At 48.5% G+C, this 57,671-nt stretch carries 51 protein-coding genes, 1 other RNA gene, 1 pseudogene and 2 other annotated features (2 of these 55 only partly in view); of the genes and pseudogenes, 42 read left to right on the top strand and 11 right to left on the bottom strand.

Annotated features, from left to right (window positions below):
* From ruvA to yajC, 5 genes are all read left to right on the top strand, one after another.
* Positions 1-496: the 3' portion of a Holliday junction branch migration protein RuvA gene (gene ruvA / locus KNO99_RS11245; protein WP_015881166.1), read on the top strand. 92 nt of this gene lie to the left of the window's left edge; only the last 496 of its 588 coding nucleotides appear in the window; its start codon lies off the left edge, out of view; the stop codon is at positions 494-496.
* A gap of 10 nt (positions 497-506) precedes the next feature.
* Positions 507-1,508 carry a Holliday junction branch migration DNA helicase RuvB gene (gene ruvB, locus KNO99_RS11240; protein WP_214695364.1) on the top strand — a complete coding sequence of 334 codons (1,002 nt, stop codon included), beginning with the start codon at positions 507-509 and terminating at the stop codon, positions 1,506-1,508.
* A gap of 18 nt (positions 1,509-1,526) precedes the next feature.
* Entirely contained in the window at positions 1,527-2,570 is a 1,044-nt protein-coding gene (queA, locus tag KNO99_RS11235) for a tRNA preQ1(34) S-adenosylmethionine ribosyltransferase-isomerase QueA (RefSeq protein ID WP_214695614.1), read from the top strand.
* Positions 2,567-3,712: a tRNA guanosine(34) transglycosylase Tgt gene (gene tgt, locus KNO99_RS11230; protein ID WP_214748538.1), complete on the top strand. Its 1,146-nt coding sequence runs from the start codon at positions 2,567-2,569 to the stop codon at positions 3,710-3,712. The genes queA and tgt overlap by 4 nt, the downstream gene beginning before the upstream one ends.
* A gap of 84 nt (positions 3,713-3,796) precedes the next feature.
* Positions 3,797-4,075, top strand: a complete 279-nt coding sequence (gene yajC / locus KNO99_RS11225) for a preprotein translocase subunit YajC (protein ID WP_031421435.1) — start codon at positions 3,797-3,799, stop codon at positions 4,073-4,075.
* 19 nt (positions 4,076-4,094) lie between these two features.
* Here the strand turns inward: yajC and KNO99_RS11220 are convergent, their stop codons facing one another.
* Positions 4,095-5,252 carry an NAD(P)-binding domain-containing protein gene (locus tag KNO99_RS11220; RefSeq protein WP_214748536.1) on the bottom strand — a complete coding sequence of 386 codons (1,158 nt, stop codon included), beginning with the start codon at positions 5,250-5,252 and terminating at the stop codon, positions 4,095-4,097.
* A gap of 180 nt (positions 5,253-5,432) precedes the next feature.
* Between KNO99_RS11220 and KNO99_RS11215 the strand changes: the two genes are divergently transcribed.
* Positions 5,433-7,205 carry a methyl-accepting chemotaxis protein gene (locus KNO99_RS11215; RefSeq protein ID WP_214748534.1) on the top strand — a complete coding sequence of 591 codons (1,773 nt, stop codon included), beginning with the start codon at positions 5,433-5,435 and terminating at the stop codon, positions 7,203-7,205.
* Positions 7,206-7,241: 36 nt separating this feature from the next.
* Here the strand turns inward: KNO99_RS11215 and zupT are convergent, their stop codons facing one another.
* On the bottom strand, positions 7,242-8,102 hold the full coding sequence (gene zupT / locus KNO99_RS11210; RefSeq protein WP_214748532.1) for a zinc transporter ZupT: 861 nt from the start codon (positions 8,100-8,102) through the stop codon (positions 7,242-7,244).
* 211 nt (positions 8,103-8,313) lie between these two features.
* Here zupT and secD point away from each other — a divergent pair.
* The 7 genes and pseudogenes from secD (at position 8,314) to aspS (ending at position 19,654) form a co-directional block, all read left to right on the top strand.
* Positions 8,314-10,534, top strand: a pseudogene (gene secD, locus KNO99_RS15370) (protein translocase subunit SecD).
* A gap of 99 nt (positions 10,535-10,633) precedes the next feature.
* Positions 10,634-12,928 carry a single-stranded-DNA-specific exonuclease RecJ gene (recJ, locus tag KNO99_RS11195; protein WP_214748526.1) on the top strand — a complete coding sequence of 765 codons (2,295 nt, stop codon included), beginning with the start codon at positions 10,634-10,636 and terminating at the stop codon, positions 12,926-12,928.
* 1 nt (position 12,929) lies between these two features.
* Positions 12,930-13,448 (top strand): adenine phosphoribosyltransferase, encoded by a 519-nt coding sequence (locus tag KNO99_RS11190; protein ID WP_074035183.1) that lies wholly within the window; start codon positions 12,930-12,932, stop codon positions 13,446-13,448.
* 189 nt (positions 13,449-13,637) lie between these two features.
* Positions 13,638-15,827 (top strand): RelA/SpoT family protein, encoded by a 2,190-nt coding sequence (locus tag KNO99_RS11185; protein ID WP_074035181.1) that lies wholly within the window; start codon positions 13,638-13,640, stop codon positions 15,825-15,827.
* A 16-nt stretch (positions 15,828-15,843) separates the two neighbouring features.
* Positions 15,844-16,287: a D-aminoacyl-tRNA deacylase gene (dtd, locus tag KNO99_RS11180; RefSeq protein WP_031421442.1), complete on the top strand. Its 444-nt coding sequence runs from the start codon at positions 15,844-15,846 to the stop codon at positions 16,285-16,287.
* 38 nt (positions 16,288-16,325) lie between these two features.
* Positions 16,326-16,560: a binding site (T-box leader), on the top strand.
* 44 nt (positions 16,561-16,604) lie between these two features.
* Positions 16,605-17,885: a histidine--tRNA ligase gene (gene hisS / locus KNO99_RS11175; protein WP_251126098.1), complete on the top strand. Its 1,281-nt coding sequence runs from the start codon at positions 16,605-16,607 to the stop codon at positions 17,883-17,885.
* On the top strand, positions 17,882-19,654 hold the full coding sequence (gene aspS, locus KNO99_RS11170) for an aspartate--tRNA ligase (protein WP_214748523.1): 1,773 nt from the start codon (positions 17,882-17,884) through the stop codon (positions 19,652-19,654). Before hisS ends, aspS begins: the two co-directional genes overlap by 4 nt.
* Before the next feature lie 38 nt (positions 19,655-19,692).
* Here the strand turns inward: aspS and KNO99_RS11165 are convergent, their stop codons facing one another.
* The 3 genes from KNO99_RS11165 to KNO99_RS11155 all read right to left on the bottom strand — a co-directional run bounded on the left by KNO99_RS11165 (position 19,693) and on the right by KNO99_RS11155 (position 21,435).
* On the bottom strand, positions 19,693-20,544 hold the full coding sequence (locus KNO99_RS11165; RefSeq protein WP_214748520.1) for an alpha/beta fold hydrolase: 852 nt from the start codon (positions 20,542-20,544) through the stop codon (positions 19,693-19,695).
* 361 nt (positions 20,545-20,905) lie between these two features.
* Entirely contained in the window at positions 20,906-21,112 is a 207-nt protein-coding gene (locus KNO99_RS11160) for a hypothetical protein (protein WP_214748515.1), read from the bottom strand.
* Positions 21,085-21,435, bottom strand: coding sequence for an iron-sulfur cluster biosynthesis family protein (locus tag KNO99_RS11155; RefSeq protein ID WP_214748512.1), 351 nt, complete (start codon positions 21,433-21,435; stop codon positions 21,085-21,087). The genes KNO99_RS11160 and KNO99_RS11155 overlap by 28 nt, the downstream gene beginning before the upstream one ends.
* A gap of 120 nt (positions 21,436-21,555) precedes the next feature.
* Here KNO99_RS11155 and KNO99_RS11150 point away from each other — a divergent pair, with 120 nt between their 5' ends.
* On the top strand, positions 21,556-23,268 hold the full coding sequence (locus KNO99_RS11150) for an ABC transporter ATP-binding protein (RefSeq protein ID WP_214748509.1): 1,713 nt from the start codon (positions 21,556-21,558) through the stop codon (positions 23,266-23,268).
* 100 nt (positions 23,269-23,368) lie between these two features.
* Positions 23,369-24,403: an alcohol dehydrogenase family protein gene (locus KNO99_RS11145; RefSeq protein ID WP_214748506.1), complete on the top strand. Its 1,035-nt coding sequence runs from the start codon at positions 23,369-23,371 to the stop codon at positions 24,401-24,403.
* 295 nt (positions 24,404-24,698) lie between these two features.
* Here the strand turns inward: KNO99_RS11145 and KNO99_RS11140 are convergent, their stop codons facing one another.
* Entirely contained in the window at positions 24,699-25,331 is a 633-nt protein-coding gene (locus tag KNO99_RS11140; protein WP_214748503.1) for an SDR family oxidoreductase, read from the bottom strand.
* A gap of 98 nt (positions 25,332-25,429) precedes the next feature.
* Between KNO99_RS11140 and KNO99_RS15505 the strand changes: the two genes are divergently transcribed.
* Positions 25,430-25,864 (top strand): low temperature requirement protein A, encoded by a 435-nt coding sequence (locus KNO99_RS15505; protein ID WP_371743090.1) that lies wholly within the window; start codon positions 25,430-25,432, stop codon positions 25,862-25,864.
* Between the two features lie 95 nt (positions 25,865-25,959).
* On the top strand, positions 25,960-26,568 hold the full coding sequence (locus tag KNO99_RS15500; protein WP_214748556.1) for a low temperature requirement protein A: 609 nt from the start codon (positions 25,960-25,962) through the stop codon (positions 26,566-26,568).
* 629 nt (positions 26,569-27,197) lie between these two features.
* Here KNO99_RS15500 and KNO99_RS11125 read toward each other — a convergent pair.
* Complete coding sequence (locus KNO99_RS11125) at positions 27,198-27,851, bottom strand: DUF6198 family protein (RefSeq protein ID WP_214748497.1); 654 nt, start codon at positions 27,849-27,851, stop codon at positions 27,198-27,200.
* Positions 27,852-28,186: 335 nt separating this feature from the next.
* Here KNO99_RS11125 and KNO99_RS11120 point away from each other — a divergent pair, with 335 nt between their 5' ends.
* The 3 genes from KNO99_RS11120 to KNO99_RS11110 all read left to right on the top strand — a co-directional run bounded on the left by KNO99_RS11120 (position 28,187) and on the right by KNO99_RS11110 (position 30,525).
* A complete protein-coding gene (locus tag KNO99_RS11120; RefSeq protein WP_214748494.1) occupies positions 28,187-29,401 on the top strand; it encodes a DASH family cryptochrome in 1,215 nt (404 codons plus the stop codon).
* Positions 29,402-29,475: 74 nt separating this feature from the next.
* A non-coding RNA gene (gene ssrS, locus KNO99_RS11115) (6S RNA) lies at positions 29,476-29,662 on the top strand.
* 95 nt (positions 29,663-29,757) lie between these two features.
* Positions 29,758-30,525 carry a tRNA threonylcarbamoyladenosine dehydratase gene (locus KNO99_RS11110; protein WP_214687847.1) on the top strand — a complete coding sequence of 256 codons (768 nt, stop codon included), beginning with the start codon at positions 29,758-29,760 and terminating at the stop codon, positions 30,523-30,525.
* A 12-nt stretch (positions 30,526-30,537) separates the two neighbouring features.
* Here the strand turns inward: KNO99_RS11110 and KNO99_RS11105 are convergent, their stop codons facing one another.
* Positions 30,538-31,854 (bottom strand): replication-associated recombination protein A, encoded by a 1,317-nt coding sequence (locus tag KNO99_RS11105; RefSeq protein WP_214748491.1) that lies wholly within the window; start codon positions 31,852-31,854, stop codon positions 30,538-30,540.
* A 60-nt stretch (positions 31,855-31,914) separates the two neighbouring features.
* On the opposite strand from KNO99_RS11105, the gene cymR reads away from it, so the two are divergent.
* Genes cymR through KNO99_RS11085 form a run of 4 tightly spaced genes read left to right on the top strand, consistent with a single transcriptional unit; the run spans position 31,915 to position 35,269 of the window.
* Positions 31,915-32,322 carry a cysteine metabolism transcriptional regulator CymR gene (gene cymR / locus KNO99_RS11100; RefSeq protein WP_026826435.1) on the top strand — a complete coding sequence of 136 codons (408 nt, stop codon included), beginning with the start codon at positions 31,915-31,917 and terminating at the stop codon, positions 32,320-32,322.
* 18 nt (positions 32,323-32,340) lie between these two features.
* The gene (locus KNO99_RS11095; protein ID WP_214748488.1) at positions 32,341-33,477 is read left to right on the top strand and encodes a cysteine desulfurase family protein; all 1,137 of its coding nucleotides are present in this window, start codon (positions 32,341-32,343) and stop codon (positions 33,475-33,477) included.
* A complete protein-coding gene (mnmA, locus tag KNO99_RS11090) occupies positions 33,478-34,599 on the top strand; it encodes a tRNA 2-thiouridine(34) synthase MnmA (protein WP_214695422.1) in 1,122 nt (373 codons plus the stop codon).
* A complete protein-coding gene (locus tag KNO99_RS11085; RefSeq protein WP_251131042.1) occupies positions 34,520-35,269 on the top strand; it encodes a tetratricopeptide repeat protein in 750 nt (249 codons plus the stop codon). The genes mnmA and KNO99_RS11085 overlap by 80 nt, the downstream gene beginning before the upstream one ends.
* Before the next feature lie 57 nt (positions 35,270-35,326).
* Here KNO99_RS11085 and KNO99_RS11080 read toward each other — a convergent pair whose 3' ends face one another.
* Complete coding sequence (locus KNO99_RS11080) at positions 35,327-35,875, bottom strand: VOC family protein (RefSeq protein ID WP_214748479.1); 549 nt, start codon at positions 35,873-35,875, stop codon at positions 35,327-35,329.
* A gap of 115 nt (positions 35,876-35,990) precedes the next feature.
* On the opposite strand from KNO99_RS11080, the gene KNO99_RS11075 reads away from it, so the two are divergent.
* The 15 genes from KNO99_RS11075 to KNO99_RS11005 all read left to right on the top strand — a co-directional run bounded on the left by KNO99_RS11075 (position 35,991) and on the right by KNO99_RS11005 (position 52,541).
* Complete coding sequence (locus KNO99_RS11075; RefSeq protein WP_214748476.1) at positions 35,991-36,677, top strand: hypothetical protein; 687 nt, start codon at positions 35,991-35,993, stop codon at positions 36,675-36,677.
* 67 nt (positions 36,678-36,744) lie between these two features.
* Complete coding sequence (gene recD2, locus KNO99_RS11070; protein ID WP_214748473.1) at positions 36,745-38,955, top strand: SF1B family DNA helicase RecD2; 2,211 nt, start codon at positions 36,745-36,747, stop codon at positions 38,953-38,955.
* A gap of 309 nt (positions 38,956-39,264) precedes the next feature.
* Positions 39,265-41,907 carry an alanine--tRNA ligase gene (alaS, locus tag KNO99_RS11065; protein ID WP_214748470.1) on the top strand — a complete coding sequence of 881 codons (2,643 nt, stop codon included), beginning with the start codon at positions 39,265-39,267 and terminating at the stop codon, positions 41,905-41,907.
* Positions 41,908-41,944: 37 nt separating this feature from the next.
* Complete coding sequence (locus KNO99_RS11060; RefSeq protein ID WP_015881196.1) at positions 41,945-42,211, top strand: IreB family regulatory phosphoprotein; 267 nt, start codon at positions 41,945-41,947, stop codon at positions 42,209-42,211.
* Between the two features lies 1 nt (position 42,212).
* Entirely contained in the window at positions 42,213-42,635 is a 423-nt protein-coding gene (gene ruvX / locus KNO99_RS11055) for a Holliday junction resolvase RuvX (protein WP_015881197.1), read from the top strand.
* Positions 42,636-42,648: 13 nt separating this feature from the next.
* Positions 42,649-42,945, top strand: a complete 297-nt coding sequence (locus KNO99_RS11050; RefSeq protein ID WP_078146594.1) for a DUF1292 domain-containing protein — start codon at positions 42,649-42,651, stop codon at positions 42,943-42,945.
* Between the two features lie 67 nt (positions 42,946-43,012).
* Positions 43,013-44,155 (top strand): endolytic transglycosylase MltG, encoded by a 1,143-nt coding sequence (gene mltG / locus KNO99_RS11045; RefSeq protein WP_214748467.1) that lies wholly within the window; start codon positions 43,013-43,015, stop codon positions 44,153-44,155.
* 62 nt (positions 44,156-44,217) lie between these two features.
* Positions 44,218-44,859, top strand: coding sequence for an O-methyltransferase (locus tag KNO99_RS11040; protein ID WP_214748553.1), 642 nt, complete (start codon positions 44,218-44,220; stop codon positions 44,857-44,859).
* A gap of 16 nt (positions 44,860-44,875) precedes the next feature.
* Positions 44,876-45,511: a uridine kinase gene (gene udk, locus KNO99_RS11035; RefSeq protein WP_074035132.1), complete on the top strand. Its 636-nt coding sequence runs from the start codon at positions 44,876-44,878 to the stop codon at positions 45,509-45,511.
* Positions 45,512-45,577: 66 nt separating this feature from the next.
* Positions 45,578-46,051 (top strand): transcription elongation factor GreA, encoded by a 474-nt coding sequence (gene greA, locus KNO99_RS11030; RefSeq protein ID WP_074035127.1) that lies wholly within the window; start codon positions 45,578-45,580, stop codon positions 46,049-46,051.
* 54 nt (positions 46,052-46,105) lie between these two features.
* Positions 46,106-46,807, top strand: coding sequence for a 5'-methylthioadenosine/S-adenosylhomocysteine nucleosidase (mtnN, locus tag KNO99_RS11025; protein WP_214748464.1), 702 nt, complete (start codon positions 46,106-46,108; stop codon positions 46,805-46,807).
* Positions 46,808-46,892: 85 nt separating this feature from the next.
* Complete coding sequence (locus KNO99_RS11020) at positions 46,893-47,852, top strand: beta-ketoacyl-ACP synthase III (RefSeq protein WP_214748461.1); 960 nt, start codon at positions 46,893-46,895, stop codon at positions 47,850-47,852.
* On the top strand, positions 47,849-49,081 hold the full coding sequence (gene fabF, locus KNO99_RS11015; RefSeq protein ID WP_214748457.1) for a beta-ketoacyl-ACP synthase II: 1,233 nt from the start codon (positions 47,849-47,851) through the stop codon (positions 49,079-49,081). Before KNO99_RS11020 ends, fabF begins: the two co-directional genes overlap by 4 nt.
* Positions 49,082-49,147: 66 nt before the next feature.
* On the top strand, positions 49,148-50,680 hold the full coding sequence (locus tag KNO99_RS11010; protein WP_214748454.1) for a peptide ABC transporter substrate-binding protein: 1,533 nt from the start codon (positions 49,148-49,150) through the stop codon (positions 50,678-50,680).
* 202 nt (positions 50,681-50,882) lie between these two features.
* Complete coding sequence (locus KNO99_RS11005; protein ID WP_214748451.1) at positions 50,883-52,541, top strand: peptide ABC transporter substrate-binding protein; 1,659 nt, start codon at positions 50,883-50,885, stop codon at positions 52,539-52,541.
* A gap of 106 nt (positions 52,542-52,647) precedes the next feature.
* Here KNO99_RS11005 and trpS read toward each other — a convergent pair whose 3' ends face one another.
* Together trpS and KNO99_RS10995 are read right to left on the bottom strand one after the other, a co-directional pair.
* The gene (gene trpS / locus KNO99_RS11000) at positions 52,648-53,649 is read right to left on the bottom strand and encodes a tryptophan--tRNA ligase (RefSeq protein ID WP_214748448.1); all 1,002 of its coding nucleotides are present in this window, start codon (positions 53,647-53,649) and stop codon (positions 52,648-52,650) included.
* Between the two features lie 50 nt (positions 53,650-53,699).
* Positions 53,700-53,906: a binding site (T-box leader), on the bottom strand.
* 42 nt (positions 53,907-53,948) lie between these two features.
* Positions 53,949-54,317 (bottom strand): DUF3899 domain-containing protein, encoded by a 369-nt coding sequence (locus KNO99_RS10995; protein ID WP_214748445.1) that lies wholly within the window; start codon positions 54,315-54,317, stop codon positions 53,949-53,951.
* Positions 54,318-54,586: 269 nt separating this feature from the next.
* Here KNO99_RS10995 and KNO99_RS10990 point away from each other — a divergent pair, with 269 nt between their 5' ends.
* The 3 genes from KNO99_RS10990 to opp3C form a co-directional block, all read left to right on the top strand.
* Positions 54,587-56,206, top strand: a complete 1,620-nt coding sequence (locus KNO99_RS10990; protein WP_214748442.1) for a peptide ABC transporter substrate-binding protein — start codon at positions 54,587-54,589, stop codon at positions 56,204-56,206.
* Between the two features lie 306 nt (positions 56,207-56,512).
* The gene (opp3b, locus tag KNO99_RS10985) at positions 56,513-57,439 is read left to right on the top strand and encodes an oligopeptide ABC transporter permease (RefSeq protein ID WP_214748439.1); all 927 of its coding nucleotides are present in this window, start codon (positions 56,513-56,515) and stop codon (positions 57,437-57,439) included.
* Positions 57,439-57,671 carry the 5' end (the start) of an oligopeptide ABC transporter permease gene (gene opp3C / locus KNO99_RS10980; protein ID WP_371743089.1) on the top strand. It continues 793 nt past the right edge of the window, so the window shows 233 of its 1,026 coding nt (coding positions 1-233); its start codon is at positions 57,439-57,441; its stop codon lies beyond the right edge, outside the window. The genes opp3b and opp3C overlap by 1 nt, the downstream gene beginning before the upstream one ends.

The raw sequence follows: 57,671 nt of genomic DNA, 5'->3' as shown, positions 1-57,671 counted from the left end.
TAACCCGTTTTTTTATCGTGAACAAGACGAACATGTAATCGTGTTTACGCATCATTACGTCCGTGAAGATCAACAGACGCTATACGGTTTCCGGTCACGCCGGGAACGGGAGCTCTTCAATAAACTCCTTAGCGTGAGCGGCATCGGACCGAAAGGGGCACTCGCCATCGTCGCCTCTGGAGATATCGACGCGTTGATCGATGCGATTGAAACCGAGAATGAGAAGTATTTGACGAAGTTCCCGGGAGTCGGGAAGAAGACGGCCAAACAGATGGCACTCGACTTGAAAGGGAAGTTATCCGAACTCGCACCGGATTATGTGCCGAACGAAGGATTGTTTGCACAAGGTGCATCAGAACTAGACGAGGCGTGTGAGGCGCTCGTCGCCCTCGGATATTCTGAACGAGAGATCGCGAAAGTCCGCAAAGCATTGAGCGGCGAGATCTTGACGACCGACGCGTACATAAAACGCGCGCTACAGCTGTTATTGAAATAAGGAGGAAGCTATGGACGAACGATTGTTGTCACAATCTCATCAGCAATATGAAGACTCTGAAGAGTGGAGCTTACGTCCGCAGCGCTTCGAGCAATATATCGGGCAGGAAAAGGCGAAAGGCAATTTGTCAGTCTTCATCCAGGCCGCCAAACTTCGCAGTGAGACGCTCGACCACGTCCTATTGTATGGACCACCGGGACTCGGGAAGACGACGCTCGCGCAAATTATCGCCAACGAGATGGGCGTCGGCATCAAGACGACCGCCGGACCAGCGATTGAACGCCCGGGCGACCTGGCTGCAATCCTCTCGACACTTGAGCCGGGTGACGTCTTATTTATCGATGAGATTCACCGGTTGAGTCGAACGATTGAAGAGATTCTCTATCCAGCGATGGAAGATTACTGTCTCGACATCGTCTACGGACAAGGTGAGATGGCGCGAAGCGTCCGCATCGACTTGCCGCCGTTCACACTCGTCGGGGCGACGACGCGGGCCGGGATGTTATCGGCACCGCTTCGGGACCGTTTCGGGGTCACATTGAAACTTGAGTACTATGAGCCACATGAACTTGCGGCCATCGTCAGTCGGACGGCCCAGCTGTTCCGCCTCTCCATCTCACCTGAGGCGAGTGGCGCGATTGCGAAGCGCTCGCGAGGGACACCGCGAATCGCCAATCGTCTCTTGCGTCGAGTCCGTGACTTCGCTCAGGTAGCCGGCACGAAAGAAATCGACCCGGTGCTCGCATCCGATGCGCTCGACCGTCTACACGTCGATGCGCTTGGACTCGATGAAGTCGACCACCGATTGCTTCGGGCCATGGTAGAACGGTTCGGAGGTGGACCGGTGGGACTCGAGACGCTCGCCGCAACAATCGGTGAGGATGCTCAGACGATCGAGGACGTCTACGAGCCATATTTATTACAACAAGGGTTCTTGCAGCGGACGCCGCGAGGACGGATGATCACACAGTTTGCCAAGTCGCATTTTGGTTATGAAGAGGAAGAGGAGTAAGGTATGCAAGACATTCAATTGAACGTAAACGATTATGATTTTGAATTGCCAGAAGAGTTGATTGCCCAGGTCCCGTTGCTTGATCGGACGAGCTCACGTCTGCTCGTATTGGACCGTGAGACAGGAGACATCGAGCATCGTCATTTCCGTGACGTGCTCGACTACTTGAACGAGGGAGATGCGCTCGTCGTCAACGATTCGCGCGTCTTACCGGCTCGTCTCTTCGGAGCGAAACAAGAGACAGGCGGGAAAGTGGAACTGCTCTTATTGAAACAGACGGAAGACGACGTATGGGAAGCGCTCGTCAAACCGGCGAAAAAAGTCCGTGTTGGTTCGATTGTCGAATTTGGTGACGGACTTCTCCGCGCGGAATGCGTCGAGGAACTCCCGGAAGGCGGACGTCGCTTCAAGTTCGACTACGACGGTATCTTCTACGAGATTTTAGACGAACTCGGAACAATGCCACTCCCACCGTACATCCGTGAACAACTCGATGACCAGGATCGCTATCAGACGGTCTATGCGCGGGAACGAGGCAGTGCAGCCGCTCCGACAGCAGGTCTCCATTTCACAGAAGAACTGCTCGAGGCAGCGAAGGCGAAAGGGGTTCGATTGATCCCACTCACGCTTCACGTCGGTCTCGGTACGTTCCGTCCGGTGACGGCTGATTCGATTGAAGAACATACGATGCATAGCGAATATTTCGAGTTGTCAGCTCAATCGGCTGAAGCGCTCCGAGATGTCCGGTCGAACGGAGGTCGCATCTTTGCGGTCGGTACGACTTCGACACGGACGCTCGAAACAATCATGCGAGACCATGGGGATTTCGTCGAGTCATCGGGCTGGACGGATATCTTTATCTACCCTGGTGTCGAGTTGAAGGCAATCGATGGATTGATCACGAACTTCCACTTGCCTAAATCGACACTCGTCATGCTCGTCTCGGCATTCGCGACGCGCGACATCATCTTACACGCTTATCGGACTGCGGTCGCAGAACGATACCGCTTCTTCAGTTTTGGAGACGCGATGCTCATCACGAGGAAGGAAGTAACAAAATGACAAAACACGCAGTCACATACGAACACATTCACACATGTAAACAGACCGGAGCGCGGCACGGAATTGTCCATACGCCGCACGGGTCGTTCGAGACACCGGTCTTCATGCCGGTCGGGACGCAAGCGAGCGTCAAGACGATGGCACCAGAACAGGTCAAGGCGATGGGTGCGAACATCATCTTGTCGAACACGTACCATCTATGGGTTCGCCCGGGACATGAGGTTATCAAACAAGCAGGCGGGCTTCATAAGTTCATGAACTGGGACGGGGCGATCCTCACTGATTCTGGTGGTTTCCAAGTATTCTCACTTGCCGATCTTCGAAACATTCAAGAAGAAGGCGTTCATTTCCGTAATCACTTGAACGGAGACAAGTTGTTCTTGTCACCGGAAAAAGCGATGGAGATTCAAAACGCACTCGGGTCGGATATCATGATGGCATTCGACGAGTGCCCACCTTATCCTGCGACACATGAATACATGAAGAAGTCGGTCGAACGCACGAGCCGCTGGGCAGAACGTTGCCTTGAGGCACACGAGCGTCCAGAAGACCAAGCGCTCTTCGGGATCATTCAAGGTGGGGAATATGAGGATCTTCGTCGTCAAAGTGCAAAAGACCTCGTCTCACTCGACTTCCCGGGATATGCGGTCGGTGGTCTCTCGGTCGGTGAACCGAAAGACGTCATGTATCGTGCCCTCGAGTTCACGACGCCGCTCATGCCGGAAAACAAACCACGTTATTTGATGGGTGTCGGTTCGCCGGATGCGTTGATTGAAGGGTCGATTCGTGGAATCGATATGTTCGACTGTGTCCTCCCGACACGGATTGCACGGAACGGGACGCTTATGACTTCAAAAGGTCGCGTCACGATCAAACAAGCGAAGTATAAGACAGACTTCGGCCCGATCGATGAGAAGTGTGATTGCAACACGTGTAAGAATTACTCACGTGCGTATGTCCATCATTTGATTCGTGCGGACGAGATGTTCGGTCTTCACTTATGTACGACACACAACCTTCACTTCCTCGTGAAGTTGATGGAGCAGGTTCGTCAAGCGATTCGTGAAGACCGTTTGCTCGATTTCAAAGAAGAGTTCTTCGAAGAATACGGCTACAACAAGCCGAACGCGAAGAATTTCTAAGCAAACGTGTCGGACATTGTGTGACAATGCTTCAGTTTCACGGTATAATGAACCTGATATTGAAGGAAAGGGTGAATGTTACTCATGGAAACAATCGTTGCGTTATTACCAATGATCTTGATTTTCGTCGTATTTTACTTCTTGTTGATTCGTCCACAGACGAAACGTCAAAAAGAAGTACAAGCGATGCAAAACGCCCTCGAGCGTGGCGACAGCGTTGTCACAATCGGCGGTTTACACGGCGTCGTTCATCAAATCGAAGACACACATGTCGTTTTGAAATGCGATCAATCGCTTCTCCGTTTCAACCGAAGCGCAGTTGCGGAAGTCGTGAAAAAAGCGAATGCCTCATTTGAGGAATAAGCAAGTAAGCGTCTGACCATTATGGTCGGACGCTTTTTTGTGTGGATAGAAGTTGGGGGAGAATTCTTCGGGCAGCCTCTTGTCCACCGTAGACGGCTCTCGCGAATGGACCGATGATCAAATCCGCATAGGCACCCGTCAAGTATAGACCAGGCGTCCATTCGAGACGTTCATTCAAGGCAGGTGTGCCACATGGCGTGAGAGGAAGATGGAGCTGGTCGATTAATGGCTGCAAGAAAGTCTCTTTCACAGGGTGCGGCCTAATTCCTGTACAACAGACGACTTCTTGCCCGGCAAGTTTTTCACTGTTCACGAATAACGAATCACTGTCCCGCTCGGCTTCTCCGATGAGATGTGTCACGGCATTCGTTTGAATGAGGCGTTTCACTTTCAATACGAGATCGTTCGGAGCGGATCCCGGCTTTCGTTCACGGGCGATAAATGATCGCTTTGTCGTCCAGTCTTGTTTCAGACGATGGAAGTCAACTAATCCTTTCGGTCCCATGAACTGTCGATCGGCGTCGAATTGACTCACTTCTAGTGGTCGTCTCGTCACGAGTGTCACGTGATGACCTTGATTGACACGTTTCACGACATAATGAAGTGCTGTGATGCCACCGCCGACGACAATCACTTCATCTGATTCGTCCGAAGAATCTTTCATGAAAACGTGTCGGCAACGTTCGTCCGCCCATTCGGGTAACACGACATTTGCGGATTGACCGATTGCGACAATGACTGAGTCCGCGACGATGAGGCGGCGGTCTGTTCGGACGTGATAGTGCGCCCCATCTTTTCGGAGCGTCATCACCCGTTCATTGCCGAGGAATCGCTCCTCGAGGCGATACGCCTCCCATGACGATTCGGCATGGTCGTTGAACAGTTCGAGTGAAGGACGACCGAACGTATCTTTGAAGTGATTGGAGCGATAGGCATAACGAGATGCGAATTGTTTCAAGGCGTGCGGATTCGAAGAAACGTGGTGCACGCGAGTCGAACGAAGGTGTGACATGGAGATGGATGAAGTCTGCTGTTTCCAATTCGCGAGCGGATCGGTGTGTCGGTCGACAATCAGAACATCTTCCAGTTGCCCGCCTTGTTCCATATATGAGATGGCGAGTGTCATCCCATGGACACCCGCGCCGATAATTAATAAGGATGTGTTCTCAACATTCATGTGAATACCTCTCAAAACGTAATAATTACGATTTAAAGTATACAAACATGGCTTCTTTTTGTCAAAACGAAATCGAATCAACATTCATCCACCTCATTTCGAAAAATCGATTTGATTCGTGAAAACGTTTGCATTAATGTCAAATTGAGAAGAAATTCGAGATGAAGGAGAACGGATGACATGGACGTGAAACGATTGGTACGACCGATGAAGAATTGGAAAGGGTGGACCTGGAAGCGGAGCGGTACAAAACAGAGAGGGCGTTCTTCTCTCAGAAGACGAATGTCGATTGCGCTAGTTCCCACAATTATCGCGCTCGTCCTTGTCGGAGCGCTTGGTTCATATCAACTGAGACAATCGACTGCCGCATATGACCGAGTGCTGAACGAAGGGACGCAAGAAATGCTGTTGGCTGAAAACCTATCACTCGCGGTGACCGATGCGGAACGCTATTTGAATTACTATATGCTCGTCGCCAATCCGAAAACACTCATCAGTCTGCAAAGTGTCCAGGAGCAGCGTGACGAGTTGATGGCTTCACTGAAAGCATCCTCTTCAGATGAGAAGATTTTATCTTGGTTGGGGGATTTGGAGAAATTTAATGAGTTGTTGGACCGTGAGATGAGTCGCGCCATCGAACTTCGCCAGCAACAAGATGAGATTGGGTATAAAACGGTCCTCAACACGAGTGTGACTCCGACGACGGACCGTGTTCGGATGACGGTGACAGACCTTGTCGAATACAAGGGCGAACTCCTCGCATCCGAGACGAAAGTTGTACAGGCCGAAGCGGAGAGCTCAATCCTCTGGATGCTCGTCATTAGCGTCGTCGGTGTCGTGATCGGAATCCTGTCCTTACTTGCCTTACAACGCCTCTTCTTAAAACCGATCAACCGACTCGGTCGTCAAGCACGAATCATGGCAAGCGGCGATTTGACGGGCGAAGATATTGAGGTCGCCTCAAACGATGAGCTCGGAGACCTTGTCACGGCTTTCAACGAGATGAAACATAACCTCGTCGGATTGATTCGTCGAGTTGGCGAGGCTTCAGAGAAAGTCACTGCCTACTCTGAAGAACTATATGCGAGTACGGAACACGTGGCGACAACGACCCAAGGTGTCTCTCGTCTGTTTGAAGACATGAATGTGGCGGCCCAAGGGTCCTCCAAACGAGCGGAAGAAGGGACGATCGGCGTCAATCAAGCGGTCGATGGGTTGAATCAGATTGCCGCAGCGTCACAAGGAGTGAACGAACAGACGATTCATACACTTGAAGCGGCAAACGGTGGGCTTGAGACCGTTCAATTAGCAGAGCAGCGAATGCAAGAGATTCGTCGCGCCAATGAGCTCACGCAACAGATGGTGACTCGTCTTTCGAACCAGTCGCTTGAGATTGAGAAGATTACCCGCTCCATCACGGCCATTACGGAACAGACGAACTTGCTAGCGCTCAATGCGGCCATCGAGGCGGCACGTGCGGGTGAACATGGGAAAGGGTTTGCGGTCGTCGCGGCAGAAGTGAGAAAGCTTGCCGAGGAGTCGAAGCAATCTGCCATTCAAATTCAGACAGTCGTCCGTGATATCCAGCGAGACACGGAGCAAGTCGAGACCGCGTTTGAAGAATCGAGCGTGCATGTCGAGAGTGGGGTATCACAGATGGGTGAAGTCGCCTCAGCGTTCCGTGAGATTGTATCGGTCATTGAAGAGACGTCGCGTCAGATGAGTGAGATTGCCGCTGCGACAGAAGAAGTCAGTGCCAATACGACAGAAGTTGCCGTTTCGGTCGAGGATATGTCCACGAACGCCGTCTCGACACAACGGAGCGTCGAAGAGGCGGGGGCCAATGTCGAGGAACAACTCGCGGCCATTCAAGAAATCAACAGCATCGCCGAAACGATGAGTCATATGTCGTCTGAATTAAAAGATGTCGTCCATGTGTTTAAGACGACATGACAAATGCCCTGACGCCTCGCGTCAGGGCATTGCTCGTTACATTAATAGGATAAGACTCGTCGCCATGACGATCATCCCGGCGACCATTCCGTACATCGAATGATGGGCATGCCCATATTCACGGGCGGCAGGAAGCAACTCGTCGAGCGAGATGAAGACCATGATCCCTCCGACTGCCGCGAACAACAGCCCGAAGACGGTGTCGCTCAAGAACGGCATGAGAATCAAAAATCCGATGGCAGCCCCAGCTGGCTCGGCGAGACCGGATAACATCGAAAGCTTGAACGCCTTCTTCCGAGAACCTGTCGCATAATAAATCGGCACGGAGACGGCAATCCCTTCCGGAATGTTATGCAGTGCGATCGCGATGGCGATGGCCACACCGACGGTTGGGTCATCAAGCGCCGAGATGAACGTCGCGAGTCCTTCCGGGAAGTTGTGAATCCCGATGGCGAGTGCCATGAAAATCCCCATTTTCTTTAGGCGACTTTGTGTCTCAGGATGATTGATTGGAGCCGCTTCATTTGTTGCTGTCGTTGCCAACTCTTGCGTTGACGGATCGTTCTGCATCGATTCAACGAACTTGACCTCGTGCGGGTTCTCCATTTTTGGGATGAACTTATCGATCATACCAATCAAGAACATACCCCCGAAGAACGCGAGGACGGTGTAAATCGTTCCGGTATACTCCCCGTGTGCGCCGACAAGTTCTTCAAGCGCCTTTGGGAAAATCTCGATGAACGATACGTAAATCATGACACCGCCTGAAAATCCGAGAGAGATGGACAAGAAAGCCGTGTTCGTCCGTTTCGCAAAGAATGCGATCATACTCCCGATCCCTGTCGCAAGCCCTGCGAACAAGGTGAGGAGAAACGCAAAAATAATTGTGCTGTCCATGTGGAAAGACTCCTTTGATGTTGTGATGTTAGCTACATCATACATGAAGTTTTGCCCTTGTGCAACATTTAGTCTCACACGCAAATTAACGCTACATTTACGTGAATAGACGTTACAATTTTAGGAAAATGATTGATAAATGTTTAGAAAATTTGTAATGTTAACGAGAGAAGTTATATCAAGAACAGTGGTTTAGAAAGGAAATAGTCGTATGTACAAAAAAGGCAACATTGCGATTTTCGCGATCATCATGATTGCGACGATCCTGCTCGCTGTGTTCTCGACACCTTGGGTCGTCAAGAACACAAACCTCGGACTCGACTTAAAAGGTGGATTCGAAGTTTTGTATGAAGTACAACCGCTCGAAGACGGCGATGTCATCGACGAGTCGGCGATGAATGCAACCGTTCGCGCCATCAACAACCGAATCAACGTCCTCGGGGTTTCCGAACCGGACGTTCGAATCGAAGAGAACAATCGAATCCGTGTCCAGCTCGCTGGCGTATCGAACCAAAACGAAGCGCGCGAAGTCATCTCGTCAACAGCACAATTGACGTTCCGTGACGTGAACGACAACGTCTTGCTCGACGGGAAAGATTTGGCGCCACGCGGTGCGGCTCTTGGGTACGACCCTAACAGCGGAGAACCGGTTGTTGAGTTAACCTTGCAATCGGCTGAAAAATTTGGTGAAGTAACTGCTGAAATCGCACAGCTTCCCGAACCTGAAAATCGTCTCGTCATCTGGCTCGATTATGAAGAAGGTGACACATACGAGGAAGAGATTCAAAAAGAGAACTCGAAGATTGTTTCAGATGCTCGAGTCAAGAGTCAAATCTTATCGGACAAGGCTATTATTTCAGGTGGGGATACTACAGCTGAGAGTGCAAAGCAACTCGCCGACATCTTGAACGCAGGGGCACTCCCTGTCAAACTTGACGAGATCTACTCGACGTCGGTATCGGCTCAGTTCGGTCAAGACGCATTAGAAGAGACGGTGTTTGCCGCTTCAATCGGGATCATTGCCGTGTTCATCTTCATGTTGTTCTTCTATCGTCTACCAGGACTCGTGTCGATCATCACGCTTGTACTGTATATCAACTTGATCATGTTGTTCTTCAATGGAATCAATGCGGTCTTGACGCTCCCAGGGATTGCGGCACTCGTCCTCGGGGTCGGGATGGCCGTCGATGCGAACATTATTACGGCGGAACGAATCAAAGATGAGCTCCGCTCTGGGAAGTCGGTCTTGTCTGCATTCCGTGCCGGTAACCGCCGATCACTTAGCACGATCATCGATGCCAACTTGACGACACTCATCTCGGCTGCGGTCTTGTTCTATTTCGGACAAAGCTCAGTCAAAGGGTTCGCGATTATGCTCATGATCTCAATCGCGATGACGTTCATCTCGAACGTATTCATCTCACGTTATTTGATGCACCTCCTTGTCTCAAGTCGTCTGTTCGACAAACGTAAAGGATGGTTTGGTGTGAAGGAGAGTGAAATCCGTGAACTTTAAGCTTACTGAATGGAATTACGTCAAACATATGCGCACGATGTTCTTGGTTTCGACGGCAATCGTCGTTCTCGGAATCGGTCTCTTGTTCTTCCGAGGATTGAACCTTGGGATTGACTTCGCCTCAGGAACACGTGTCGAGGTATTAACGGAAGAACGTGTCTCGCAAGAAGAGTTCACGCAAGCGTTCAATGACGCAGGGATTGACCAAGAGATTTCGAGCGTCCAGTATGCAGATGAAGGACGTTTGGCATATGTGACGTTCGTCGGACAATTGGGCCAAGAAGAAGTCGCGAGCGTCAAGACGGCGTTCACGGAGCAGTTCGGCAACGACCCGAACATCAGCACCGTGTCGGCTCAAGTCGGTCGTGACTTGGCGAAAAATGCCTTGTATGCGGTAGCCGTTGCGTCGATTGGGATCATCCTGTACATCACGGTCCGTTTCCAATTTTCTTATGCGGTTGCGACCGTGGTGGCGATGTTACACGATGCTTTCTTCATGATCGTCGCATTCTCACTCTTTGGGATTGAGGTTAACTTGTACTTCATCGCAGCGATCCTGACCATTATCGGTTACTCCGTCAACGATACGATCGTTACGTTCGACCGCGTGCGGGAGAACATCACGTCGTATGAAAAAGAACGGAAGATTCGTTCGATGGATGTCTATGAGTCGATCATCAACAAATCGATTCAAGAAACGATTGTTCGTTCGGTCAATACCGTCATCACGGTACTCGTGACGGCGATCGCCTTGTACGTGTTCGGTGCCGAGTCGATTCGTAGCTTCTCGCTCGCATTGATTATCGGACTCTTCATGGGGATGTACTCATCTATCTTCATCGCATCGTACTTGTGGCTTCTCATCAAACGCACGACCATCAACAAGAAAAAAGATACGCCGGTCACAGAGGCGTAACGAGTGGGTCTCCCTTCAAACGGGAGACCTTTTTAAATGTCAAGACGGCACATCTTTCACGTGGTCTGCTATAATCTACAATTGATTGGAGTGAAGGACATGTACCATTCGAAGAAACAGTGGCTCTATCCGGAAACGAACCCGGACGATGTCACACGTTTACAAAACGAATTAAATATATCAGCACAACTCGCGACGTTGCTCGTTCAGCGTGGACATCAGGACGTAGAAGCGGCCAAGGCATTTTTGTATGCTGAGGAAGAACTCGTCTTTCATGACCCGTATTTGTTTGAACAGATGGAAAAAGTCGTATCTCGGATCAAGCAGGCGGCAGACGAAGGTGAGATGGTGCTCATCTATGGCGACTATGATGTCGATGGTGTCAGTGCCTCATCCGTCATGTGGCACGCCTTGACCGAGATCGGTGTCATGGCCGAGTGCTATATCCCAAACCGTTTCACGGAAGGGTATGGACCGAACAAGGAAGCGTTCCAATGGGCAGCGAACGAAGGCTTCACCTTGGTGATCACAGTGGACTGTGGAATCTCAGGGATTGAAGAAGCGACACTGTTAAAAGACCTTGGTGTCGATTTGATCATCACCGACCACCACGAGCCGAAAGAGACATTGCCGGACGCGTATGCCATCATCCACCCACACATCGACCCGAAATATCCATACGATAAACTCGCCGGTGCAGGTGTCGCCCTCAAAGTGGCGCATGCCGTGTTAGGAAGAATGCCAGAGGAACTGCTTGATTTGGCAGTACTCGGAACAATTGCTGACCTCGTCCCACTCGACGGTGAAAACCGATTGCTCGCAAAAAAAGGAATCGCTGCACTCGAAGCTTCGAAACGACCAGGTATTTTAGCATTACGTGAAGTGTGTGGTCTCGGTGATAGCGTGTTAAACGAAGAATCGGTCGGTTTCGCGTTCGGTCCACGGATCAATGCGGCGGGCCGTCTCGATTCGGCGATGCCGGCGCTGCAGATGCTCTTAGCTGAACACGTCGAAGAAGCGCTCGAGCTTGCGAAACAACTCGACAAGCAAAATAAAGAACGTCAAGACATCGTCAAAACGATTACGGCTGAAGCGAAAGAACTCGTCGAAGCATCGATGACCGAGGACCGTGTGCTCGTCGTCGCGAGTGAGAAGTGGAACCCGGGTGTCGTCGGGATTGTCGCCTCTCGTCTCGTCGAGGCGTACTATCGTCCGGTCATTCTCCTTTGCCACGACCCGGAGACGGGCAAGGCGAAAGGTTCGGGTCGCTCGATTGACGGGTTTGACTTATTTAAAGAACTCTCGAAAAATGAAGACATTTTGCCGCACTTCGGGGGGCATCCGGCCGCTGCCGGGATGACGCTTCAATCCGAGAACGTCGCCGAATTGCGTGAACGACTGAATCGCCAAGCAGAAGGGATTCCAGATGACGTATTCGTGCCACGGGTCAACGTCGATTTAAAGCTGACGGTCAATGACGTCTCGCTCGATTTGATTTCAGAGATTGCGAAACTGGCGCCGTTTGGCATGGGCAACCCTTCTCCACGCGTCGTCGTCGCAGATGCGAAACTTCGTGACATTCGTCAAATCGGACGCGATGCGACACATTTGAAAGTGCAGCTCGCCGGAGACAAGCGTGAACTCGACGGCATCGGATTCGGGTTCGGACATGTCGTCTCAGAAATCTCACAGATGGCCCACATCTCGGTGATGGGCAGTCTTCAAGTGAATGAATGGAACGGGATGCGAAAGCCTCAGCTCATGATCCAAGACTTACGCGTCGATGACTTCCAAGTGTTTGACTATCGCGGCAAGAAAAAATCGGTGCAAGAGCTGAGGGACTTACCGAAAGAACATACTTCGTTCTTGTCGTTCCAAGGGACAACTGAAGACTACCCGCTCCATGAAGGAGACGAGCCGCTCAATCGTTTCGTCGTCCTGCTCGATTTGCCTGACGATGAAGACGTTCTTGCAGAAAAGCTTCATGAAGGCGTCGAGCGAATCTATTGCGCATTCGGTCAAGGAGATTTCTTCTTTGAGCGTCTACCATCACGCGAGGATTTCCGAACGTATTATGTACACATGGCGACATGCGAACGGAAAAATCTACGTGAAAACCTGATTCGTCTGTCAAAAGAGCGAAAATGGTCAAAAAATACGATTCAATTTATGCATCAAGTATTCTCTGAACTCGAATTTCTTGTTACAATGGAAGACGGACTGCCTGGAGTCAATCCAGAAGCACCGAAACGCGATTTGACCGAGGCGCCGTGCTATCAACGCCGGATTGGGCGCCAACAACTCGAAGAGCGTTTCGTATACGCGTCATTGGCGGAGCTCAAAGAGCGGTTACAATCGTTGCGATCGAACAAGATGCAGGAGGCATACACATAAAATGGATTTCAAACATCATATTAAAGAAGTAGCGGATTACCCGAAGGAAGGAATCAGCTTCAAAGACATCACATCACTCATGCAAAATGGCGAAGTCTACAAGAAATCGGTAGATGAGCTCGTCGCTTATGCACGTGAGCGTGGAGCAGAGTTGATTGCTGGACCGGAAGCGCGCGGATTTGTCGTCGGTTGCCCGGCAGCATATGCACTTGAACTTGGGTTCGTACCTGTACGTAAAGAAGGAAAGTTACCACGTGAGACAGTACGTGTATCATACGGTCTCGAGTACGGAACAGACATCTTAACGATGCACAAAGATTCAATCCAACCTGGACAACAAGTCGTCATCCTCGACGACTTGCTCGCAACAGGTGGTACGATTGAAGCGACAATCAAAATGATTGAACAACTCGGTGGAGTTGTGGCAGGAATCGGGTTCTTGATTGAACTCGACGGACTCGGTGGACGTGAGCGTCTTGAAGGATATGACGTCTTCTCACTCATCCGATACGAAGACTAATTGTTAAACGGGAAGCATATGCTTCCCGTTTTTGAATAGTTTTTGAGGAAAATAACCTACAACCTTTGACAGGTCGTCAGATTTTTTCGATAATGGTTATAAAAATTAGAGAATCTTGAATATAAACTACTACCATGCTGCGACGAATCTGAGTCGATTGGAGCGGTAAGAAAAAGGGTGTCGAATGTTATGACCAAAAAACAAATCGTAAGTATTGAGGATCTTCTCGACGCGCTCGGGGAGTATATGGGTGACGACGATATAGCCGAAGTGAAACGCGCTTACGAATACGCAAAACTTCATCATACCGGTCAGTTCCGACGTTCGGGCGAGCCCTATATCCTCCATCCGGTCCAAGTGGCCGGTATTCTCGTTGATATCGGCTTAGATGCCACGACGATTATCGGAGCGCTCTTGCATGATGTTGTCGAAGATACGGATATTTCGTTACAACAATTGACGGACGACTTCGGTCCGGACGTGGCCATGCTCGTCGATGGCGTCACGAAACTTGGTAAGATCAAATACAAGTCGAAAAAAGAAGAACTCGCCGAGAACCATCGGAAGATGATTATCGCGATGGCGGAAGACGTGCGCGTCATCTTGATCAAACTCGCGGACCGTCTCCACAACATGCGGACACTTCAGCATATGCCGAAAGAAAAGCAGGTCCAAAAGGCCGAAGAAACGCTTGAAATCTTTGCCCCGCTCGCACACCGGATGGGGATCTCGACGATTAAGTGGGAGCTCGAGGATATTTCGTTACGTTATATCAACCCGCAGCAATACTACAAGATCGTCTCGATGATGAAACAGAAGCGAACGGAACGAGAAGCGCTCGTCACTTCTGTCATCACGGAAGTGAACGGAGTTCTTGAAGAAGTGCATATTGATGCCGACGTGAACGGCCGACCGAAACATATCTATTCCATCTACAATAAGATGGTGAAGCATAAAAAAGAATTCAATGAAATTTATGATTTGATGGCGGTCCGCATTATCGTCGACTCGATCCGCGATTGTTATGCGGTACTTGGGATCATCCACACGCAATACAAGCCGATGCCAGGACGCTTCAAAGATTATATCGCCATGCCGAAGCCGAACATGTACCAGTCGCTCCATACGACCGTGATCGGGCCGAAAGGTGAACCGCTTGAAGTCCAGATTCGGACGAAAGACATGCATTTCATCGCCGAGTTCGGGATCGCGGCACACTGGGCGTATAAAGAAGGGAAGAACGTCTCGACGAACGGATTCGATGAGAAGATTGCTCACCTTCGTGAGATTCTTGAGCTTCAAAAAGATACGACCGATGCCGAGGAATTCATGGAGTCGCTTAAAGTCGACTTCTTTAGCGATATGCTCTACGTCTTCACACCAAAAGGGGACGTATTCGAATTGCCGAAAGGCTCTGTCCCAATCGACTACGCCTACCGGATCCACACGGAAATCGGCCATCGCATGACAGGTGCGAAAGTGAACGGTCGGATGGTCCCGCTCGACTACAAACTCGAGACGGGTGACATCATTGAAATCATCACGTCGAAGCACAGTTATGGACCGAGTAAGGACTGGTTGAAACTCGCTGTTTCGAGTCAGGCGAAGAACAAGATTCGTCAATGGTTCAAACGTCAACAGCGTGAAGAGAACGTCGAGAAAGGGAAAGATCTCGTCGAGGCAGAAATCAAGAAGCTTGGTTTTGAACCGAAAGAAGTGATCGATGAGCCGGCACTCAGTATCGTCGTCGAGAAGTTCAACTTCGGAAACGAGGAAGAGATGTATGCCGCTGTCGGTTACCAAGGCATCACGGCCGCTCAAGTCGCACATAAATTGACGGAGAAGCAGCGGAAAGAGCCGAAACTCGAACTTTCTGAAGCGATCAGCGAACTAAAAGTCAGTCAGGCACCGAAGAAAAAAACGACGGAAGCGGGCGTAACGGTCAAAGGAATCGACAATATGCTCGTCCGTATGAGCCGTTGCTGTAACCCGGTCCCGGGAGATGAAATCGTCGGATATATCACCCGTGGACGCGGGGTCTCGATTCACCGGAAAGACTGCTTGAACATCGTCAATGAACAACATCCGGAGCGTCTTCTTGACGTCGAATGGGAAGTCGGACAAGCGAAAGAGAAGAACTATAACGTCGATATCGAAATCACGGGATATGATCGTTCAGGTCTCTTGAACGACGTCCTTCAAGCAGTATCGGCGACGAATACGAATATCGTGGCCGTCAGCGGTCGGGGCGACCAAAACAAACAAGCCCGCATCTCGATGACGATCTCGATTCCGAACGTGAATCACTTGCAGAAAGTCGTCGAGCGCATCAAACAAATCTCAGACGTGTATTCGGTCAGCCGAGTCATGATGACGTGACGAAAGGAAGAGGAACGTGCGTGTATTATTGCAACGAGTGAAAGAAGCATCGGTCACAGTCGAGGAAGAAGTCGTCGGGGCAATCAACGCCGGATACTTGCTTCTCGTCGGTGTGACACATGAAGATACTGAAGAAGAAGTGAACTGGCTCGCCGATAAGGTGACCGGACTTCGCGTCTTCGAGGACGATCAAGAAAAGATGAACTTATCGATTCAAGATGTGTCCGGTCAAATCTTGTCGGTCTCGCAATTCACATTGTATGGAGATACGATGAAAGGGCGGCGACCTGCTTTTACAAAGGCCGCAAAACCGGACATGGCCGAGACGCTCTATGAAAAATTCAATGAGCGACTCCGGTCAAACGGGCTCGTCGTCGAGACGGGACGCTTCGGTGCGATGATGGACGTCGCACTCGTCAATGACGGACCGGTCACACTCATGCTCGAAAAAAACGCTTGACAGATGCCGGCTTGATTCGGCATCATGAAGCATATAGTCAAACACCTATGATAAAGAAGAGTACGGTCAACCCACCAGCAAAGAGAGCGATGCCTTGGCTGAAAGCATCGACTGGATGATGACCCGAACGACACTTTGGAGGTGCTCCCTTGAAAATAAGTAGGGGGAGCCGTCTCATCGGGCGTTAACCGATTTCGAGTGGCAGAGTTTCAAGTAATGGCTCTGCAACGAGGGTGGTACCACGGGAAACTTACACAGGCTCTCGTCCCTTTGCGGACGAGGGCCTTTTTGTATTTTTTAAGGAGGGAAATGTGATGATGAAAGCACCACGCGGTACACAAGACCTGCTTCCGGGCACGGTCGAGACGTGGCAATATGTCGAGGAAAAACTTCGCGACATGAGCGCCCGTTACAACTATAAAGAGATCCGCACACCAATCTTTGAAACAACGAACCTGTTCACACGCAGTGTCGGGGAAACGACGGACATCGTACAAAAAGAGATGTTCACGCTCGTGAAGAAAGGGAAAGACGAGTACACACTTCGCCCAGAAGGAACGGCATCTGTCGTCCGTGCGTTCGTGACGAACAAACTGTTCGGAAATCCGGACCAACCGACGAAGCTCTACTACATGGGACCGATGTTCCGCTATGAGCGTCCGCAAAAAGGCCGCTTCCGTCAGCTTCACCAATACGGTGTCGAAGCGATCGGAAGTAGCGATCCGGCCGTTGACGCTGAAGTCATCAGCCTCGCCTACTCGATCTATAAGTCGTTTGGGCTTCAGAAAATCAAAGTCGTCGTCAACTCGCTTGGGGACGCGGAAAGCCGCAACGCCCACCGCGATGCGCTCATCCGTCACTTCGAGCCGGTGGCAGACGAACTTTGCCAAGACTGCCAGTCACGTCTTTACAAGAACCCGCTTCGCATCTTGGATTGTAAGGTTGACCGCGATCACCCATCGATGAAGACAGCACCGTCGATCCTTGAGTATTTGAACGAAGAATCGAAAGCCTACTTCGACCAAGTGCTCGCACAACTCGATGCACTCGGCGTCGCCTACGAAGTCGATCCGACACTCGTTCGTGGACTCGATTACTATACGCACACAGCGTTTGAAATCATGTCCGAGGCAGAAGGGTTCGGAGCCATCACGACACTTTGTGGCGGTGGACGCTATAACGGTCTCGTACAAGATATCGGTGGACCGGATATGCCGGGAATCGGTTTCGGGATCGGGTTGGAGCGCCTCATCCTCGCATTGGAGAATGAAGGAGTCTTACCTGAACTCGAAACAGGTCTTGATGTCTTTATCGTCGCGCAAGGCGAGAAAGAAGTCGAATTGACTGCGACACGCCTCTTGCAACTCCTCCGCATGGAAGGTTTCAAGGCAGACCGTGATTACCAAGGACGCAAGTTCAAAGGACAATTTAAGCAGGCAGACCGCCTGAAAGCCAAGTTCACAGTCATCTTAGGGGATGATGAAGTCGAGCGCGGGGCAGCCGCCTTGAAAGATATGACGACTGGTGAACAAGTCGATGTGCCACTCTCGGCCGTCGCAGACAAAATTCGTGAATTATCGGAAGGAGCAGGACAATGATCGGACGCACACATATGAACGGCCGCGTGACAGAGTCACTCATCGGCCAAGAAGTACAATTAAAAGGATGGGTACAAAAACGTCGTGACCTCGGGGGACTCATCTTCATCGACCTTCGTGACCGCACAGGAATCGTCCAAGTCGTCGTACGCCCGGAAAACGAAGCAGTCCACCAACTCGCGGAAACGATTCGTAGCGAGTATGTCCTCGACGTGAAAGGAACGGTTCTCGAACGTGAGAACAAGAACCCGAACATGCCGACAGGAAACATCGAAGTCATCGCGTCTGAGATCAACATCTTGAACGCGGCGAAGATGACACCAATCCCGATCGGTGATGAAGCGGAAAACGTCTCAGAAGACCTTCGCCTCAAATACCGTTACCTCGACCTTCGTCGTCCAGCGCTTCAAGAGACGTTCCGTCTCCGCTCGAAGACGTCGAACACGATTCGTAACTTCTTGACGGAGCAAGAGTTCCTCGAAGTCGAAACGCCGATTTTGACGAAGTCGACACCTGAAGGCGCACGTGACTATCTCGTACCGAGCCGTGTCCACAGTGGAGAGTTCTATGCACTCCCGCAATCACCACAGCTCTTCAAACAGCTGCTCATGGTCGCAGGATTTGACCGTTACTTCCAAATCGCACGCTGCTTCCGTGACGAAGACCTTCGTGCAGACCGTCAACCTGAGTTCACGCAAGTCGACATCGAGACGAGCTTCATGGACATCGAAGACTTGATGGCGATGATGGAATCAATGATGGGACAAGTTATGGAATCGACGCTCGGTCGTACGGACACACCAGCGAAGTTCGAACGTATGACACACGAAGAAGCGATGCGCCGTTTCGGTTCGGACAAACCTGACACTCGTTTCGGGCTTGAACTCATCGACGTGGCTGATGCGGTGAAAGGTGCCGGCTTCAAAGTATTTGACGCCGCACTCGAATCAAACGGACAAGTCAAAGCAATCAATGTCAAAGGTGAGGCGGACAACTTCTCACGTAAAGACATCGATAAGCTTCAAGAATTCACAGCGGTTTACGGTGCGAAAGGTCTCGCATGGCTCAAAGTGACAGCGGAAGGCTTGAACGGTCCGATTGCGAAGTTCTTCGACGAAACGTACGCACAGAAGTTGATCGAAGCGACGAATGCAGAAGCAGGAGACCTTCTCCTCTTCGTCGCATCGAAACCAACTGTCGTCGCAGACAGCCTTGGCGCACTCCGCGTCAAACTCGGACACGACCTCGGTCTCATCGACGAGTCGAAATTCAACTTCCTATGGGTGACAGACTTCCCACTCGTGACGTTTGAAGAAGAAGACGGTCGCTTCTATGCGAACCACCACCCGTTCACGATGCCAAACCGTGAAGACCTTCACCTTCTCGAGACAGACCCGGCAAGCGTACGCGCCATCGCCTATGACCTCGTCTTGAACGGTTACGAGCTCGGTGGTGGTTCACAGCGTATTTACGAGCGTGACATCCAGGAGCGCATGTTCAAATTGCTCGGCTTCACGCAAGAAGAAGCAGTTGAACAGTTCGGCTTCTTACTCGAAGCGTTCGAATACGGTACACCACCACACGCGGGAATCGCACTCGGTCTCGACCGTCTCGTCATGATTCTTGCGGGTCGTTCGAACCTTCGCGACACGATCGCCTTCCCGAAAACGGCTTCGGCAAGCGACTTGCTCACGCAAGCACCGAGCCCGGTCGCGGACGCACAACTTGAAGAGTTGTCGATTCGTACGGCAGTAAAAGAGAAGAAATAAGTATTCAAAAGGAGATTCGCCGCGGCGAATCTCCTTTTTTACAAGGAAACAGATGTGATCCAGTTTTCTTTAACTTCTTGAACGACTCGGTCTGGGTTGTCCCAATGAAGCATGTGCGAAGTAGATGGAACGGCCTTTATAAGGGCACCAGTCAATTTGGCTAACTGATTTGACGCATCGACTTTAAACGGCTCATCTTCTGCTGGAAGTGTTGCCCGCAATAGAGTAATTAAGTTTGTTTGGACACGGGGCAAAAACTCTAAAATTTCGTCACGATACATCGATTTGATAATCGCTGCACCAGTTCTTCCTCTAGCGTGCCAATAGTAGCGGTTATCTTTATGTAGAGCTAGGTCTTGAGCGGCCAAGTTTAAAAGCGATGAACGTCTTGAAATACCATCGTATACCGCAATCGTCTCAAATTCATTCCATGACTCACAATATCCTTCGAAGTCCTTTTCATAAAATGCAGCTTCGCTTTCAGGAGAATCTCCACGCAGTCGCTTACTTTGATAGCCACCATCAATCAAAATCGAACCGTCGACACGTGTGCCATATTCAATCAAATAGTAAAGGTGAATGAACGATCCCCAAGAATGAGAAAGGAAATAAAAACGATTCACATTGAGCATATCGAGTAATTCATTCAGCCACTCACAGAATTGTGGGAAATCGTATGTATGGTCATCTTGAAAAGATTGGGACATACCATGGCCCGGTGCGTCAATTGCGAGGAGAAAATAATCATCTTTTAGTTTGTCTGCGACTTCGATGAAACTGAGAGCGGTACTTCCGAGACCGTGCAAACAAAAGATGACGGGTTTATCGCGTTTGCCCCATTCAGTAACACGGACGTCGATGTTTTGACAATGAATCATGTAGCGTTTCAATTTCAAATCCTCCTTAAGCCTATAGAAAAGAAGGGTCGAACGAACGGTACGACACCTTCTCATCATTGTTGATTAAACTAATTACCTATCATTTTTATAACTCGTATCAGATTTCGATTTACTCGATTCTATAACGACCGCTATGAAAAGAAAGACAGCAAGACCAAAACCGATATACGTAAAGTTTATGAAAAAAGAGGATAAATTTTCTTGAAAGCGGATGCTAAACCATACCCAAAGTCCAGTAATGAATACACCCCAGATTGCGGTGGGATAGTTAAGAAACTTCTTTTTGAACCACATGATACAACCTCCTTTTCAAAATTGTACCACACGGAATTAATATAAATACCTTATATCCCTATTTTTCCATTTCTTTACCTGTTTGTTGCAACGCAAAACCAAACGCAAACAGCGAGGCGATGACGGCGGACATCGTATAGACTGAATCGATGAACGCTAAATAAATCCCAAGCAGTCCAAGCCCGAAACTCACGAAAAAGAGAATGAGGAGTTTCGGATGTTGTTTCAGCGTCTGTTTCATCGGCTCGGGACGTTCAACTGACAACCCGTGCCGTCCGTGACGAGAAGGTTCGAATTGAATACTTGTCCGTCACTTTTCAAGACGAGCGTACGACGGTCTTCAAGGAAGTCGATTTTCATCTGTTCGTCTAAAAACACTTTCGTCCAGTTTTTGATTAAGATCGGACCAAGGTTCGATTCGATTTCGACGTCTTCTGGGGTCTTCTCCGTGACGTATCGAATTTCGAAAATCCCGCTATTTCCACAGCCGCAACCTTCCGTCTCATAGAAAAGGTGCATCTGTCCCTCACGTTCGCCTTTCAATGACTCGATTCGTTCGAGGGCACGTTCTGTAATGTGTACATGCATGTGTCTCACTCCTTACTTTCATTATACGCCGATTGAAAAAAGAATGAAAAAGGGATGCATCCTGTTTTCCACCTTTCGGAAAAAAGCGTACACTTAGAGTGTTGAGAAGGGGGAAAGAGAATGATTTCACGTTTTTTTAATTATTATCGACCACATAAAAAGCTATTTATCCTCGATTTTTCATTCGCAATTCTCGTCGGGTTGCTTGAACTCGGGTTTCCGCTCGCCGTTCAATGGTTCATCGACGACTTGTTGCCGGGTGGGGAATGGAACTGGATTATCATCGTCAGCATCGGTCTGTTGATTCTATACATATTGGCCATGATGATGCAGTATGTCGTCAACTACTGGGGACACAAGCTCGGGATCAACATCGAGACGGACATGCGGGAAGAGTTGTTCACGCATATCCATAAACAGTCGTTCCGCTTCTTTGATAATCATAAGACCGGACATTTGATGAGCCGGGTGACGAACGACTTGTTCGACATCGGGGAAGTGGCGCACCACGGACCGGAAGACTTCTTTATCGCCATCATGACGTTACTAGGTGCGTTCGGGATCATGTTCTCGATCGACCCGGAACTCGCACTCGTCACCGTTGTCGCGGTACCGTTCCTGATCATCATGATCACGTATGCGAATAAGAATATGAACAAGGCGTGGCAAAAGATGTACACGAACATCGGGGAAGTGAACGCACGTGTCGAGGACAGTGTGTCCGGGGCACGTGTCGTCCAGTCGTTTACGAACGAGGCATTCGAGATCGGACGTTTCCAAAAAGACAACAACTTCTATCGCGGCTCGAAGATTGAGGCATATCGCGTCATGAGTACGTCGCTCGCAGGCATTTACATCACGACGCGTCTGATGACGTTGCTCGTCCTCGTCTACGGGGCGTACTTAACGTACGAAGGACAATTATCGTACGGACAACTCGTCGGGTTCATCTTATACATGAACTTACTCATTAAGCCGATTGAAAAGATCACGGCGCTTCTCGAGATGTATCCGAAAGGGATGGCCGGGTTCAAGCGATTCACGCAGTTGCTCGATGAAGAGCCAGACATCGAGAACCGTGCGAATGCGATCGAAGTCGAGACGTTGAAGGGCGATATCGTCTTTGACGACGTCTCGTTTGGCTACTCGGACTACCGCCAAGTGTTGACGGATATTGACTTGTCGATCAAGGCAGGAACAACCGTCGCATTAGTTGGGACGAGCGGAGCGGGGAAAACGACCATCTGTTCACTCATCCCTCGCTTTTATGATGTGACGAATGGTGCCATCTCGATTGACGGCATGGATATCCGCGACATGACGAAAGAGAGCTTACGTCGTCAAATTGGAATCGTGCAACAGGACGTCTTCTTGTTTGCCGGTACGCTACGTGAGAATATCGCTTACGGAAAGCTCGATGCGACCGATGCGGACATCATGCATGCGGTCGAGAAAGCGCATCTTGGGACGCTCGTCGAGGAACTCGAGCACGGTCTCGACACACAGATTGGTGAACGGGGACTGAAGCTCTCGGGTGGTCAGAAACAACGGATCGCCATTGCGCGCATGTTCTTGAAAAATCCGCCGATTTTGATTTTGGATGAGGCGACCTCGGCGCTCGACACGGAAACTGAAGCGATCATTCAAGATTCACTCAATGAATTGGCGGCGAATCGAACGACGCTCATCATCGCCCACCGTTTAGCGACAGTAAAAAATGCCGATCGCATTCTTGTCGTGACGGCAGAAGGAATCGTAGAAGATGGGACGCATGAAGAGCTTAGCCAAAAAGGCGGCGTCTTCACGAACCTATTACAACGTCAACAGCTTTAAACGGGAGGTCACCTTTTAAAAGGTGGCCTTTCTGGCGTGATATGGGTAGTTCGTGGGTAAATACATATGGATGAGCGAAAGAGAAGGAGGAAGATACACCATGAAAGCTGTACAAGTCGTAGGATATGGAGATGTCGATCAACTTCAAGTGGTTGATATCCCAAAACCATCACCGAAAGCTGGAGAAGTGCTGATCAAGGTACGTGCCTGTGCGATTAACAATACAGAAATATGGATGAGAGAAGGGGCTTACGGAACTGGTGAGAAGTCAGGTTGGCGTCCGGAAGGCGTCCAGTTCCCGCGTATTCCAGGATCGGATATCACAGGAGAAATCGTCGAGCTCGGGGACGGGGTCGACCAAGGGATGATGGGACGCCACGTCGTCTTGTTCCCATTCACCTCGAGCGGTCCTGAACGAAAAGAACATTTGTCGGACGATATGTCCTTCATCGGGTCGGAATATGACGGAGGTTACGCAGAATACGTAGCCTGGCCGGCTGACCTTTGTTTTGATATGCCACTTGATGATTTTGTCGAGAGTGCGGTCTTTTCTGTGAGCGGACTCACGGCATGGCATATGAACGAGCAGTTACACATCCGTTCCGGTGAAACGATTGTCGTCACAGGCGCGAGCGGTGGGGTCGGCTCACTCAACGTTCAAATTGCCGCGAACGTTTTTGGTGCAAAGGTGTTCGCCATCGTCGGTGATTTGAAGAATGAGAAAGAGTTAAAGGCGTTCGGGGCAACAGAAGTGTTTTCTTATCGTTCTGAGACGCTCGCCGAGGACATCATCGCTGCGAACGGTGGTCCGGTCGATGCCGTGCTTGATGTTGTCGGGGATGCGTTGTTTGATGTGTCTCTTCAAGTATTGAAGAAGGGTGGGAAGTTCTGTATATCCGGTTCTGCCGGTGGGCAGACGACCCATCTCGATTTCCGGACACTCTACTTGAAGCATATCGCCATGTACGGGTCTGTACTCGGGACACGTCATGAGTTCGCAGAAATGTTGCGGTCGATTGCAGAAGGGAAGCTCAAACCGGTCATCGATCGGACGTTCCCGCTCGAAGAGGCGCGTGAGGCACAAACGTATTTCAAACAATCCGGTAAGTTCGGAAAGGTTGTATTGTTGCTTTAAACAACTGTCTGCGTTTTGCATAAATTTCTCCCTGCAAATGTAGATAGGGCAAATAATCAAAGTCGACCTAAGCGGTTTGAGATCTTTATTCGACAGAGCTCAAACCGTTTAGTCGAATTTGTTAACTCGCCATGGCGAGTATCCATCCCTGAAGGACAGACTATTGACTGAGTTGATATTGTATCGATCAAATATCGACTTCTTGTATATAAAATAATTTAGAGTAGTTTTCAAATCAAAAAATTGTACTGGACATGTTAGACTATTGTCATGGAAAGGTAACTTAAATTATTTTTCAATAAAAAGCAGGTTTTTCTCCATCCGTATTTGGTTTATTTACTCCAATATTTTCACGGACATACAAGGAAGGATCTCGGCAAATGGAATTGACCAATGCCGCCACGCTCTTTCTTGATACTTCAGTTCCCTTGAAGTCTTCCCCTTTAAGCGTAACCTCGTAATCTACCTCGTCATAATCAGTGAGCCATGCTGGACGAATTAAGGTATACAATAGATCACTGGCTTCGATAATGTCAGATGCCTCACGAAATGATGGGAGATATTCACCTATCATTTCATTATTCCATTTTCCGAATTTACCTGGAACTTCGTCAAAAATACCTAATGAAACAATGAAAATTAAGCGTTTAACGTTAACTTCCTCCATCGCCCTCACTATTTTTTCAGCGAACTTCCCCATATCTCCTGACAAATTAGCATAGACAATATCTTGAGCAGACAAGGCATTTTTTAAGTCGCTAGAATTCAATACATCGCCTTCTATCCATCTAACGTTTTGATTTATTCCTATTTCTGTGTTCTTATTTCTTGAGAACAATGTTAATTGGACTTCAGACGACTCAAGTAAAAGCGGGATAGCCTTTTTAGCAATTCGCCCATTCGCTCCCAGCACTAGAATGTTTGTCATAGTATACCTCCTCAAGTTCGATTAGTAGATATTATTAATATTTTTTGGGCATTTAAGAAACATATACCCGTTTCAAGTAAAATAAATTAAATGAAGAGGTGAAATGTATAATAAAGAGACTTTACGAGAGTGAAGGCAGGCATGCGTCTTGGTTGGAACTATTTTTCGACCTGATTTTTGTAGTGTTTTTGGGTGAGCTAATTCATAGTTTTGGTCATACACATCACAATCACTTAGACGGAGCATTCTTCTGGAAATTTCCTTTTCTCTTCTTAGCGATTTGGTGGCTTTGGATGCAACATACTATTTATTCTAATCGTTTCGACAACGATGGTAGAATACATCGTGTTTTGACTCTAGGAGTTATGCTATTGATTATCATTATGAATGGCGTCGTAAGTCGTGGACTCGAAAAAAACTTTGTTTTTTTCACAATTTTATTCATCAGTATTCAAGCGATTTATTTAGTAATGTATATGAGAGTAGATAATCAGGATAAAAGTGACTCATTATTTATAAAAAAAATCAAATAAAAATCATTTCTTCAGGTATAGTGCTCTTTATTATTGCCGCATTTATACCACAGCCCTTTAATTTCGTCTTATTTCTCGTAGGAATGTTTATTTAAATTTTAGTTCCTGTCTTTTTACTAAAATCTTCCGCTATCAAAAACATTGATCGTGAACATTTTATTGAACGACTTGGTCTTTTAGTCATCATTTTACTCGGTGAATCAATCATTTCAATTTCTTACTCTTTACGAGAAATTGATTTTTCCCAAGCTGTTATATCCAATGCATTTGTCGGCTTTTTACTGATTGGAGCAGTATGGTGGATCTACTTTGACTCTCTACCCCTGCTACAAGAAAGTCATAATGATCCAAAAGGATATGTATTAATTCTCACTCATGTTTTTGTTTGTATCGGTTTTGGCATTGTTGCGAATACTATCTCTCATGCCATACTGAACAACCTAATTACCAGTGAATTCAGAATCTTACTGCTCATAGGGCTCTTGTTGTTATACTTCGGTAAACAAACCCCATATTTTTTCACTGTTCTAGAGTATAGAAGGTATATTTTATTAAATAGTGTCTCTGTTTTTGCAATATACTCATTATCGTTCTTCACTGAAAGTAAATTCCTCATCCTTTCTTTAACAACACTTCCCCTGTTCCTTTATATAGCACTGAATTATCGTGCTCAGCGTCAATTGTACGGTAAAGTATATTTATAATTTTTTCTACTAGTGCCAGTCGCAAAATATATCGATTTCTTTAGAGCCATACGCTTAAGTACAGTCCGTATTTCAGATTGTCTTAAAGCGTATGTTTTTTTAGGCGAGAATTAGAAATCCACCTTCGATTGAATATAAACACATAAGTGGAAATAATAACCAAAAAATTATCGATTTCCCCTCTTATTGGAGATTGAGTAGGGTTCTATTATCTTATCATTATGAAGATTATCGTCTCGGTAAGCGAAATGGAAAACTTGAATTTACTAGAGAGACATCTGTCTCCTCTTTGACAAGATGAAAGATTGCTTCCGGACCACTGATTTTTTGAAAATTCTCAATTGAGACTATTGTGGGCTTAGATGGGGAAATATAATATTTGCCAAAGTTTCAGAACTATAGAGGAATTCATTTGGATGTAGAGATTTACCCGTCGTTCTACATTTAAAATTTTTCAAAAGCGTTTAGACTGCTTGAACAGATTATTAATTGTCATTCTGTGCTTGGAGGGAGCAGTTCACACTTTAAAAATGTTGTATTAATGTAAAAAACAACCTCCAAATAGATAATCAAGATTGTTACCTTACCTATCTACCTATCGGGGAACATATAAGTATTAATTCTCTTTTTTATGCAAATTTGACTTTCAGGCGATCGACGTAGGCGATGAACAGACGGAAGCGTTCCAACCAGAACTGGAAGAACGGACCGATGAGGAAAATCGACAGGACGGTACCGAAGAAAAGTGGTCCACCGAGTGCCCAACCGATGAGACAGGCGATCAGCTCCATCCAAGTCCGCATGGAACGGACGGACGTTTGAAAACGGTCTGCTAATGCGAGTGTTAGTCCATCTCGTGGACCAGCTCCATATCCGACGGCGACGTACAAACCGGCTCCCATCCCCATCACGAATATCCCGAACGTGAGCCAAACGACATTTACAAATAAGCCATCGAATGCCGGGAGCCATTGCTCGTTCAAAATCAGGTTCATAAATACCCCGACAAACACCGCGTTGACGAGCGTGCCGAATTGAGGGCGGATTCGGTCGAGTATGTATTTGAATAGGACGAGTAGAAGTCCCACGCATAAAATCACCGTCCCGATTGAAATCGGAAGGTGATGGGCAATCCCGATATGGAGGACGTCCCAGGTGGAGACACCGAGATTTGCCGTGATCATGATAGATGACCCGAGTGCGAGCAAGAACAACCCAGTCATGAAGAGACCCCATTTGAAAAGAATACGTAAAAAGTGGATAGATCGAACGTGCACGAACATCGCCTCGTTTCCATGAAATGATTGATTTATCTTAGCACATTCGATTTGAAAACATGAAAAAACGCCTCAGCTTGTTGGCTGAGACGCTGGATTCATTTCTTCGGTGATTTCTTTGCTTTGTTCTTTTTATAGTAATCGTAGACGAACGGTGCGACCGCCGTCGCGATTTTGATCAATGTTCCCATTTTGCCTTTCTTAGCCATTATGCTGCACCCCTTTCTCTTCTAGAACAATATATTCCACACAAATTGATTTTAAAAACATATCTCTAGCACATTCTATTCTTATGAACTGCATATAAACCCATCATACTAAGGAGTGGAGGAGGTCTATTCATGAAAACAATCATTTGGTATCAAAACGATTTACGTGTCGATGATCATTTGCCCCTCGAGGAAGCATTGCGTCATGATGAACCGATTGAAGGTCATTATTTTATCAGTCCAAAACAACTTGTCGAAAATCGTTATGGCGTCCTTCCGCTCGGGAGCGAACGACTCCATTTCTTGAAAGAATCGTTAGAGGATGTGGCCGGTTCATTGGATGCGCTCGGGATCCCGTTTTTTGTCCATGTCGGACATCCGCTCGAAACGCTCGACCCGACCGACCGTCTCTTGTTTCAACGGGCCATCGGGTACAATGAGCGTCGGCGTGAAGAGGAGGTAATGAAAAAGTGGAAGGGGGAGTACAAAACGTTTGAAGGCTTCACATTGTTTGATGAAGAAGACATCCCGTTCGAGAAGATGCCGTTTCTCTTCACAGAGTTCCGAAAAAAGGTCGAATATGATGTCCGTCCTCGTGAACTAATTTCCCGAAAGGCGACGGCTGCCACGCGCGAGGTGACGTTCCCGTTTCCGGTTCAAGAAGTCGAGCAAGACCCAAGGACGGCATTTCCGTTTAAAGGTGGCGAACTGGCTGCGAAGCGTCGGTTGAATGACTATTTGTCCGTACCGATTCGAACATATAAAGAGACGAGGAATGGGTTTGGAGTCGATGACTCGACGAAGCTGTCTGCGTATTTGACGAACGGGTCATTATCGCCACGGAGAGTGTTCTTTGAACTTGAAGCGCATGAACGAACGCATGGAGTGAACGAATCGACCTATTGGCTCTACTTTGAACTCTTGTGGCGTGAATTTTTCCAATGGGTTGCGCTCGAACAAGGGAAAAAATTATTTCGGTCACAAGGAATCCGCTCGAAACGAAAAGACTGGCGCGTCGACACGGACGTCATTGGAAAATGGCGACGGGGAGAGACGGGTGTCGATTTCGTTGATGCGTTCATGCGTGAACTGAATGCGACGGGATGGATGTCCAATCGGGGACGACAAATCGTGGCCAATTATTTCGCCAAAGAGTTAGAGCAAGACTGGCGTTATGGGGCTGCCTACTTTGAATCGAAACTGATCGATTACGACGTGGCGAGCAATTGGGGGAATTGGGCGTACCAGGCGGGTGTCGGAAACGACTCACGAAATCGACGTTTCAACATCGAGCGTCAACAGTTCACGTACGATCCAGATGGTGCGTTTCGTAACAAATGGTTGTGACCAAACTGTCACGAGAAGTCGGTGTTTCTCATTGACTTCTTTTTACAGAAGCGCTATAGTTAAATCAACAGATGGGATACCTGAGGTGTACGAGAGCCGCCTTCGTTATTTTGAGCCAACACTTTGAATACGGGAGACCGAACTGCTAACCAGATCAACTGCCTCATCACGTGCAGGAGGACTTGTGAAGGAAACGCTAGGTCACCCACCTGCATACGCAGGTTCAAAAGCAAGGCATCGTCACGGCACTCCGGGCCCCATCGATTTTTTTGTAAATACGTCGCGAGACGTCTTTTTTTTGAATATAATTCCGAGTAAAATAGTATGAGAAAATAGAATTAGTTGGAGGAAGAAATATGTTACACCAGTTTTCACGAAATGAATTGGCCATCGGCTCTGAAGGCCTTGATGCTCTAAAGAATAAAACGGTCGCGATTTTAGGTGTCGGCGGTGTCGGCTCATTTGCGGCAGAGGCACTTGCACGCAGTGGTGTCGGACGTATCGTCCTCGTCGACAAAGATGACATCGATATCACGAACGTCAACCGTCAAATCCATGCATTATTGTCGACGGTCGGTCAACCGAAAGTCGAAGCGATGGGGAAACGTCTCCTCGACATCAACCCGGACTTAGACCTCGTCCAATTGAAAATGTTTTATACAGAAGAGACATACGAAGAGTTCTTCGCTCAAAATATCGATTACGTCATCGACGCCTCGGACACGATCATTTATAAGATCCATTTAATCGTAGAATGTAAGCGTCGCGGCATCCCGGTCATCTCGAGCATGGGGATGGCGAACAAGATGGACCCGACACGTATCAAAGTCGTCGACATTAAAGACACGTCATACGACCCGATTGCGAAGATGGTCCGTACCCGTCTACGTAAAGAAAAAATCTACAAAGGTGTTCCGGTCGTCTTCTCGGATGAGTCTCCGATTGTGACACGTGAAGACGTGAATGAAGTCGTCGGGAAGAAAGACGCTCCGATTCGCAAAGCGAAGATGCCACCGAGTTCGAACGCGTTCGTCCCATCGGTTGCAGGACTCGTGGCTGCCGGTTACGTCATTAACGATTTGCTCGAAAAAGCGGGCGTCGAAATCAACCGCATCCAAAAATAAAACGACGCTGGCTCATTTCGAGTCGCGTCGTTTTTCCCAATAATCGAGCCGCTTTTGAATCTGTTGCTCGAACCCACGTGGCGTCGGTTTATAGTAGGTTGGTCGTTTTCGGGCTAAGTTTTCGGGCCAGTAGTTTTGAGGAACGAACCCATCTTTTTCATCGTGTGGGTATTTGTATCCGACCCCGTTTCCGAGTTCGCGAGCCCCTGGACTATGAGCGTCACGGAGATGTACGGGGACAGGTCCACCCTCGACTGTCCGGACGTGATGGAGTGCCTTGTCGATGGCGGTGATGACCGCATTTGATTTTGGTGCGGTCGCCAAATAGAGGACAGCTTCTGCAATCGGGATGCGAGCTTCCGGGAAACCGATGTATTCGCTCGCTCGAGCCGCCGCATCCACGATGAGTAGTGCGTTCGGGTCGCTCATTCCGATATCTTCGGCGGCATGGACGTAAAGGCGACGCATGATGAAGCGCGGCGATTCGCCAGCCTCGATCATGACGGCTAGCCAGTAAAGCGCCGCATCCGGGTCCGACCCGCGAATCGATTTAATGAACGCCGAGATGACGTCATAATGACGGTCACCCGTCTTATCGTACTTGATCGACTTCTGTTGAATTGACTCTTCGGCGACCTCGAGCGTGATATGAATCTGTCCGTCCACTTCCGGCGTTGTCAAGACGGCGAGCTCGAGTGCGTTCAATAGAACACGGTAGTCACCATCCGCCATTTTGATATAATGGTCAGCAGCAGCTTCATCCATCTTCACCGGGTAATTTCCGAGACCGCGTGTGTCATGTAATGCCCGCTCGAGAACGGCACGTAACTCCTCGGCACCCGGTGGCTCAAGCCGGAACACGGTCGCCCGTGACAAGAGGGCGGCGTTCACTTCAAAGCTTGGATTTTCGGTCGTCGCTCCGATGAGGACGAGCTTTCCGGACTCAAGGGCCGGGAGGAGCGCATCCTGCTGGAGCTTATTAAAACGATGGATCTCATCTAAAAACAGAATCGTGCGCTCGTCCTCGTAGTCAAACCGGGACTCCGCTTCACGAATGACGTTCCGTAATTCATCGAGTTTGGCCGTGACGGCGTTCAATTGGACGAATGTCGCTTTCGTATAATTCGAAATGACACGGGCGAGTGTCGTCTTCCCGGTGCCCGGCGGACCATATAGAATAATTGTACCGAGTCGGTCGGCTTCGATGGCACGGCGAAGTAGCTTGCCCTCACCGATGATATGGCGCTGTCCGATGACGTCATCTAACGTTTCGGGGCGCATGCGATTGGCGAGCGGTCCGCCATTCGATTGATGAAACAAATCAGGCATACGTAACCATTCCTTTCGACAAACGTTTGTTCGATTAGTATAACAGAAGGAGACTTGAAGATGAAAATATCTACAAAAGGCCGTTATGGCTTAACCATCATGATTGCGTTGGCGCGAGAAACTGACAACAAACCGCTCAGCTTAAAGAAGATTGCGGCACGCCATGAGTTGCCGGAGCATTATTTAGAGCAATTGATCGGTCCACTCCGCAATGGGGGACTCGTCAAGAGCGTACGCGGCGCGTACGGTGGCTATCAACTCGTCAAACCGGCGGAAGAAGTGACGGCGGGTGAAATCATTCGCTTACTCGAAGGACCGTTAGCCGTGGTCGAGGATTCTGAAGCAGATGATGCGGTGAAACGGAAACTTTGGGATAAAATCAAAGAAGCCATCGATACCGTCCTTGACGAAACGACACTCGCCGATCTTGCCGAGGAAGAGTCAGACGGCTATATGTTTTATATTTAAGAACGAGGTGACCCTTACATGAACTATTTTGATCACGCTGCGACGACACCGATGCGACCAGAAGTCCTCGAGGCGATGACTCCTTACTTTTTAGAGACATACGGCAACGCGTCGAGCATCCACGGAATCGGGCGTAACGCCCGAGCGGCGCTCGACTCGTCACGTCGCGTCCTCGCGAAATGGATCGGTGCGTCACCAAACGAAATCGTCTTTACGTCGGGTGGGACGGAGTCGGATAACTATGCCTTGTTCGGTGCTGCATATGCCCATCAGGAAAAAGGAAAACACATCATCACGACAAAAGTCGAGCATCATGCCGTTCTTCATGCGATGGAACAACTCGAGCGTGAAGGCTTCGACGTCACGTATCTCGATGTCGATGCGTCGGGAGCCGTCACTGTCGACGCCGTGCGTTCAGCCTTACGGGATGACACGATACTCGTATCGGTCATGTACGGCAATAACGAAGTCGGGACACGCCAACCGATTCAAGAAATCGGGGAGTTGTTACAAGACCATCAGGCTCTCTTCCATACCGATGCAGTACAAGCCCTCGGGACAGAACTGATTGATGTAAAGGCGATTCATGTCGATTTATTGTCGGCGTCCGCACATAAAGTGAATGGACCAAAAGGTATCGGTTTTCTTTTCATGAAAACAGGTGTAAAATTAGCGTCACGTTCTTTTGGTGGACAACAAGAACGTAAACGTCGAGCCGGCACGGAAAATGTTCCGGGTGCCGTCGGATTCCAAAAAGCAGCTGAACTCGTCATGGCAGAGCGTGAGGACCGAGTGGCTCTGTATGAGTCGCTCGATCTGGCACTACGTCAGCGCCTTGACGAATTAGGCGTATCTTATGAGGTGAACGGATCAGATCGTTTACCTCACATCGTGAACTTATACCTTCCTGGAATTGACCTTGAACCCTTCCTCATCATGATGGATATGCGGGGCATGGCGATTTCAAGCGGAAGTGCCTGCACGGCAGGGTCGGTCGAACCGTCCCATGTATTGTCGGCGATGTACGGGGATTCAGAACGGACGCGTCAGTCTGTTCGAATCAGTTTTGGCCACGGCAACTCGGTCGAGGACGCGAAACGGCTCGCGGAGCGACTACAAGAAGTCGTCTCGACATTTATGAACGGAGTGAGATAGATGAATTTACGCACGAAAGCCCCTGAAGAGACGACGGTCGTCGTCGGGATGTCAGGTGGCGTCGATTCATCGGTGACGGCCCACGTATTGAAAGAACAAGGGTATAACGTCATCGGGATTTTTATGAAAAACTGGGATGACACGGACGAAAATGGTGTATGTACGGCGACAGAGGACTATGAAGACGTCATCGCCGTCGCGAACCAAATCGGGATCCCATACTATGCGGTCAACTTTGAAAAAGAATATTGGGACCGTGTCTTTGAGTATTTCTTGGCAGAATATCGTCTCGGTCGTACACCGAACCCGGACGTCATGTGTAACAAAGAAATCAAATTCAAGGCGTTCTTGGACCATGCGCTTCGACTCGGTGCGGACTTTGTCGCAACCGGCCATTATGCACAAGTGGAATACGTCGACGGCGAACACCGCTTGTTGCGCGGGAAAGACGACAACAAAGACCAAACGTATTTCTTGAACCAACTGTCTCAAGACCAGCTCGCGCGAACGATGTTCCCGATTGGTCATATGGACAAGAAAGATGTGCGTGTCATTGCTGAAGAAGCAGGACTCGCGACAGCGAAGAAAAAAGATTCGACGGGAATCTGCTTCATCGGTGAGCGGAACTTTAAAGAGTTCTTGTCGGAATACCTTCCGTCACAACCTGGTGAAATGCGGACGCTCGACGGTGTCGTTAAAGGACGTCATGACGGGTTGATGTATTATACGCTCGGACAGCGTCACGGTCTCGGCATCGGTGGCGATGGGGACCCTTGGTTCGTCGTCGGAAAAGATGTCGAGAACAACGTCTTGTTCGTCGGACAAGGCTTCCATCACGATGCGCTCTATTCAGATGCGCTTCTCGCTTCGAAACTTTCGTGGACAGGGGCTGCTCCTACAGGAGAATTCCGGGCGACGGCGAAGTTCCGCTATCGTCAACAAGACGTGCCGGTCACGGTCGCTCCACTTGAGGGCGGCGAAGTACTCGTCAAGTTCGATGAGCCACAACGTGCCATAACTCCTGGACAAGCGGTCGTCTTCTATGACGGCGACATCTGTCTCGGTGGGGCAACGATTGACGAAGCGTACCGAAACGGAAAACGACTCGACTATATCGGATGAGGTGATTGATATGAATGCAAACGAACAAGGCATCCAAGCGATGCAACAAGGTGAATTCGAACAGGCAGCCAAACATTTTAATGAGGCGATTGAGGCGAACCCGACAGACCCGACTGGTTTCGTCAACATGGGGACGTTACTTCAGGCGATCAACGATTACGATCGTGCCGTCATCTTCTATGACAAAGCGATTGAACTCGATGGCTCGTTCGGTGCCGCACATTATGCGAAAGGTGCCCTTGCCTATGAACTCGAGGAATTGGAGACGGCAGAAGCATCGCTTCGCCAAGCGCTCCTCTCAGGGATGGATGATGCTGATCTTCATTTCATGCTCGGCTTGACGTACAAAGCGATGGGTGACTTCGTTCGTGCGATGCCGCGCCTGCGTGAAGCGAAGAAACAATCGCCGGAAGACGTGGAAATCACGTTCCAATACGGACTTGCACTCGCACAAAGTGAACAGCTCGAAGAAGCGGTCGTCGCGTTAGAAGAGACGCTCGACCTCGATGCGAGCCATACGGATGCCCGTTACAACTTGGCAATCGCGTATGCGTTCTTGGGTGACCAGGAACGGACGTATGCCGAACTTCAACGCGTCTTGGAGATGCAACCGGATCATGAACTCGCACGTGATGCCATCGCGAAGATGGACGCACTGCTCGGGAACTGATTTCTTGGATAGGAAAGTGCCATCGCAATGGAGCGATGGCACTTTTTTTGGTGGCAATTAAAGTTGTTTCGTCGTGATTTTGACGGGTTCCCCGGCGAAGTCGCCGTATGCCTCGTCCATATTTTTCGTATACAGTTCGATGATGTTGTGGCTCGGATCTTTAAAGTACGCCGAGCGTTCTTTCCCATTCTTTGTCTCATCCTCGTCCCATGTCCGTAGTTTTACAGGCACATCGGTCTCATCTAGGATCTCGAGTGCCTTTTCAAACGACTCCATCGGAACGAAGAACGCACAGTGGACATGGACCCCACCTTCATCATAGAGCGTGTCCCACTCGGTCACGTCTTGTTTTCGGTTCGCATCCTCTTCTTCCGTAAAGTTACGTTTCAACCAAAGCCCTAGCCGCGTATTCCCTCCGATGTAGAGCCACGTTGCCCATGGCTCATTCGCTTGTTCTTGCGATTCACTTGGCTCGGCATCGTCTCCGACCCATTGTTCGACGATCGGGAGACCTAATTTTTCATGCCAAAAGGATACGGCTTCTTCCATATCTGTCACTTCTAATACAAGTTCACATAATCCGCTGACTGGAATTCGTTTACCCATGTATGACTCCTCCTTCAATGTGTCATTCGAACAGTTCCCGCTTTCCATCAATCAAAAACGCGACTAGCTGTCTTGAAGTGAGGGAATGACACTTTATAGAAGGAGGTCGAATCGTTTGCGAAAATATAGCATGGTCAGTGTCATTTTATTTTTTATTATTGAGTATGTGTGGTTCACGCAATTATTTGAAACGGTGAACCAACGACTTGCGGATGGGAAGTGGACGAACACGATTTTATATCAAGTGGTCGTCGAACCGCAGGGGCTTTTAACGCTGTTGCTCATTCTATTCGTGGCGCTCCTCATTGTCGGCTGGATTGTTCATTATGTGTACGCAGAACAGAGGTCCTGGCAACTCACGTCTGAACATGTCGGGGTCGGCTGGATCGTTCCATTGATTCTTGCGATTTTAGGTTTGTTGATTCCGAACGTATACGTTCAGGTCGGAATCTTATTCCTACAATTGACGTTCATCCCGCTCATCCCATTCATCGGACAGACCGTCCCATTCTGGAAAGTCGTGACGAATTGGTTGATTCAATTTGGGGTCATCGGTCTTGTCTTATTTGGTGCTCGGGGGATGTTGGAGGATTCGATTCGAATCGAGAAGACAGAACTCTTCACGAGACTCGAGGCGTACGAGGCGTCGGGTGACTTAGACCGGATTCAACGCTTAATTGAAGAGGTGGACCTCGAACAAGTCGAGCGCATCTTGGACCGGGTCGACCTCGAACAACTCATTCGCATTTTGGAAGTCGTCGACCTCGACCGAATCGAGCAAATCTTGAGTCTGTTCGACTAGGTGATTTGTTCAATCGATTCATCTCGGGCTATAATGAATGGTGGAAAAATAGCTGGAGGTGTCGGATATGATGGCAGCACCTTACGAGTTGACTGGAAAAGTCATTCGAGTCCTGTTTCAATCAGAAGAAGAAGCGCACACCATTGCGCTCGTACGAATAAAAGAAAAGAACTTTGAGACGGACGAGACCGAGATGGTCATCGCTGGCGTCGGGGTCGGCATCGAAAAAGGGGAAACGTATAAGGCGCACGGTCGTCTCGTTGAACATCCCCGATTTGGAAAACAGATGAAGGCGGATTGGATTCGTCGCGTCGTTCCGATGACGAAACGAGCAGCCGTCCGCTTTTTGACGAACGGTTCCTTTCCCGGGATCGGACAAAAGACCGCTCAGAAGATCGCGGATACGCTCGGAGATGATTGCATCGACCAAATCGTGAAACATCCGAGTATCCTGTCAGAAGTCGAGGGGTTAAAAGAAAAGCAGGCGCGTGTGATCACGGAACGTCTGAACGTCTTATACGGGGTCGACCAACTGCTCTTGTTTCTCGCCCCGTTTGACGTGACACCGCGTCTCGCCTCAAAGATTCATAAAGAATATGAAGGACGGGCGATGGAGACGATTGAAAAGAATCCGTATGCGCTCATGTACGATGTACAAGGCATTGGATTCAAGACAGCGGATGCCATCGCCGCGCATTTCGGGATTCAAGGCGTTCATCCTGAACGCATCGCGGCAGCGGTACTTTACGTGTTAGAGCTCGAACAAGGGAACGGTCATCTTTATGTGACAGCGGATCAACTCGAAGCAGAGATGCCACGAATCATCGGAGCAGACCCAGGTGACGCGCTCGTCACGGCATTAGAGTCGCTTGCGAAAGAAGAACGTGTCGTCATCGATGACGGCGTCGTCTATCATCCTCGCGTGTTCCGCGCTGAACGGAAGGCGGCAGAGGAATTGGCGCGCATCATGGCGACATCAACGACGGAAGACGTAGACATGACGACAATCTTTGATGCGGTCGGACGTGTCGAGGAAATGTTTTCGATTGAATATGCGACCCAACAGCGAGAAGCGATTGAGCTCGCGCTCAAATCACCGCTCATGGTACTCACCGGTGGGCCGGGTACGGGGAAGACGACGGTTGTCCGTGGGATTATTCACGCACTGAGTGACGTCTTCGACTGGAAGTTAGAGCCCGTACCGAACCAACCGTTCCCGTTCGTCTTGGCCGCACCGACGGGTCGGGCCGCGAAGCGACTCAGTGAATCGACGGGTCTTCCGGCATCAACGATTCACCGTCTGTTAAAGTTTGACGGAAGTTCGTTCCAAGTCGATGAGACGAACCCACTTGCGGGGAAAGTGCTCATCGTCGACGAGGCGTCGATGATTGATATCTTCTTGTTCAGAAGCTTACTCAAAGCGGTACCGAACGGCATGAAGATCTTGTTCGTCGGGGACCGCGATCAGCTCCCGTCAGTCGGACCGGGACAAGTACTCGCCGATTTGATGGCGACGGATGGGATTCCGGTCGTCCGCCTCGACGTCGTCCACCGTCAAGCGTCGGAGTCGAGTATTTTACGGCTCGCCCATTCCTTGAACGCCAAAAAGATGCCAGAAGATTTATTGGCGGCGCTTCCGGACCGTCGTTTCTATACGGCGAACCAAGAGACGGCGCTTCAAGCGATTTGTCAGATGGCAGGAGCGGCCCTCCGGAAAGGGTATTCACCATTTGATATCCAAGTGCTCGCTCCGACGTATCGAGGAGTGTGCGGAATCGATGGGCTGAACGAAGCGCTTCAACACGTGTTCAATCCAAAATCGAGTGCCCGTGAAGTGAAACATGGGACGCGTATTTATCGAAATGGCGATAAAGTGCTACAACTCGTCAACAACGCCGAAGAGAACGTCTATAACGGGGACATCGGTGAGATCACGAACATCTTCTACGCGAAAGAGAACGTTGATAAAGTCGATAAAATTTATATCCGATTCGATCAGACGGAAGTCGAATATAACCGTAGTGAATGGGATCAGTTCACCCACGCCTACGCCATCACGATTCATAAGTCACAAGGGTCCGAGTTCCCAATCGTACTCATGCCGGTCTTCTTTAACGGCGGCTTCCGCTCATCGCGAAACTTGATTTATACGGCCGTGACACGGGCGAAGAAAAGCTTGCTGTTGTTTGGGGACGTACGGGCACTCGAGGCGGCAACGCGAGAAGAAGAACCCGTACGGCGGACAAAATTGGTCGAACGCTTAGGCGGGAAGTCTTGACGTCTTCATAAGCGCGTGTGATAATGACGAATAGACAACTGAAACGATACAGACGATGAAGGAAATGAGTACGTCGTCACCGCCTCTACAGAGACATCTTCCTAGGCTGCGAGAAGATGGGGGTCGGCCGACCGAAGCTATTCTGGAGTCCCCATTCAAACTGGGCGCCTCATCCACGTTACCGGATGTTCGAGGCACGGTATTTACCGTGCGAACGAGGGTGGTACCACGAAGCGATGCTTTCGTCCCTTTCCACAGGGGCAGGCATCGCTTTTTTTCGTTTCGTTCAGAAATAAGGAGGAATTGTTCATGAAACCGCTCAAATCATTGACTGGCGCACAGATTCGCCAAATGTACTTAGATTTCTTCAAATCAAAAGGTCACAGCGTTGAGCCGAGTGCGTCGCTCGTACCGGTCGAAGATCCTACTCTTCTATGGATCAACTCTGGTGTCGCGACATTGAAGAAATACTTTGATGGACGTGTCATCCCAGCGAACCCACGAATCGTCAACGCACAAAAATCGATTCGTACGAACGATATCGAGAACGTCGGGAAGACAGCACGTCACCATACGTTCTTCGAAATGCTCGGGAACTTCTCGGTCGGAGAATACTTCCGTGAAGAAGCGATCACATGGGGCTGGGAACTCTTGACGAGTGACGAATGGTACGGTCTCGACCCAGATCGCCTCTCTGTCACGATTCACCCAGACGATGAAGAATCAAAACAAATCTGGTTGAACCTCGGCATGCCGGCTGATCGCATCATCCCACTTGAAGATAACTTCTGGGAAATCGGCGAAGGCCCATCTGGTCCGAACACCGAAATTTTCTTCGACCGTGGTCCTGCGTTCGGAGACGACCCGACAGATCCTGAACTCTACCCAGGCGGAGAGAACGAGCGTTACCTTGAAATTTGGAACATCGTATTCAGCCAATATAACCATGACGGACACGGCAACTATACAGAGCTTCCACGTAAAAACATTGATACGGGGATGGGACTCGAACGGATGGCGAGCGTCCTTCAAGACGTACCGACAAACTTCGATACTGACCTCTTCATGCCAATCATTCGTGAAACAGAAAAAATCAGTGGCGACGTGTATCGTCAAGATAGCAGCAAAGACGTTGCTTTCAAGGTCATCGCTGACCACATCCGTACCGTATCGTTCGCGATCGGGGACGGTGCACTCCCGTCGAACGAAGGACGTGGATATGTCCTCCGTCGTCTGCTCCGCCGTGCGGTCCGCTATGCGAAGATGCTTGGCATCGAGCGTCCGTTCATGCATGAGCTTGTCGACGTCGTCGGTGACATTATGGTCGACTTCTATCCACAAGTGAACGAGAAGAAAGACTTCATCAAGAAAGTCATCAAGAACGAGGAGGAGCGTTTCCATGAAACGTTGAACGATGGACTTGCAATCTTGAACGAAGTCGCGAAAGCACAAAAAGCAGCAGGGTCAAACGTGATTAGCGGTCAAGACGCGTTCCGTCTTTACGACACGTACGGTTTCCCGCTCGAATTGACAATCGAATACGCTGAAGACCATCAGATGACGGTCGATGAGGACGGCTTCAAAGAAGCGATGAATGAGCAACGTGAACGTGCACGTCAAGCGCGCGCTGACGTCGAATCGATGCAAATCCAGTCTGGCGTACTCGCGGACATCACGATGCCATCGACATTCCTCGGATACAACAATCTTGAGACGAACGCGAAAATCGTCAGCTTGATTCACGACGGGGAACTCGTTGACGTCGTCGCTGCAGGGGAAGAAGCGCAAGTGATCCTCGATCAAACGCCATTCTACGCTGAGAGCGGCGGTCAAATCGGTGACAAAGGTCAAATCGTCGGCGAAGACTTCCTTCTTCGCGTAAAAGATGTGTCGAAAGCACCGAACGGGCAAAACTTGCACACGGTCACAGTCGAGTCAGGCGTCGCGAAAGCGGAAGTGGCAGTGACAGCAACGGTTGACCAAGACTCACGTCAAGCGATCGTGAAGAACCATACGGCGACGCACCTCCTTCACCGTGCCTTGAAAGACACGCTCGGCGAGCATGTCAACCAGGCTGGGTCACTCGTGACACCAGATCGTCTTCGTTTCGACTTCTCTCACTTCGGTCAAGTGACAGCGGAAGAGCTTCAATCGATTGAGCGTCAAGTGAACGAGAAGATTTGGGCATCGATTGGTGTCGACATCGAAGAAATGAATATCGCAGATGCGAAAGCAAAAGGTGCGATGGCACTCTTCGGTGAGAAATATGGTGATGTCGTTCGTGTCGTATCGGCCGGGGACTACTCGGTTGAGCTTTGCGGTGGGATTCACGTATCCAACACGGCTGAAATCGGACTCTTTAAGATCTTGTCTGAGTCAGGGATTGGCGCAGGAACGCGTCGAATCGAAGCGGTCACTGGGGCTGGCGCATACGAAGTGATGAACCAGCAAATCGAGACGCTCGAAGCGGCAGCGAAACTGTTGAAGACGAAACCACTCGAAGTTCCAGCACGTGTTCAAGCGCTCCAAGCTGAAATCAAAGACGTGGAGCGTGCTTCAGAGTCGCTCAAAGCGAAACTTGCGAACATCGAAGCTTCTTCATTGACGGATGCAATCGAAACGATTGGTGACGTCCAATTGATTGCGAAGCGTGTCGATGGACAAGACATGGACGCTCTCCGTAGCATGGTCGATGACTTGAAAGGGAAGCTCGGTTCTGCCGTGATTATCCTCGGGTCAGCGAACGGTGAGAAGGTCAACCTCGTCGCAGGTGTGACGAAAGACTTGAACGACCGTGGCTTCCATGCCGGAAAACTCATTAAAGAAGTCGCAACACGCTGTGGTGGCGGTGGTGGCGGTCGTCCAGACATGGCACAAGCAGGTGGCCGTGATGCAACAAAACTGGACGAAGCATTGAAGTTTGCTTCACATTACGTTCAATCACTGGCATAATAGAGTGTGAAGTGCAAACGGAAAGAGGTGGATTCTTGTGAGCCAAATGGATCGCACGATGCAATTCAATTTTCCAGAAGATGATCAACGTGCTAACACACGTGAGACGCTGATTACGGTATATCAAGCACTCGAGGAAAAAGGTTATCAACCGATCAATCAAATCGTGGGATACTTATTATCAGGTGACCCCGCCTACATCCCACGTCATAATGATGCGCGAAACTTGATTCGCAAAATTGAGCGGGATGAGCTTCTCGAAGAGTTGGTCAAATCGTATTTGAACGATCGTAGAGAGGATTAATATGAAGCGAGTCATGGGACTCGATGTCGGATCGAAGACAATTGGTGTCGCAGTGAGTGACCTGATGGGATGGACGGCGCAAGGTGTGGAGACGGTCTACTGGACCGAACCCGACTTTGACGAAGCCGTCCGTCTCCTTCGTCCGTTTATCGAGCAGTACGATGTGAAAGAAGTTGTCGTCGGTCACCCGAAAAACATGAATGGGACAGTTGGTCCGCGCGGTGAGGCGTCAGAGGCGTTTGCCGAGGCGTTCACCGAACAGACAGGCTTACCTTGCGTGTTGGTGGATGAACGATTAACGACGATGCAAGCGGAACGGATGCTCATTTCAGCAGATGTCAGCCGCAAAAAGAGAAAAGCGGTCATCGACAAAATGGCGGCCGTGATGATTTTACAAAACTACCTGGACCGTTCCGGGAAATAAGGAGGAATCTCTCATGGCAGAAATCCGTCGTGAAGAAGAAATGTACCGTATTCCAGATGAAAATGGAGACGAGCACTTATTTGCAGAAATTTTCCGTATGACAAGCGACCGTTCGAAGAAAACATTCGTTGTACTCGAACCAGTCGGCGCTCCGGAAACAGAAGATGAAGACACAATCGAAGTATACGCATTTGAAATTGAAGAACTTGAAGATGGCGAATTCATCTTGAAGCTCGTCGAAGACGATGAAGACTTCGAAGAGGTCATGGAAGCATTCGATATCGTCAATGACGAAGTCGGTCTAGACTAAATAGGGGACGGGCGGCTAGGGATTTCCCTCGTCGCCTCTCTTTATAAAATGAACAGGGGAGAAATGCATGAATCATCCATCTATGTCAGATGAGAAACGTGCCCGCAACCGGATTGTTCGTCGTATCACGGTTGTCATCCTTGCCATCTTCCTTCTCGTCATCGCCACAGGCTCGGCACTCGCTTACGTCTTTGTGAAGCGCTCCGTCGAACCGATTGATCCGACATCGACGGAAACCGTTGAGCTCGAAGTCCCACTCGGTGCCGGTTCGGGATATATTGGTGAATTACTAGAAGAGAATGGGCTTGTAAGGAGTAGCACGATTTTCCGTTTCTATACACGCTTTAAAAACGAGTCATCGTTCCAAGCGGGGACGTATACGTTGTCACCATCTCAATCAATCGATGAGTTGATTGAAACGTTGCAAACAGGTAAAGTCATTGTGGTTCCTGATATCAAGCTCGTCATTCCGGAAGGGTTCACAATCGACCAGGTCATCGCGCGACTTGCGAAAGAGGCCGACATTCCGAAAGAAGAGATTTCCGAACAATTGAGTGACCGTGAATATATCAGTTCGCTCGTGAACGAGCATGAGATGTTGACGGAGGAAGTATTGCAGGAAGGCATTTATCATCCGCTTGAAGGATACCTGTTCCCAGCAACATATGAATTCAACAAAGGGGTAACACTCACTGAAATCATCGATGAGATGCTACTCCCGACTGAAAGTATGTATCAAGAGTACAAAGGTCGTTTGGCCGATTCAGGACGTACTTTCCATGAGACGCTCGCGCTCGCATCGGTTGTCGAGAAAGAGGCTGTTTCGACGGAAGACCGGAAAGAGATTGCCGGTGTCTTTGAAAATCGTCTAAACGACGGCATGAAGTTACAGTCTGACCCGACTGTCTGGTACGGCACGGGGGAGACGTCGATTTTCACTTCATTCGCAGACTTGGAGAACGATTCCTTATATAACACGTATCGTTATGAAGGGATTCCGATCGGTCCAATCGCGGCTGTCAGTCGCGACGCGTTTGAGGCGGTACTCAACCCGAACGATACAGAGAACATTTACTTCTATGCACGCCCTCCACGTGAAGGGTTCCCGAATGGAGAAGTCTTGTTCGAAGTCAATTATGAGGACCATCAACAAAACGTCAATACGTACCGTTCCGAATGGGAAGCGTTTGAAGAAGCGAACAGTAATTGATGGGACGACCGGAAGCGGATGCTTCCGGTCGTTTGAATGAAGAGAGTTAAGAGGTGGAACGAGTGGACCATGCATCCTATGAGGGATATGTAGAACAATTGATCAACGACCGCTCTCCGCTACTGACGGAGATGGAGGCATTTGCGCGAGAACATCACGTTCCAATCATGGACCTGACGGGCTCTGAAGTGCTTCTCTCTTTGTTGGCGATGCAGCGACCGACCCGCATCCTTGAGGTGGGGACGGCAATTGGCTACAGTGCAATCCGTATGGCAGAGTTGTTACCAGATGCCGAAATCGTCACGATTGAACGAAATGCTCGTCGATTCGAAGAGGCGACTGGTTTTATCGGACGATCTGATGTTCGCGATCGCATCACATTGATTCACGGTGACGCCGTTGAATTGATTGGTTCGATTGAAGGTGAGTTCGATGCCGTGTTTATTGATGCGGCAAAAGGACAATATCAAAAATTTTTTGATGGGTATGGCGCTTTAGTACCAATTGGTGGTACGATTTACAGCGATAATTTGTTTTTACGAGGGGACGTCTTGCTCGAGGACGTGTCAGTACTTGACCGACGTCGACGCCGGCTTGTCCGTCTCGTGAAGCAGTTTACTGAGCAATTGATGGCACGGACCGATTATCATACTGCAATTTTGCCCCTTGGTGATGGCCTAGCAATCAGTCGTAAATTACGATGAGGAGGACTTAACTTTGATGCAACATAAACCCGTCATTATTGGCGTGGCCGGGGGTACCGGATCTGGAAAAACGACCGTGGCCCGTGCGCTCGTCGATGCGTTTAAAGGTCAATCGGTCGTCATGATTGAACAAGACGCGTATTATAAAGATCAATCTGAAATGACGATGGAGGAGCGGTACAAGACAAACTACGACCACCCCTTTGCCTTTGATAACGATTTGCTAATTGAACATATCCAACAATTGCAACAACATCAGGCTGTCGAGAAGCCGGTATATGACTACGCGGCTCATACGCGCTCTGATGAGACGATTTTGATCGAACCGGTCGATGTCGTCATCGTTGAGGGGATTTTAGCACTTGAAGATGCCCGTTTGCGTGAATTGATGGATATTAAGGTGTTCGTGGATACGGATGCTGACGTTCGCATCCTGCGCCGCATGCAGCGGGATATCAATGAACGTGGACGTTCAATCGATTCGGTCGTGGCACAGTACACGAATGTCGTTCGTCCGATGCATTTGCAGTTCTGCGAGCCGACGAAGCGGTATGCGGACATCATCGTTCCTGAAGGCGGAGAAAACTTTGTCGCAATCGATTTACTCGTGACGAAGATCCGTTGGGTGCTCACTGAGCGTAATCGCGCGTGAGGAAATAAATCGTTTTCAATTTACCCTAGCTGTAATATACTAGGAGACAATGAAGGAGTGACAGAAATGGCTGAAAAACAACACTATATGACGTTAGACGGAAAAGCGAAGATCGAGAATGAATTAAACGAACTGAAGACGGTCCGCCGTAAAGAAGTCGTTGAAAATATTAAGATTGCTCGTGATTTCGGTGACTTATCAGAAAACGCGGAATACGACGCGGCGAAAGAAGAACAAGCGATGGTCGAAGGACGAATCGCACAATTAGAAGAAATGCTCCGCAACGCAGTCATCATTCAAGATGATGCAGGCGATAACTCGGTTGTCTCAATCGGGAAAACGGTAACATTCTTCATCCAAGAAGATAACGAAGACGAGACATACACAATCGTCGGTGGTGCCGAGGCAGACCCATTCACAGGGAAAATCTCGAACGAATCACCAATCGCGAAAGCACTTCTTGGCCGTACGATCGGAGATGTGGTCACGGTTCAAACACCAGGTGGCGACATGATCGTCGAAATCAAAGAAATCAAATAAGTTGTTGAGCGACCTCCATCTTGGAAGTCGCTCTCTTTCTGAGGAGGAATCGGAATGAAAGTTGGAATCATCGGTGCGATGGAAGAAGAAGTGAATTTGCTTCGGAACGAACTAACTGAACGTAAAGATACAGAAATCGCAAGCTATCATTTTTATGAAGGGTATCTTGGGAACATGCAAGTCGTCATCTTGAAGTCAGGCATCGGGAAAGTCAATGCCGCGATCGGAACGACACTTTTGATTGATAAGTTCAAACCGGACGTCGTCATCAATACGGGTTCTGCCGGCGGATTTAAAAAAGGGATGAAAGTCGGTGACGTCGTCGTCTCAACGGAAGTACGTCACCACGATGTTGACGTGACAGCATTCGGCTATGAGTACGGACAAGTACCAGGGATGCCACCAGCATATGAAGCTGATCCAAAGCTCGTCAGCGTCTGTAAAGATGTGATTGAAAGCTTACCGGACGTGAACGTGCATCAAGGATTGATTGTAACGGGAGATTCGTTCATCAACGACTCAAAACGTGTAGCGGACATCCTTGGCCATTTCGATGGCGTCGCTGCCGTCGAGATGGAAGCTGCTCCAATCGCGCAAACGTGTTACCAGTTTGGTGTCCCGTTCGTCGTCACACGCTCGATTTCAGACAGCGCGGACGAAGAGGCGAATTTATCGTTTGATGAATTTTTAGAGACGGCATCCATCAACTCTGCAAAGATGGTCATGGCTGTCACGAAACGCCTCGAACAAGCTTAATCGATTGATCATGAGGAGGATGCATTGACATCCTCTTTTTATTCCCTTATATTAGTACCAGATACTAAGAATAGGGGTCGACGATATGAATATTGGAATCATCGGCATCGGATCGTTCTTACCGGACAATCGGGTGACAAATATCGATTTAGAAAAACGAATGGATACGAGCGATGAGTGGATTCGTACGCGTACAGGCATCGAGGCACGACATTTAGCAGAAAGTGACGTATCAGTCTCGGATATGGCGACACGTGCCGCAGAGCGGGCGTTACAGAGCGCTGGGGTCAGCATCGATGAGATTGAGGCGATTGTCTGTGCGACGGCGACTGCGCCAGCCTTCCCGGCAACCGCGTGCGTGGTTCAGGCGAATCTTGGCGCGAAAGCCGCTGTGGCGTTCGACGTCAGTGCGGCGTGTAGCGGGTTTATCTTCGCAATGGATACAGCGAAAAGTCTGATGGATTCGAAAGGCTTCAAGAAAACGCTCGTCATCGGAGCAGAGAAGATGGGAAGTTTGATTGACTGGGATGACCGGTCGACAGCTGTCCTATTCGGAGACGGAGCTGGAGCTGTCGTACTCGGGGAAGACGAGATTGCTTCAATCGACTCCATCATACTTGGAAGTGACGGGACAGGTGGCAAGCACTTGTATGAAAACGATGAAGGAAAGATCGTCATGAACGGTCGCGAAGTGTTTAAGTTCGCCGTGCGGAAAATGCCGGAAATCGTGCTCGAATCGTTAAACAAGGCCGACAAGTCGTTAAACGACCTCGACGTCCTTGTGCCGCACCAAGCGAATCGTCGAATCATCGATGCGGCGATGGAACGTTTAGATTTAGAAGAAGAGAAAGTCGTCATGACCATTCAAGACCATGCGAATACATCAGCGGCATCCATTCCGCTCGCCTTAGCGGAAGCCGTCAAATCTGGTAAAATTCAAGATGGACAAACGGTCGTCATCGCAGGGTTTGGTGCCGGACTCACGTGGGGTGCGAGCTGTCTGACATGGAATCATGCAACAATTACGGAGGGGAATCATTCATGAAACGAGTAGTAGTGACAGGATTAGGAGTCGTATCACCGTTAGGGAACGACGTGTCGACAATGTGGGACCGTCTTTTAAAAGGGGACAACGCAATCGATACGTTGACGAAAATCGACATCAGCCAATATCCGGCAAAAGTCGGAGCGGAAGTGAAAGAGTGGAACATCGAACACTTGGTCGAACCAAAAGAAGCGCGTAAAATGGATTCGTTCATCCAATACTCACTTTTGGCGGCAGATGCTGCCCATAAAGATAGCGGACTCGATGTCAAAGCGATTGCGGATGAAGTCGGAACGTGGATCGGGAGTGGGATCGGCGGCGTCGAAACAATCGACAAACAGTCAGCCATCCTTCATGACCGTGGCCCTCGTCGTGTGAGCCCGTTCTTCATTCCAATGATGATTCCGAACATGGCGAGCGGACAAGTGTCGATTTACCTCGGGGCTAAAGGACCAAGTAACTGTTCGGTGACAGCATGTGCATCAGGGACGAACTCAATCGGAGAAGCGTTCCGCGTCATTCAACGAGGAGATGCGATTGCCATGTTCGCCGGTGGAGCGGAAGCGCCAATCACACCACTCTCGTTCGCAGGCTTTTGTTCGAACAAAGCACTTTCTACGAATCCGGACCCGAATACAGCGTGCCGTCCATTCGACGAGAACCGCGATGGGTTTGTCATGGGTGAAGGCGCTGGCGTACTCGTATTAGAAGAGTACGAACATGCGAAGGCACGTGGAGCGAAAATGTATGCAGAAGTGGTCGGATACGGAATGAGTTCAGACGCCTATCACATCACTGCACCGTCACCAGAAGCAGAAGGTGGGTCAAAAGCGATGAGTGAGGCGATTCGCGATGCAGGAATCAAGCCGGAAGACGTGCAATACATCAACGCACACGGTACGAGCACGCCGCTCAACGATATGCTCGAGACAAAAGCGATTCGTCGTGTGTTTGGGGAACACGCCGACAAACTCGTAGTCAACTCGTCGAAATCGATGATTGGTCATCTTCTCGGAGGAGCAGGGGGCGTCGAGGCAGTTATCACAGCCCTTTCGATTCATGAAGGGAAGATTCATCCGACAATTAACTGTGAATCACCTGCAGCCGATTGCGACCTTGATTATGTACGTGAAGGAAATCGGGAACTTGACATTCAGTATGCACTCAGTAACTCACTTGGCTTCGGGGGCCACAATGCGACACTCGCATTTGCGAAAGTGACGAACTGACGGTAGAAAAATCATTCAAAAAAGGTTAGGGTATAAGGGTTGGTCTAACAGAAAGGAGTGCAACGAATGAACAAGAAATCATTCATCGTGGCCGCCTTGTTAGGTTCAGTCCTTATCCTTTTTTTATTCATTTGGAACGAACAACGAGAGCAGTCACGTGAACTACTACCACCAGAAGAACAAACACTTACGATTCATGGAGAATCTCTTCCGACTCAACCGGACGTCATGCTCGCGATTGACCCGGCATCCCAAACCGTATTGTCACATCTATATGAGGGACTCTACCGATTCGGTGCAGATGGGGCGATTGAACCGGGACTCGTCGAGAAGTTAGAACGATCTGAAGACGGAACGGTCTATACGTTCACATTGAAAGAAAGTGTGACGACAGAAGGGAATGCAGTTACCGCGCAGACGTTCGTCGACCATTTTCGTAAACTCGTCGATGACGAGACGAACTCACCATTTAGTTTTTTACTCGCGGATGTCCAATCTGCGAAAGAAATCGGGCTAGGACAACAAGAACCGGATACGTTAGGTGTTCAAGCAAACGATGAGCGAACGCTCGAGATCACACTCATCCGTCCGATGGAAGGATTCGAAAGAATTTTTGCAATGCCAGCGTTTTTACCGCAGCCATCCGTGACAACATGGGATGAGTTAGAAACGAACGGTCCGTTTGAATTGAATCAGATAGAAGATACAAGCATCTCGTTACATAAAAACGAAACGTATCGTGAGGCTGACAACGTTATGCTTGAAACGATTACCATTCGAAGTGACTCAAATCTGACTGAAACGTCTGGGATGCATCCAATTCCATATGACTTTGACACTTCTACCATTGATAAGGAAGTCATGAACATTGAGGACGTTCCGAGAAGTGGCGTGTTTTATTTAAAACCGAACGTTGAAAAAGCGCCATTCGACGATATTGCGTTTCGACAAGCCCTCGCACTGACACTTGAGCGAACGACACTCGAAGAATCGCTTGCACGAGCGGAGCGAACGACCGAACGCTTGCTCGTCATGGATGAAGAAGCTTCGGTTGCCGAGTTGGAAGGCGATGCCAACCAATTATTTGAAACCGTGAAAAAACGGTTAAAAACAGAAACAATCGAGATTGAATTGCTTAGCTTTGTCGATGAAGAAGCACGTGAAATTTCGACAAGATTAAAAGAGAATTTGGAACAATTGGACGGGTTGACCGTCAAGATCGTAGAGCTTCCACTTGGAGATAAAGTTAGGAAAGAAGTCTCAGGAAATTATTCCTTTTCGTTGTCAGGATGGCAACCGGACTATCCGATGCTATCTGCCTATTTGACGCAATTCGAGTCTGACGATGTGCTCAATTCAAGTCGATATGCAAATGAGTCATACGATCAATTGATGGATCAGGCCCGCTCCACCGAGAGTTTGGACGAACGTAATATCATTTTACGAAACGCGGAAGCGAAGCTGTTAGAAGAGGCAGTTGTTATGCCAATCTATCAAGCAGGGCGTTCTTATTTGGTTGAAAAAGGATACGATCAAATCGGTTATCCGGTCATCGGTCCTTCATATGTCCTAAGCTTTTCGAAAAAATACGAAAATTGAGCTAAAGGCCCGCCGCTCTAGGCGGGCTTTTTGACTATAGAGAAAATTTTTTAGAAAAATCAAAATAAACACTTTGCAAAATTATCAGAATATTGTATTATTGCATCAACGGGATTTTGGTAACAAATACTGTCAGAAGAAATGACTGAATTTTCTACCATCATTCACTTCGTTAAAACGAAAAAATCAGGGGGTCATCGCAATGAATAAGAAAAAAGGTTTTGCTTTAGCATCTTCGGTTACACTTCTTTCAAGTGCTTTCCTAGCTGCATGTTCGACAGGGGATGAAGACACAGGGTCTTCAAACGGATCAGGTTCAGAAGGTTCTGCAGATGAAGCGCAAGTCCTCAACTTGCTCGACGGTTCAGACATTCCTTCACTTAACCCAACACTCGCAACGGATGCTGTATCGTTCAACGTTTTAAACAACGTTAACGAAGGTCTCTACCGCATGGACGAGAACGATGAGCCAACTCCAGGTATGGCTGAATCTCATGAAGTTTCAGAAGACGGAATGACTTACACGTTCAAAATCCGTGAAGGCGCGACTTGGTCAAACGGCGAGCCTGTAACAGCGAACGACTTCGAATACGCTTGGAAAGAAGTACTCAACCCAGATAACGCTTCACAATATGCATACGTTATGTCACCAATTGAAGGTGCTGACGAGTATAACACTGGCGAAGGCGAACGCGATGCAGTAGGCGTTAAAGCACTCGACGATCAAACACTTGAAGTTAAATTGAAAGCTCCAGCTGACTACTTCCTCGGGTTGACAAGCTTCGGCGTGTTCATGCCAAAACTTGAGTCATTCGATACAGAGCAAGGCGAGAACTTCGGTACATCTGCAGAGACAACTCTCTACAACGGACCGTTCAAACTCGACAGCTGGGAGCGCGAGCAAGGCTGGAAAATGGTCAAGAACGAAGACTATTGGGATGCTGACACAGTTAAACTTGAAGAGATCAACGTTAAAGTCGTTAAAGAAGTTTCAACAGGTGTTAACTTGTATGAAAACGGTGACGTTGACCGCACAGGCTTGACTTCTGAGCTCGTTGCTCAATATCAAGATAACGAAGACTTCTCAACTGTTGTTGAGCCAACACTCTTCTACCTCCAGTTCAACACTGCTGTGGAAGCGCTTGACAACCAAAAAATCCGTAACGCGATTGATCGCGCATACGATAAAGCTGCAATCTCTGAAACACTTCTTGCGAACGGTTCAATCCCTGCAAACTACTTCGTACCAAAAGATTTCGTAACAGGTCCAGACGGGAAAGACTTCCGTGAAGGAAATGGCGACATCGGCGGATACAACGTGGAAGAAGCTCAAAAGCTTTGGGAAGAAGGTCTTTCTGAGCTTGGAACGGATACAGTTGAGCTTGAACTCCTCAACTATGACTCAGAGTCTGCGAAGCAAATCGGTGAGTTCATCAAAGGTGAACTTGAGAAAAACCTTCCAGGTATGAGCGTTTCAATCAAGCAACAACCGTTCAACAACAAACTTGACCTTGAGAACAAAGGAGAGTTTGAGTTCACATTCGCTGGTTGGGGTCCTGACTACCAAGATCCAATGACATTCATTGACCTCTTCGTCACAGACGGACCATACAACCGTGGTAAGTGGTCGAACGAAGAGTTCGATAAACTCATCGCTGATGCGAAAGCAAGCACAGATCCAGCTGAGCGTTGGAAGCAAATGCAAGATGCTGAGAAGATCGTTCTTGAAGAGAGCGTAATCTCACCAGTTTACCAACGTGGATCTGCTCGTCTCACGAAGCCATATGTTAAAGGTATCGTTGAGCACGCATTCGGTGCGGACTACTCTTACAAGTGGGCTTCAATCGAAGGTAAAGAATAATTTTAATTCACGCTTACAAGAGAGACAGGGACGCCTGTCTCTCTTTTTTATGCAATTATTTATACAAAAAAAGAACTCTCGCATGGAGAGCTCTGTTGATATAAGCTTATTTTTTAATTTTGGCACGTTTACGACTGAGACCCATCGCTTTTTCAATTTTCGCGAGATTTTTATTCGCGACGGATTCAGCCTTGGCTCGACCCGCATCGAGAATCTCATCGAGTTCTGGAGAATCGATTAATTCATGGTAACGGGCTTGAATCGGTTCGAGCAAGGCGACGACCGCTTCTGCCACATCTTGTTTAAATGTACCGTAATTTGAATTCTCGTATTGCTTAACGAGGTCATCGATTGATGTACCTGTCGATAGCGAGTAAATTTCTAACAAGTTCGAAATCCCTGGTTTGTTCTCACGGTCAAACGAGATGACGCCACTTGAATCAGTCACGGCACTCTTAATCTTTTTACGGATGACATTCGGCTCGTCGAGCATTGAAATGTATCCTTTGGCGTTTGTGTCGGATTTTGACATTTTCTTCACGGGATTCGTGAGAGACATGATGCGTGCGCCTTCTTTTTGAATGAGTGGTTCAGGCATCGTGAACGTCTCATAGTAACGTTTATTAAAGCGCTCCGCCAAATCACGAGTCAATTCGATATGTTGCTTTTGGTCATCCCCGACAGGAACGAGTTCCGTATTGTATAACAAAATGTCAGATGCCATAAGTGTTGGATAAACGAACAATCCGGCTCCAACATTTTCATTTCCTTGCGATTTATCTTTATACTGTGTCATACGACCGAGTTCTCCCATACCAGCGATACATGTTAACATCCATCCGAGTTGGGCGTGCGCTTTCACTTCAGATTGAACGAAGATTGTCGCCTTCTCAGGGTCGAGGCCTGAAGCGAGATAGAGAGCCGCTAGCTTTCGTGTATTGTTCATTAACTCGACACGGTCGAGTTGTACGGTGATGGAATGCAAATCAACGATACAATAATATGCATTGTTGTCATCCTGAAGATCGACGAATTGTTTCATCGCGCCTAAGTAGTTTCCGAGCGTCACGACGCCGGTCGGTTTGATTCCTGAAAAAATCGTTGCCATGTGTATACACCTCCGAAGAATATAAAAAACCGCAGTCGTCCGCCCGAATAAATCGGGACGAATAACCGCGGTGCCACCCAAATTTGCATAAACTATGCCACTTGAACGCTGTAACGGGCGTGAATCGTCTCGCCATACTTACATTCAGGCGAGCCACTCCGAAGTCCATTCATTCAAGTCTTTTCATCTACTCGCAGCACCGTAGACTCTCTGAGGAAAAGGTGATTTGAATTACTTGTCTTCATCCAAGTGTTCTTATTCTGCATTTAGTGTAGCATAGGATCATGCTCTCGAAAAGATTAAATCAACGCAACGAGAAACGAAAGAACGATACTTCCAACACCGACAAACACCCAGTTCCAAGCCGATTGCTTACGGAGTTGCCGATCTTCAGGATCTTCTTCTTCATCTTCTTCATAATCCGCATCAATTTCTTTTAGTTTTGCACGTCGACTTCGTTTGAAACCGTACATAATGCCATCGAACAATCCTGTCGCGCTCATATGTGAAAACATCCCGATTGCAAAAGTGAGAATACCGGAAACGAATAGACCACCACTCAAATGAAACAGGAAAGATTCGCTTCGGAAATATGAAAAAATCGACCAAACCGTATACAGGATTGTGACAATCCCCCAAACAATCAATATATTTCGAAACTTTTTCAATGATGTAATCTCCTTTCACGCCATAAAGGGAACGAGCAACCGTTCCGCGTTTCTTCTATGATACTAGGAAGGTAGGGCATAATGCGAGTATGAAATTCGAATGAGATGATAGCGTTTTATTATGTAGTTGACAGTTTGATTAAAAATTTCTTACAATAGCCCTAACGTTCTTTCGTCGAATACTTTATGAAATATTCAGAAAATTAAAGAAAAAGTAAGATGTTCATTCGACGAATGGCTAGCTTTTTAATACGAAAGGGGAAATCGCAATGAAGAAAAAATCGATTTTGCTCATGATGACGATCATCTTGGCACTCGGTTCAGTACTCGCGGCTTGTTCGACAGGCGGAGACTCTGATGGCGGCGGTTCTTCTTCAAACGGAGAAAAAGTTCTTCGTTTGACGGATACGTCAGACATCACAACAGCCGATCCGGCTCTTGCTACAGATGCGGTCGCATTCAACTTGATCGCCAACACTATGGAAGGTCTTTACCGTCTTGATCAAGATGGAAATGCCGTACCAGCTCTTGCTGAAGGCGAACCAGAAGTAAACGAAGATGAGACGGTTTACACATTCACACTTCGTGATGCGGAATGGTCAAACGGAGAGCCAGTTACAGCCAACGATTTCGTGTATGCATGGCAACGTGCTGTTGATCCTGCAACAGGTTCACAGTATGCATACATCATGAACACAATTAAAAACGCTGAAGCGATTAACACAGGTGACACACCAAAAGAAGAGCTTGGCGTTAAAGCAATCGATGAGAAAACACTCGAAGTTACACTCGAGCGTCCAGACCCATCATTCCTTTCACTTACTTCATTCGGTACATTCACACCGATCAATGAAGCATTTGCAACAGAAAAAGGCGAAGATTTCACGACTGGTCCTGAAAACCTTCTTTACAACGGACCATTCACATGGTCAGAGTGGGATCGTGAACAAGGCTATGTCCTAACGAAAAACGAATCATATTGGGATGCAGAAAATGTTGCTCTTGACGCGGTTGACGTGAAAGTCGTTAAAGAGACATCTACAGTCGTAAACTTGTATGAAGCTGGTGATGTTGACTATGCAGGTCTCGCATCAGAACAAGTTGCTGCTTTCCAAGAAGATGAAGATTACAACACAGGTCTTCGTTCTGCTATCGGATATTTCAAGTTCAACCATGAAGATGAAATCTTCTCTGATGTGAATGCACGTAAAGCAATCGCACGTGCGGTCGATCCAACTGGAATCATCGACCAACTCTTGAACAACGGTTCAATTGCAACAACATCATTCATTCCAAAAGACTTCATCAAATATGAAGACGGAACGGATTACACTGAAGGTGTTGAGTACTTCCAAACAAACGCTGACGAAGCTGCTTCACTTTGGGAAGAAGCAACAGGCGGAGAAGCGACTACAATCGAACTCCTCTCGTTCGATAGCGAAGTTTCAAAACAAATCTCTGAGTACATGAAAGGTCAAATCGAGTCGAACTTACCGAACGTAACGGTCGAAATCGCTCAACAACCTTTCAACAACAAACTTGAGCGTGAAGCAAACGGCGACTACCAAATGTCATTCGCACTTTGGGGACCTGACTACCAAGATCCACTTACGAACCTTGGTATCTTCACATCAGAGAATGGGCAAAACGACATCAACTACGCATCATCTGAATATGACCAGTTGATTGACGAAGCGTCTGCTGAAACAAATATCGATGCACGTTATGACTTGTTCAAAGAAGCTGAGGCTCTCTTAATCGAACAAGACCAAGCGATCATGCCGATTTATCAAGCTGGTGTGGCGTACTTGATTCGTCCAAACATCGAAAACTTTAACCGTCAACTGTTCGGTGCTGATTACCAGTACAAATACGTTGATATCAAGTAATGGGATGAGGGGGCATGCGAACCGCATGTCCCCGATTTTCTAAAAAAATCTATCGACTTAAGAGAAAATACTGTTCAAATGTTTTGTTGGTAAAGTATAATGTAGTAACAGTGAAAATTCAGAATAATCTCTGAAAAGAATATTCTTTGTTTTCAGCCGCTGTGCTAAGAGCCTTGAGATGACGTATACGCTATTCTTTCAGAATATTCCTTTCATTTTGTGAATTTGAAAAATAGGTCATATGTCATAGTGAAGCTGTTGGTGCAAGTAGTAGAAAGAATTAGACAAAACAGGGGGTTTTTATTCATGGGACGTTATATCCTACAACGGCTGACTTACGGCCTCATCACGTTCTTCTTGATTGCCACGTTCACGTTCTTCCTGATGGACCTGCTCCCAGGTTCACCGTATCAGAACCAGGAAAAACTGACAGAATCACAAATTCAATTATTGAATGACCGCTACGGACTCAACGATCCGCTTCCGGTCCGCTATGCGACGTACATCGGAAACATGCTCCAAGGTGACCTTGGCGTTTCATTCCGTACGGCGAACCGTCCAGTAACTGAATTGATTATGGAACGAATTGGTCCTTCGGCACAATTAGGGCTCCAGGCATTAGTTCTCGGAACTCTTGTAGGCGTATTGTTAGGTGTTGTTGCGGCGATTCGTCACAATACGGTCATTGACTATGGTTCAATGTTCGTATCGGTAATCGGGATTTCTGTCCCATCATTCGTTTTTGCAGCCCTCCTTCAGTACTATGTCGGAGTTAAATTGCAATTGCTTCCGGTCGCATTCTGGGATTCTCCAGCTCATACAATATTACCAACAATCTCATTATCGCTCGGTGTCACGGCAGCGATTGCCCGTTTCGTCCGTACCGAGATGTTAGAGGTTACCGGACAAGACTATGTCACGCTCGCGAAAGCGAAAGGGTTGACGGGTAACGCCATCGTGTGGAAACACATGGTTCGTAACGCGATGATTCCTGCCATCACAATTCTTGGACCGATGACAGCTGGACTCTTAACGGGTACGTTCGTTATCGAGAAAATCTTCGCTGTACCAGGCCTAGGAGAATTGTTCGTCACGTCAATCACATTGAACGACTACTCTGTCATCATGGGAACGACATTGTTCTTCTCAGGATTGTTCATTATTATCATTTTACTTGTCGACTTGCTCTATGGGGTTGTTGACCCACGTATTCGTCTTGGGGGGAATAACTGATGATTGAAAACAAAAAGAATTACGAACAGTTCGACCAAGACATGTTCACACCTGTTGAGATGAATGAACAGCTTGGTGAACGAATCGCTGGGAAAAGTTTAAACTTCTGGCAAGATGCATGGATGCGCCTAAAGAAAAACAAAGCGGCCATCATCTCACTATCGATTATTTTGATTCTCGTCGCACTTGCGTTGTTCGGACCGATGTTATCGGGGCGTGATGCCTACGAACA

It is taken from the genome of Exiguobacterium sp. s189 (assembly GCF_018617615.1).
GTDB classification, from domain to species: Bacteria; Bacillota; Bacilli; order Exiguobacteriales; family Exiguobacteriaceae; genus Exiguobacterium; species Exiguobacterium aestuarii_A.
This window is presented reverse-complemented; position numbering and strand designations above follow the sequence as displayed.

What these genes read in the sequence shown, in the direction of transcription:
- trpS (WP_214748448.1), bottom strand. Translation starts at nt 53,649, where the DNA reads ATGGCAACGATTTTTTCAGGAATCAAACCGACCGGCGTCGTGACGCTC.
- KNO99_RS11105 (WP_214748491.1), bottom strand. Translation starts at nt 31,854, where the DNA reads ATGCCTGATTTGTTTCATCAATCGAATGGCGGACCGCTCGCCAATCGC.
- mltG (WP_214748467.1), top strand. Translation starts at nt 43,013, where the DNA reads ATGAATCATCCATCTATGTCAGATGAGAAACGTGCCCGCAACCGGATT.
- fabF (WP_214748457.1), top strand. Translation starts at nt 47,849, where the DNA reads ATGAAACGAGTAGTAGTGACAGGATTAGGAGTCGTATCACCGTTAGGG.
- hisS (WP_251126098.1), top strand. Translation starts at nt 16,605, where the DNA reads ATGAAAGCACCACGCGGTACACAAGACCTGCTTCCGGGCACGGTCGAG.
- KNO99_RS11125 (WP_214748497.1), bottom strand. Translation starts at nt 27,851, where the DNA reads ATGTTCGTGCACGTTCGATCTATCCACTTTTTACGTATTCTTTTCAAA.
- KNO99_RS11110 (WP_214687847.1), top strand. Translation starts at nt 29,758, where the DNA reads ATGTTACACCAGTTTTCACGAAATGAATTGGCCATCGGCTCTGAAGGC.
- KNO99_RS11155 (WP_214748512.1), bottom strand. Translation starts at nt 21,435, where the DNA reads ATGCATGTACACATTACAGAACGTGCCCTCGAACGAATCGAGTCATTG.
- tgt (WP_214748538.1), top strand. Translation starts at nt 2,567, where the DNA reads ATGACAAAACACGCAGTCACATACGAACACATTCACACATGTAAACAG.
- KNO99_RS11095 (WP_214748488.1), top strand. Translation starts at nt 32,341, where the DNA reads ATGAACTATTTTGATCACGCTGCGACGACACCGATGCGACCAGAAGTC.
- KNO99_RS11150 (WP_214748509.1), top strand. Translation starts at nt 21,556, where the DNA reads ATGATTTCACGTTTTTTTAATTATTATCGACCACATAAAAAGCTATTT.
- KNO99_RS11005 (WP_214748451.1), top strand. Translation starts at nt 50,883, where the DNA reads ATGAATAAGAAAAAAGGTTTTGCTTTAGCATCTTCGGTTACACTTCTT.
- KNO99_RS11050 (WP_078146594.1), top strand. Translation starts at nt 42,649, where the DNA reads ATGGCAGAAATCCGTCGTGAAGAAGAAATGTACCGTATTCCAGATGAA.
- KNO99_RS11145 (WP_214748506.1), top strand. Translation starts at nt 23,369, where the DNA reads ATGAAAGCTGTACAAGTCGTAGGATATGGAGATGTCGATCAACTTCAA.
- cymR (WP_026826435.1), top strand. Translation starts at nt 31,915, where the DNA reads ATGAAAATATCTACAAAAGGCCGTTATGGCTTAACCATCATGATTGCG.
- KNO99_RS11080 (WP_214748479.1), bottom strand. Translation starts at nt 35,875, where the DNA reads ATGGGTAAACGAATTCCAGTCAGCGGATTATGTGAACTTGTATTAGAA.
- KNO99_RS11085 (WP_251131042.1), top strand. Translation starts at nt 34,520, where the DNA reads ATGACGGCGACATCTGTCTCGGTGGGGCAACGATTGACGAAGCGTACC.
- aspS (WP_214748523.1), top strand. Translation starts at nt 17,882, where the DNA reads ATGATCGGACGCACACATATGAACGGCCGCGTGACAGAGTCACTCATC.
- ruvB (WP_214695364.1), top strand. Translation starts at nt 507, where the DNA reads ATGGACGAACGATTGTTGTCACAATCTCATCAGCAATATGAAGACTCT.
- ruvX (WP_015881197.1), top strand. Translation starts at nt 42,213, where the DNA reads ATGAAGCGAGTCATGGGACTCGATGTCGGATCGAAGACAATTGGTGTC.
- KNO99_RS11020 (WP_214748461.1), top strand. Translation starts at nt 46,893, where the DNA reads ATGAATATTGGAATCATCGGCATCGGATCGTTCTTACCGGACAATCGG.
- opp3b (WP_214748439.1), top strand. Translation starts at nt 56,513, where the DNA reads ATGGGACGTTATATCCTACAACGGCTGACTTACGGCCTCATCACGTTC.
- KNO99_RS11220 (WP_214748536.1), bottom strand. Translation starts at nt 5,252, where the DNA reads ATGAATGTTGAGAACACATCCTTATTAATTATCGGCGCGGGTGTCCAT.
- KNO99_RS11215 (WP_214748534.1), top strand. Translation starts at nt 5,433, where the DNA reads ATGGACGTGAAACGATTGGTACGACCGATGAAGAATTGGAAAGGGTGG.
- yajC (WP_031421435.1), top strand. Translation starts at nt 3,797, where the DNA reads ATGGAAACAATCGTTGCGTTATTACCAATGATCTTGATTTTCGTCGTA.
- alaS (WP_214748470.1), top strand. Translation starts at nt 39,265, where the DNA reads ATGAAACCGCTCAAATCATTGACTGGCGCACAGATTCGCCAAATGTAC.
- recJ (WP_214748526.1), top strand. Translation starts at nt 10,634, where the DNA reads ATGTACCATTCGAAGAAACAGTGGCTCTATCCGGAAACGAACCCGGAC.
- udk (WP_074035132.1), top strand. Translation starts at nt 44,876, where the DNA reads ATGCAACATAAACCCGTCATTATTGGCGTGGCCGGGGGTACCGGATCT.
- mnmA (WP_214695422.1), top strand. Translation starts at nt 33,478, where the DNA reads ATGAATTTACGCACGAAAGCCCCTGAAGAGACGACGGTCGTCGTCGGG.
- KNO99_RS11190 (WP_074035183.1), top strand. Translation starts at nt 12,930, where the DNA reads ATGGATTTCAAACATCATATTAAAGAAGTAGCGGATTACCCGAAGGAA.
- KNO99_RS11140 (WP_214748503.1), bottom strand. Translation starts at nt 25,331, where the DNA reads ATGACAAACATTCTAGTGCTGGGAGCGAATGGGCGAATTGCTAAAAAG.
- KNO99_RS11010 (WP_214748454.1), top strand. Translation starts at nt 49,148, where the DNA reads ATGAACAAGAAATCATTCATCGTGGCCGCCTTGTTAGGTTCAGTCCTT.
- KNO99_RS10990 (WP_214748442.1), top strand. Translation starts at nt 54,587, where the DNA reads ATGAAGAAAAAATCGATTTTGCTCATGATGACGATCATCTTGGCACTC.
- recD2 (WP_214748473.1), top strand. Translation starts at nt 36,745, where the DNA reads ATGATGGCAGCACCTTACGAGTTGACTGGAAAAGTCATTCGAGTCCTG.
- greA (WP_074035127.1), top strand. Translation starts at nt 45,578, where the DNA reads ATGGCTGAAAAACAACACTATATGACGTTAGACGGAAAAGCGAAGATC.
- mtnN (WP_214748464.1), top strand. Translation starts at nt 46,106, where the DNA reads ATGAAAGTTGGAATCATCGGTGCGATGGAAGAAGAAGTGAATTTGCTT.
- zupT (WP_214748532.1), bottom strand. Translation starts at nt 8,102, where the DNA reads ATGGACAGCACAATTATTTTTGCGTTTCTCCTCACCTTGTTCGCAGGG.
- KNO99_RS11120 (WP_214748494.1), top strand. Translation starts at nt 28,187, where the DNA reads ATGAAAACAATCATTTGGTATCAAAACGATTTACGTGTCGATGATCAT.
- KNO99_RS11185 (WP_074035181.1), top strand. Translation starts at nt 13,638, where the DNA reads ATGACCAAAAAACAAATCGTAAGTATTGAGGATCTTCTCGACGCGCTC.